34 protein-coding genes are annotated in these 47,802 nt (G+C 71.6%); 11 read left to right on the top strand and 23 right to left on the bottom strand.

Translation table 11 applies throughout. The features are described 5' to 3' along the window. On the bottom strand, positions 1-363 hold a 363-nt coding region (locus ABD901_RS53225), incomplete at its 3' end, for an endo-1,4-beta-xylanase (protein WP_345142480.1). 854 nt (positions 364-1,217) lie between these two features. Here ABD901_RS53225 and ABD901_RS53220 point away from each other — a divergent pair. Beyond that, the gene (locus ABD901_RS53220; RefSeq protein WP_345142478.1) at positions 1,218-2,909 is read left to right on the top strand and encodes an RICIN domain-containing protein; all 1,692 of its coding nucleotides are present in this window, start codon (positions 1,218-1,220) and stop codon (positions 2,907-2,909) included. A gap of 141 nt (positions 2,910-3,050) precedes the next feature. Here ABD901_RS53220 and ABD901_RS53215 read toward each other — a convergent pair whose 3' ends face one another. The 6 genes from ABD901_RS53215 to ABD901_RS53190 form a co-directional block, all read right to left on the bottom strand. Continuing rightward, positions 3,051-5,792: an FtsX-like permease family protein gene (locus ABD901_RS53215; RefSeq protein ID WP_345142475.1), complete on the bottom strand. Its 2,742-nt coding sequence runs from the start codon at positions 5,790-5,792 to the stop codon at positions 3,051-3,053. Next, positions 5,789-8,977: an FtsX-like permease family protein gene (locus ABD901_RS53210; RefSeq protein ID WP_345142472.1), complete on the bottom strand. Its 3,189-nt coding sequence runs from the start codon at positions 8,975-8,977 to the stop codon at positions 5,789-5,791. Before ABD901_RS53210 ends, ABD901_RS53215 begins: the two co-directional genes overlap by 4 nt. Further along, on the bottom strand, positions 8,977-9,651 hold the full coding sequence (locus ABD901_RS53205; RefSeq protein WP_345142470.1) for an ABC transporter ATP-binding protein: 675 nt from the start codon (positions 9,649-9,651) through the stop codon (positions 8,977-8,979). Before ABD901_RS53205 ends, ABD901_RS53210 begins: the two co-directional genes overlap by 1 nt. Beyond that, positions 9,648-10,580 (bottom strand): ABC transporter ATP-binding protein, encoded by a 933-nt coding sequence (locus ABD901_RS53200; protein WP_345142467.1) that lies wholly within the window; start codon positions 10,578-10,580, stop codon positions 9,648-9,650. Before ABD901_RS53200 ends, ABD901_RS53205 begins: the two co-directional genes overlap by 4 nt. Before the next feature lie 283 nt (positions 10,581-10,863). Further along, entirely contained in the window at positions 10,864-12,645 is a 1,782-nt protein-coding gene (locus ABD901_RS53195) for a family 43 glycosylhydrolase (protein ID WP_345142489.1), read from the bottom strand. Between the two features lie 126 nt (positions 12,646-12,771). Next, complete coding sequence (locus ABD901_RS53190) at positions 12,772-14,064, bottom strand: ricin-type beta-trefoil lectin domain protein (protein ID WP_345142486.1); 1,293 nt, start codon at positions 14,062-14,064, stop codon at positions 12,772-12,774. Positions 14,065-14,476: 412 nt separating this feature from the next. Here ABD901_RS53190 and ABD901_RS53185 point away from each other — a divergent pair, with 412 nt between their 5' ends. Then, positions 14,477-16,813 carry a ricin-type beta-trefoil lectin domain protein gene (locus ABD901_RS53185; protein WP_345142483.1) on the top strand — a complete coding sequence of 779 codons (2,337 nt, stop codon included), beginning with the start codon at positions 14,477-14,479 and terminating at the stop codon, positions 16,811-16,813. 72 nt (positions 16,814-16,885) lie between these two features. Here the strand turns inward: ABD901_RS53185 and ABD901_RS53180 are convergent, their stop codons facing one another. The 3 genes from ABD901_RS53180 to ABD901_RS53170 all read right to left on the bottom strand — a co-directional run bounded on the left by ABD901_RS53180 (position 16,886) and on the right by ABD901_RS53170 (position 19,870). Next, the gene (locus tag ABD901_RS53180) at positions 16,886-18,355 is read right to left on the bottom strand and encodes a sigma-70 family RNA polymerase sigma factor (protein WP_345142463.1); all 1,470 of its coding nucleotides are present in this window, start codon (positions 18,353-18,355) and stop codon (positions 16,886-16,888) included. A gap of 181 nt (positions 18,356-18,536) precedes the next feature. Next, on the bottom strand, positions 18,537-19,526 hold the full coding sequence (locus ABD901_RS53175) for a LacI family DNA-binding transcriptional regulator (RefSeq protein ID WP_345142460.1): 990 nt from the start codon (positions 19,524-19,526) through the stop codon (positions 18,537-18,539). 44 nt (positions 19,527-19,570) lie between these two features. Further along, entirely contained in the window at positions 19,571-19,870 is a 300-nt protein-coding gene (locus ABD901_RS53170; RefSeq protein ID WP_345142457.1) for a hypothetical protein, read from the bottom strand. A gap of 74 nt (positions 19,871-19,944) precedes the next feature. On the opposite strand from ABD901_RS53170, the gene ABD901_RS53165 reads away from it, so the two are divergent. Further along, a complete protein-coding gene (locus ABD901_RS53165; RefSeq protein ID WP_345142454.1) occupies positions 19,945-20,688 on the top strand; it encodes a FadR/GntR family transcriptional regulator in 744 nt (247 codons plus the stop codon). On the opposite strand, the gene ABD901_RS53160 is transcribed toward ABD901_RS53165, so the two are convergent. The 9 genes from ABD901_RS53160 to ABD901_RS53120 form a co-directional block, all read right to left on the bottom strand. Beyond that, positions 20,634-21,518: an amidohydrolase family protein gene (locus ABD901_RS53160; RefSeq protein WP_345142451.1), complete on the bottom strand. Its 885-nt coding sequence runs from the start codon at positions 21,516-21,518 to the stop codon at positions 20,634-20,636. The two genes, ABD901_RS53165 and ABD901_RS53160, sit on opposite strands and share 55 nt — an antisense overlap. Continuing rightward, entirely contained in the window at positions 21,515-22,822 is a 1,308-nt protein-coding gene (locus ABD901_RS53155; RefSeq protein ID WP_345142448.1) for an enolase C-terminal domain-like protein, read from the bottom strand. Before ABD901_RS53155 ends, ABD901_RS53160 begins: the two co-directional genes overlap by 4 nt. A 54-nt stretch (positions 22,823-22,876) precedes the next feature. Beyond that, on the bottom strand, positions 22,877-23,908 hold the full coding sequence (locus ABD901_RS53150; RefSeq protein ID WP_345142445.1) for an ABC transporter permease: 1,032 nt from the start codon (positions 23,906-23,908) through the stop codon (positions 22,877-22,879). Then, positions 23,901-25,400 (bottom strand): sugar ABC transporter ATP-binding protein, encoded by a 1,500-nt coding sequence (locus tag ABD901_RS53145; protein ID WP_345142442.1) that lies wholly within the window; start codon positions 25,398-25,400, stop codon positions 23,901-23,903. Before ABD901_RS53145 ends, ABD901_RS53150 begins: the two co-directional genes overlap by 8 nt. Continuing rightward, positions 25,397-26,470 carry a sugar ABC transporter substrate-binding protein gene (locus ABD901_RS53140; protein WP_345142439.1) on the bottom strand — a complete coding sequence of 358 codons (1,074 nt, stop codon included), beginning with the start codon at positions 26,468-26,470 and terminating at the stop codon, positions 25,397-25,399. The genes ABD901_RS53145 and ABD901_RS53140 overlap by 4 nt, the downstream gene beginning before the upstream one ends. 234 nt (positions 26,471-26,704) lie before the next feature. After that, a complete protein-coding gene (locus ABD901_RS53135) occupies positions 26,705-28,705 on the bottom strand; it encodes an alpha-L-fucosidase (protein WP_345142436.1) in 2,001 nt (666 codons plus the stop codon). Positions 28,706-28,886: 181 nt separating this feature from the next. After that, complete coding sequence (locus ABD901_RS53130) at positions 28,887-30,371, bottom strand: arabinofuranosidase catalytic domain-containing protein (RefSeq protein ID WP_345142434.1); 1,485 nt, start codon at positions 30,369-30,371, stop codon at positions 28,887-28,889. A gap of 230 nt (positions 30,372-30,601) precedes the next feature. Continuing rightward, positions 30,602-31,258 (bottom strand): LuxR C-terminal-related transcriptional regulator, encoded by a 657-nt coding sequence (locus ABD901_RS53125; protein WP_345142431.1) that lies wholly within the window; start codon positions 31,256-31,258, stop codon positions 30,602-30,604. A gap of 135 nt (positions 31,259-31,393) precedes the next feature. Next, positions 31,394-33,739: an RICIN domain-containing protein gene (locus tag ABD901_RS53120; RefSeq protein WP_345142428.1), complete on the bottom strand. Its 2,346-nt coding sequence runs from the start codon at positions 33,737-33,739 to the stop codon at positions 31,394-31,396. Positions 33,740-34,152: 413 nt separating this feature from the next. On the opposite strand from ABD901_RS53120, the gene ABD901_RS53115 reads away from it, so the two are divergent. The 4 genes from ABD901_RS53115 to ABD901_RS53100 all read left to right on the top strand — a co-directional run bounded on the left by ABD901_RS53115 (position 34,153) and on the right by ABD901_RS53100 (position 38,000). Next, positions 34,153-35,181, top strand: a complete 1,029-nt coding sequence (locus ABD901_RS53115) for a zinc-dependent alcohol dehydrogenase (RefSeq protein WP_345142424.1) — start codon at positions 34,153-34,155, stop codon at positions 35,179-35,181. Beyond that, a complete protein-coding gene (gene kduD, locus ABD901_RS53110) occupies positions 35,178-35,939 on the top strand; it encodes a 2-dehydro-3-deoxy-D-gluconate 5-dehydrogenase KduD (RefSeq protein WP_345142421.1) in 762 nt (253 codons plus the stop codon). Before ABD901_RS53115 ends, kduD begins: the two co-directional genes overlap by 4 nt. Next, positions 35,936-36,940: an aldo/keto reductase gene (locus tag ABD901_RS53105; RefSeq protein ID WP_345142417.1), complete on the top strand. Its 1,005-nt coding sequence runs from the start codon at positions 35,936-35,938 to the stop codon at positions 36,938-36,940. The genes kduD and ABD901_RS53105 overlap by 4 nt, the downstream gene beginning before the upstream one ends. A gap of 286 nt (positions 36,941-37,226) precedes the next feature. Beyond that, positions 37,227-38,000, top strand: coding sequence for a FadR/GntR family transcriptional regulator (locus ABD901_RS53100; protein ID WP_345142414.1), 774 nt, complete (start codon positions 37,227-37,229; stop codon positions 37,998-38,000). An 11-nt stretch (positions 38,001-38,011) separates the two neighbouring features. Here ABD901_RS53100 and ABD901_RS53095 read toward each other — a convergent pair whose 3' ends face one another. Both ABD901_RS53095 and ABD901_RS53090 read right to left on the bottom strand, forming a co-directional pair. Then, on the bottom strand, positions 38,012-38,170 hold the full coding sequence (locus ABD901_RS53095; RefSeq protein ID WP_345142411.1) for a hypothetical protein: 159 nt from the start codon (positions 38,168-38,170) through the stop codon (positions 38,012-38,014). Next, positions 38,170-39,510, bottom strand: coding sequence for an extracellular catalytic domain type 1 short-chain-length polyhydroxyalkanoate depolymerase (locus tag ABD901_RS53090; RefSeq protein WP_345142408.1), 1,341 nt, complete (start codon positions 39,508-39,510; stop codon positions 38,170-38,172). The genes ABD901_RS53095 and ABD901_RS53090 overlap by 1 nt, the downstream gene beginning before the upstream one ends. Before the next feature lie 253 nt (positions 39,511-39,763). On the opposite strand from ABD901_RS53090, the gene ABD901_RS53085 reads away from it, so the two are divergent. Continuing rightward, the gene (locus ABD901_RS53085; RefSeq protein WP_345142405.1) at positions 39,764-41,608 is read left to right on the top strand and encodes a family 43 glycosylhydrolase; all 1,845 of its coding nucleotides are present in this window, start codon (positions 39,764-39,766) and stop codon (positions 41,606-41,608) included. Between the two features lie 49 nt (positions 41,609-41,657). On the opposite strand, the gene ABD901_RS53080 is transcribed toward ABD901_RS53085, so the two are convergent. Next, entirely contained in the window at positions 41,658-43,007 is a 1,350-nt protein-coding gene (locus tag ABD901_RS53080) for an extracellular catalytic domain type 1 short-chain-length polyhydroxyalkanoate depolymerase (RefSeq protein ID WP_345142401.1), read from the bottom strand. A 146-nt stretch (positions 43,008-43,153) separates the two neighbouring features. On the opposite strand from ABD901_RS53080, the gene ABD901_RS53075 reads away from it, so the two are divergent. Further along, on the top strand, positions 43,154-44,134 hold the full coding sequence (locus tag ABD901_RS53075; RefSeq protein ID WP_345142398.1) for a PaaX family transcriptional regulator: 981 nt from the start codon (positions 43,154-43,156) through the stop codon (positions 44,132-44,134). Here ABD901_RS53075 and ABD901_RS53070 read toward each other — a convergent pair. Then, a complete protein-coding gene (locus ABD901_RS53070; protein ID WP_345142394.1) occupies positions 44,131-45,237 on the bottom strand; it encodes an RICIN domain-containing protein in 1,107 nt (368 codons plus the stop codon). The genes ABD901_RS53075 and ABD901_RS53070 overlap by 4 nt on opposite strands. A 276-nt stretch (positions 45,238-45,513) precedes the next feature. On the opposite strand from ABD901_RS53070, the gene ABD901_RS53065 reads away from it, so the two are divergent. Further along, positions 45,514-47,103 (top strand): glycoside hydrolase family 27 protein, encoded by a 1,590-nt coding sequence (locus ABD901_RS53065; RefSeq protein WP_345142392.1) that lies wholly within the window; start codon positions 45,514-45,516, stop codon positions 47,101-47,103. A gap of 309 nt (positions 47,104-47,412) precedes the next feature. Then, the coding region (locus ABD901_RS53060) for an endo-1,4-beta-xylanase (protein WP_345142389.1) at positions 47,413-47,802 on the top strand (390 nt) is incomplete at its 3' end.

Raw genomic sequence — 47,802 nt, 5'->3', positions numbered from 1 at the left:
CCGCAGCGTGGAGCCGGAAAGGCTCTGCATCCAACCCGGCTGCTGCCCGTGCCACGCCAGGGTGTGCCCGCGCACCTTCATGCCGCGCTGCGTGGCCCAGTTGTAGATCTGATCGCCGGCGCTGAAGCTGAACTGCCCCCGCTGGGGCTCGGTCGCGTCGATCTTCATCTCGTTCTCGGCCGTCACCATGTTGAACTCGCGCCCGGCGATGGTGGTGTACGTCGAGTCGCCGAGCCGGCCGCCCGCGATCGCCGTGCCGAAGTACCGGCCCGACTGCGCGGCGGCCGGGCCCAGGGCGCTCGCCGCCGCATCCGCCGACGGCATCATCACCGCGGCCGTGGCCACCGCCACGACACCGACCACGCCGGCGATCAGTGCTCTGACGGTGAGTGATCTCTTCCGTCGGGTCCCGCCACGAAGGGCGGAGGGGCTTCTAGCCACCTTGGCCTCCTTAGTTCCGAAACAAATGCGCCACGTGAGCGCTAACATGCTCGACCGGGCGCGACCTTGTGCGCCGACCGGACTGGTCAATCGGCGAGCGCCGAGCGGAACGTTCACACCTCGGACCGCGAGGTTGCCAGACCCCTTCAAAACATTCAAGAGTGACGACGCCTATTTTCGGCCGGGACGAGCCCGACAAGATGCTCAACCGTGCTATCTGTGCAGGTGAATGGCCTCCAAGAGGCGCAGAGAACCGAAGCTGGCACCCGAATCCAGGCGCGGAAGTTTCGCGAACGACTCGGCGGCCCGGCCGTTCATAACGGTTTCTCGAAAGGCAATTGCGGCCACCTCGCACGAACGTGGTGAATATGCCATGGTCCGCGATTTCGAAAATGCGTTGGCCGGCGGCACACCGGGCCTCTCAATGCCGATGACCGTCGGCGACAACACCGGTTCCGGTGCGGACCGAGCCGAAACGTACAGCGCAAGAAGTGGCTGCCGATTTTCGGTTATGTCGGGAGCACTTCCGCAGTCGAGAAACTGACCAGTCACAGATTTTCCTAGTTTCCTTGCCGGGTGGGTGCAACGCGCCTTGACACCTGTTCGTGGCACCTCTTAGCGTCAAGGAAAACGATTTCCGCCCAGTTTCCTGCTGCGCGCATCTCGTTGCGGCAAACCATCCCCCGTCAGCCGCCATCGCCTGGAAAGGAAAGACAGCAAGCATGTCGCAGACCATCCGAACACGCAGGCCGCGCGGAGGCCGGAGCATCGGGCTCATGGCGTCGGTCGCGGCCGCCATCGTGCTGGTGTCCGCCGGGTTCGTGCTCAGCCCGGCGTCGGCCGCCACCGCCGCCAACACGCTCGTCGTCAATGCGAGCCAGACGCTGCGCCCCGTGACCCACGTCGCGACCGGAAGCCTCTACGGACTCGCGAACGCGTCACAGCCCACACTGGCTCTGGCGCAGGCGATCAAGCCCAACACGTTCGTACAGATGCCCGCGGGCGGCCGCCAGCAGCCCACCGGTGACATCTCCGTCGTGGCGCCGACGGCCGTCGGCGTCGGCGCCAAGCTCGTCAACCGCCTCTCCGACTACTACGCCGGCTGGCCTTACCAGTTCAGCTGGGGTACGTGGACGCCCTTCATCAACTCGCAGATCACCGCGATGAAGGGGGCTTCGTACTACAACAGCATCTCCGCGTACGAACTGTGGAACGAGTCCGACAACACCTGGAACTCGGCGAACGGCACCTACGAGAGCTTCTGGACCACCACGTTCCGCCAGGTCCGATCGCTCGACCCGAACAAGCCGATCCAGGGCCCCAGTTTCTCGGACAACATCGGCGACATGCGGAACTTCCTGCAGAACGCCGTCGCCACGAACACCGTGCCCGACATCCTCGCGTGGCACGAACTCACCCGATCCTCCAAGATCGCCGGAGACGTGGCCGCCGTCCAGGCCATCGAGGATCAGCTCGGCATCAGCCGGCGGCCGATCGCCATCGAGGAGTACGCCGCGCCGGGCGAGGTCGGGCTTCCGGGCCCGCTGGTCGGCTACATCGCGAAGTTCGAACGCCTCGGCGTGCGCGACGCGGAGCTCGCCTTCTGGAACCAGTCCGGCACCCTCGGCGACCTGCTGACCGCCAGAGGCGGCAGCCCGAACGCCGCGTACTGGCTCTACACCTGGTACGCCGCGATGAGCGGCAACATGGTCGTCGCCACCCCGCCGGCGCAGACCGGCATCGATGGCTTCGCCGCGGTGCCGTCGGGCGGCAACCAGGTCAGCGTCATCGTCGGCAACTGCAACGGGTCCTGCGCCGTGACGGTCAACGGACTCAACGCGCTGAGCCTCGGCAGCACGGTCAGCGTGAAGGTCGAGCAGACGGTGTCGCTGGGCCGCACCGTCGCATCATCGGGGCCGAGCACCGTCTCCACCGCGACCTACACGCCGTCCAACGGCTCGATCTCCGTCCCGATCACGATGGCGACCAACAACGCGTACCGCATCACGATCACTGCCGGTTCCGGCGGCCCCCCGACCGACCTGGCCGGTACCTACCGCATCACCAACGCCAACAGCAACCTGCGGCTCGACACGCTGAACTCCGGGACCGCATGGGGCACCGCCGTCGTCCAGGCCACCGGCAGCAGCAGCACGTCGCAGATCTGGACGCTCACATCCGTCGGCAACGGGCAGTACAAAATCGTCAACCAGCTGAGCAACCTGGTCCTCGGTATCCAGAACGCCTCCACCAGCCAGGGAGCGACAGCCCTGGTCTGGGGTGACACGGGTACGGCCGACCACCTCTGGTCGGTGGACTCCGACGGCGCCGGGCACTACAAGATTCGCAGTGTCAACAGCGGCCTGGTCCTCGGCGTCACCAACATGAGCACCAGCTCGGGCGCGCAGGTACTGCAATGGGGCGACAACGGCACGGCAGACCACCTCTGGAACCTGGCCAGGGTCTGAGATCGACCGGACGGAACGACGGTTCGAAGATGAGCACGGGCGGGCGTGTCCGACGCCGGACCCACCCGCCCGTGCCCGCTAGCGCCGGCGCACGCCGAGCCGACGGCTGGCCCCATCGCGCGGCGCGGCGCGAACCACAGGTCATGTGCCCACGCGGAGCACCTCGCCGAGCTGCCGCCGACGGCGAAGGGCCGATTCGACGCGCACCACCGCGGCAGCCGCCACGACCAACGCGCCGGCGACCAGCCCGAGCTGCCACCACGGCGAGACCGTCGCCGGGTCGTTCGCCTGTCCGGTGAGGAGCCGCAACTCGAGGGGGCCGAGCGTGAGGCGGGCCAGCAGAATACCCAGCAACGGGCCGCCGACCGCGGCGACCACGGCCGGCGGTGACAGCTCGCCCGCGGCGATCCGGCGGACGTCGCGCGAGCGCAGACCGAGGGTGCGCAGCCGGGCCAGGGTCTGCCAACGCTGCGGCGCACCGGCCGCAGCCCCGAGGGCAAATCCCACGAGTCCGAGGACGAGCAGGGCCACGGCCGCGGTCCGGGCCAGCCGCAGCAGCCCCGACGTCAGGGGCGCGTCGCGGCGCTCCCGCAGCACCTCGGCGCGCAGCACGACGGTCGCGGCGACGTCGTCGGCCGGGAGCGCCCGAGCGGCTCCGGGACCGCTCACCCAGAGGGTGTTCGGGGTGGTGGGCAGGCCGGCGGCGGCGAGGCGGGCCGCGTCGACGATGACGACGGCATCGGCATCGCCGACGGCGGGTGAGGTGCCGACGGCGGCGAGGTCGATCGCGGGGGCGTTGTCGCGGGGCAGCTGCAGCCGCATGCCGGGGCGCAGGCTGCCGTCGTCGGAGCGTACGAGCGCGGGGACGGCGCCGCCCACGGTGGTCGTGAGCCGCGCCAGCGCCGGCGCGTCGGGCAGCGGTGTGGTGGCCAGCAGCCGCTGGAAGGCGGTGGCGTCCACCACGACCAAGCGGGGCGCGACGACCATCGAGTCGGCGATGACCCGCGCCCGGTCGGTCACCTGCGCGGCGACGACCTGCCGTACCCCGGGCGCCGCGGCCACGCGCTCGGCGAGCATGGGCGTGGATGCCTCGGCATCGGGGGCGATATCGAGGCGGGCGTCGGCGCCGACGGTTCGCCAGGCGCCGTCGATGAGGCCCTGTCCGGTGGTGGCGGCCAGGACAAGCGCGAACGAGGTCATCGCGGTGGCACTCGCGAGCGTCAGCAGCGGCAATGCGCGGCCGGAGGTCTCGGCCGCCTGGGCAGCGCCGAAGACGGCCAGGGGGCGGCGCGAGCGCAGCGCCCGCCGCAGCGCCAGGCGCGCCCCGGCGGGAAACAGCCGCAGCAGGACGAGCGCGGCGGCGAGGGCGCCGACGGCGGGTGCGCTGACCGGCAGGGCCGAGCCGGCGGGGGCGAGGCCGCGCTGGTGCAGCGCGGTGAACGCGGCGGCCGCGGCGATCAGGACTGCTGTTTCCAGGGCGGCGCGCCGCAGCCGGCCGGTGTCTCGGGCCCAGCGCCGGGCCGCCCGGTTGGCGGGCCGGCGCCGGTTGCGGGTCGCCCGGGCCGCGGTGAGGACGCCGAGGGCCGGACCGGCGGCGGCCGCCGCCACGAGGACGGGGACTATCCACGACCAGGAGACGCCAGGGGCGAGGGCGCGGGCCGCGGCCAGGCCGGCGGCCGCGGCGAGCAGCGCCACTGCCGCGGCCTCGAGCAGCAGCTCCGCGCCGATGTCGGGCAGGCCGGCTCCGCGCTGCCGGGCGGCGGTCAGCGCCGCGGCGCGGCGGCGGACCAGCAGGTCGGCGGCGAGGAGCAGCACGAGCACCGTGCCGAGCAGGATGCCGGCGAGGAGTACCGACGCCTGGGTGGACGCGGCATCGACCTGGGTCAGCGCGTCGTGCAGCACGGCATCGAGCTGCGACTCCCACCGCAGGGAACCGTCGGCGGCACCGGACGATCCCGACGTGGCCTTGAGCTCGACGACGGTGCGGCCGAGCCCGGCGGCCGTGGCCCAGCTGAGCGCGTCCGGCTGCGGCGCGAACCGGACGGTCTGCTGCAGCTGCTCGGCGTCGAAGGCCAGGCGGGCGTCGGAGAGCGACTCCCGCGACAGCAGGCCTGCCGTGCGCATGGTTCCCGCCCCGTCGGCGCCGGGCACCGGGCGCAGCAGCGCCGGGGCGAGGCGCCACACGGGGTCGGCGTCGTCGGCGGCCCGGAAGACGCCGCTCACTCGGACGTCCTTGACCTGCTGCTGCGTGTCCTTGAGCTGGATGTGGTCGCCGGTGCGCAGGCCGAGCGCGGCGGCGTCCGCCTCCGATAGACCGACCTGCACCGGCCAGGGCGGTGCGTTGAACGGAAGCTCGACGGACCGGTCGGGATCGATGGGGGTGGAACCGGGCGGGCCGCCCGTGATCCACGTGACGCCCGGTCCGCCGGCGTCGCCGGCCAGGTAGGTGAGCTGGAAGGTGCGCAGCACGCCGCCGTCGGTCACGTTGAGGACCGGGCTGGTGACGACGGCGACCGGCCGCTGCAGCGCCGCGCCCAGATCGGGGCCGAGCGCGTCCGACGCCCGGTCGCGGAAGGTGTCGACGTCCTCGGCGAGGTGCGGCATGCGGACCCGGCCACCGGTCGGTCCGTCGTCGGGTTCCCAGTCGGTCCGCACCAGCACGTCGGCGTCACCGCCGGCGCGATGGACCGCGTCCTGGACGGCGTCGTCGGCGGTGGCGCCCAGCAGGGGCGGCACCGCGCCGGCCAGCAGCGTGACCACGGCGACGATGGTGGCGGCGAGCAACAGCGGTCCGGCGTCGGCGCGAGCGCGGCCCCGGACGCTGGGCCAGTGCGGCGCGGGCACGAGACGGCGCACGGCCCGGCGCAGGGCAGTACCCCTCATGAGGCCACCCTGAGGTGCGCGGCGTCGGCGCGGCGGATCTGCACGGCGACCACCGCAGCGACCGCGAGCGCGCATCCGGCCAGCAGCGCCGCCAGCAGCAGGGCCTCAGCGCCCCACGGCCAGTGCGGCCGGGCGGCCGGGACGGGCGCGGCGCCGATCTCGGAGCGCACGAGCAGCGGCGCGACCAGGGCCGTGGCGAGCGCGCCGACGATCGCGCCCGCGGCGAGCAGCGGCACCAGCGTCGCGGCGTGCTGGCCGAACAGCACGCCGCGGATGTCGCGCCGGGACAGGCCGAGCCCGCGCAGGCGGGCCACCTCGAGCGCGCGCAGCTGCAGGTCGCAGGTGGCGTGCAGCACGACGCCGGCGAGCAGCAGCAGCCCGGCGGCCGGGATCAGCAGCCGCAGCGCAGCCGGCAGCCCGGCCCGCAATGGACCGCCGGTGAGGCGGTCGGTTTCCCCGGCCCGGGTGGTGACGGTGCCCAGCCGCAGTGCGGTTGCCCGCTCGGCGGCGCCGGTCTGCGTCGGGCGCCCGACCCACCAGGCGTCGACCGGGTAGGTCAGGTCGCCGACGACAGCCAATGCCCGGGACAGGGTGTCGAGGTCGGCGAGGACGGCGGCGGCGCCGGGTGCGCCGGGCACCGTTGGCAGCACCGTCGCGACGACGACCGGGACCGGCGTGGTGCCGACCGTGACGCTGAGTCGGGAGCCGGGGCGGGCACCGGTCTGCTCGGCGAACCGGGAGGAGACCGCGACGGGCACCCGTCCCGGGTCCGGGAACGCGGTCGCGACGAGGTTGTGCGCGGCGTCCGGATCGCCCCCGAGCTGGACGGTCGCCGCCAGGTTGAGGGTGGTACCGCGGGCCGAGCCGGCGATCGTGACCGTCGGGTCGATGAGCCGCCCCGGCGCCGGCGGCGCGGACGTGGCGGTCCACGGCGGTACGGGGTCCCGGTCGACGCCGGCGGACGGGGGCACGGTCAGCGCGACGGCAACCTTCACGCGGCCGGCGAGCGCCTCGACGTCACCGGCCGAGTCGGCGGACACCGGCAACGACACGGCGACCAGGCGCAGCCCGTCCGACGGGGCGCAGCCCGGCAGCGGCACCTCCCGGCCGTCGAGCGGCAGGGCCGCACCGGTACAGGTGGTGCGCAGGCCGCTGGCGTCCTGCACCAGCAGCCGGGGGGTCACGGTCAGCCCGGTCGCGCCGCCGGCGGTCCCTGACAACAGCAGCGTCGCCCCGGCCGGTACGGCGACGCCGACGACCGGGCCCGGCGGCGCGAGGGCGGCGCCGACGTCGGTCCAGGTGCGCTCGCCGTCGAGCCGGCCCCGCAGCAGCATGCCCGCGCGGGCGGTGTCGGCGGCGACGAGCCGCGGCACGGCACCGGTGCCACCGAGCCACTGCCCGACGGCGGTTCCGCGGTTGACGGCTGGGCTGACCGCGCCACCGGTGGCCTCGGCGACGGCCGCGCCCTGCCCGGCGACCGGCGGGCGGGCCAGGGCGAGCGCCAGGTCGGTGCCGACGGCCAGTTCGGCCTGGTCGGACTGCGATCGATGCCACGTGGCGTCAAAGGCGACACCGAAGGTGCCGGTGGCGCCGGCCAGCGCGACGAGCAGTCCCGCGGCGACCGCGTGCGGGCGGCGGGCGGCCTCGGCGGCGGCCAGCGGCATGATCAGCCCCCGGGTGCGGCGAGCCAGGCGGTCGATGCCGCGCAGGGCCGGCACCACCAGCCGCAGGGCCAGGGCGGCGCCCGCGGTGAGCAGCAGCGCCGGGGCGAGCACGCGGACCGCATCGACGCGGGCGGTGGCGCCGTCCGGCTGCGCGGACAGCTGCCACCACCCGGCGGCGGCGAATGCCACGAGCAGCAGGTCGATCCCGGAGCGGGCCAGCAGCTCACGCCGGTGGTGGCGGTCAACGGCCGGCGTCGGGCGCGGCGCCAGCAGGACGAGCAGCGCCGCGAGGGCCAGCGCACCGGTGGCGACGGCGAGCGCCTGCACGCCCGTCACGGCCGGCCCGGTGGCGAGCCCGGCGCCACGCAGCGGCGGCAGGTGGGTCAGGCCGGCGTGCACGGCCGACGAGCCGGGGATCGCCAGCGCCGCTGCGAGCAGGCCCAGCGCCCCGGCCTCGACGACCGCGGCGGCGGCCAGCTGCACACGGCGGATGCCCAGCGCCGACAGCAGGGTCGTCTCCTCCGCGCGGACCACGGCGGTCAGCCGGCCGGCCAGCGCGAGCGCGGTCGCGGCCAGGACCGCGCCGAGCGCGGCGACGGCGAGCACGACCGCACCCGTGACGCGCCGTTGCTCGTCGGCGGCGCGCAGCGTCAGCGGCAGATCGGATGAGACGCGCTCGAAATGCGCACGGTCGCCCAGCGCCGCGCCCAGCCGCCGGTCGGCATCGCTCACCGTCCCGGCCACGGCGTCCAGGTCCCGCCGCGACGGGGCGGACAGATCCGGATGCGCGCTGACCTCCAGCCGGTCCAGCGTCGCGCCGCTGTGGAGCAGAGCGGCGAGGTCGACGAGGAGCGGGCCGTAGACGTTGACCGGCTGCCCATAGCGTCCGTCGCGGTAGCCGGCGACGAAGCCGGCCGCGGCGAGCGAGTCGCGGTCCCAGCCGATACCCGGCAGCGGCCGCACGACGCCGACCACCGTGACGTCGAGCGCCGGGACGGGGGCGTGGGCGAGCTCCGCACCGAGGCGGACGCGGCTACCGACGGTCAGGCCGAGCGTCCGGGCGGTCGTCTCCAGCACCGCCGCCTCCAGCGGGCCGCCCGCACCGCCCGGCCAGTGCCCCTCGATCAGCTGCGCCTGGGCCGGCAGGGCGTCCATCGCCTCCAGGTAGGTCTGGGGCGGCACCGTAGTACCGGCGGCAAGGCCCGTGGGCAAGGCCCGCAGAACGCTCGACGCCCGGGTGGTCGTGGTCGCGGTGAACGGCGCGACCGCGGCGATCACCACGCCGCGGGTTTCGGCGGCGACTGCGGCCGCGTCGAATCCCTCGATGATTCCGGTATACGCGGTGACATCGACAGCTTCGGGGGCGGCCCGCGCCGCGGCGATCTCGAACGCCCGCTCGGCGGTGCGGGTCGTCAGGAGCGCGCAGGTGCCCAGCAGCGTCGCGCCGATCGTGACGACCCCGAGCAGGGCAAGCAACAGCCGCCACTGCGCGCCGGCGCGGCGGGCGAGCAGGGTCAGCATCAGCCCAGCCGACCGTCGTGGATGCTGATCACCCGGTCGGCCAGCGCCATCATCACCGCGTCGTGGGTCGACACCAGGGCGGTAACGCCCTCCGACTCGACCACGCCGCGCAGCAGCGCCATCACCGACAGCCCGGTCTCGGCGTCGAGCTGGCCGGTGGGCTCATCGGCGATGAGCAGCCGCGGCGAGGCGGCCAGGGCTCGGGCGATCGCCACCCGCTGCTGCTGGCCGCCGGACAGCTCGCCCGGGCGCTGCTGCGCATGCTCGGCCAAGCCCACCAGCTCCAGCAGCAGCGCGACGCGTCGCTCCCGGTCGGCGGCCGGCATCCGAGCCAGCCGTAGCGGCGCGGCGACGTTCTCCGCGGCCGACAGGACCGGGATCAGCCCGAAGGTCTGGAACACGTAGGAGACCTTCTCGCGGCGCAGCCCGGACAGCCCGTCCTCGTCGAGCGCGGTGACGTCGACACCGTCGATGTGCACGGTGCCCTCGTCCGGGCGGTCGAGCCCGCCGATGACGTTGAGCAGGGTGGTCTTGCCCGAGCCGGACCGCCCGACGAGCGCGACCATCGTGCCCGCGTCCACGTCGAACGACACGCCATCGAGGGCGTGCACGGCGACCGGTCCCCGGCCGAAGCGTCGGTGCACGTCGCGCACCCGCAGCAACGGCGCGCTCATCCGTCGCGATCCGTGTCCGGCCGGATCGTCACGTGGTCCGGCTCCAGCGCCAGGCGGACCCGGCGGGTCAACGCCAGCGCCTCGCGGAAGTCGCGCGGGATCTGGATCCGCCCGGCGCGGTCCATCACCGCGTACTCCTCGGCGATGACGTGTGAGTCGCCGGCCGCGTCGGTCGCCGTGCGTCGCAGCACCTCGCTGCTGGTGCGCCCGTCACGGATCGCCACGGTCCGCTCGACCTGGCCGCTCACCGCCGGGTCGTGGGTCACGACGACGACGGTGACCCCGAAGCGCCGGTTGACGTCCCGCAGCACCGCGAAGACCTCGGCCGCCGTGTCGGTGTCGAGCTCCCCGGTCGGCTCGTCGGCCAGCAGCACCCGCGGCTGGTTCGCGAGCGCCACCGCGATCGCCACCCGCATCTGCTGCCCGCCGGACAGTTGCTCAGGCCGGCGGTCGGCGAGTTCGTGGATGCCGAGCGCGTCCAGCAGCTCGCCGGTGCGGTTTCGGCGCTGCTTCGCCGGTGTGCGGGTGGCGGTCATCGGCAGGCCGACCATCTGCCGCGCGGTGAGGTAGGGAACGAGGTTGCTCGCCGTCTGCTGCCGGATGAACCCGACCGTACGCCGCCGGAACTCCACCCGCTCGGCCCGCGACATCGCCAGCAGATCCCACCGATCCACCCGCGCGCGCCCCGCTGTCGGCGCGTCGATGCCGGCCAGGATGGACAGCAGCGTCGACTTGCCGGAACCGGACGCCCCGACGACGGCGAGCATCTCGCCGCTGTTCACGGCCAGGTCGAGGCCTTGCAGCGCCTGAACCTCGACGGAACCGGATTGGTAGATCCGCACGAGACTCTCACAGACGATGAGCGCGTCCCGCCCGAACTCGGCCGCCCGCGGGGCCGGCGGCGGCAGTGACAGCGGGATGCCGGACATCGCCCTCCAATGCCGCGGTTGCCGGGGTTCGGGCCAGCATCCCACAAAGATCGACGCGGCATGCGTACCGCACCGTCCGCGACGACGCCGCCACCGCCCGCGACGACGCCGCCACCGCAGGTGACGGCGTCGACAGAGTCGGCCGGGCGTCCGGGAACGCCATCCGCACGGCGGTGGCGTCGCTGCCCCGCGCGATCGCCGCTCTGGTCCGGCCGGACTGCGTTGGCCGGGCCGGCTACCGTGTCCACGCCGGACGCGGCCGCCGGCCCGTTGGCGTTTCCGGTCAGCTTGGCGTGAAGTCCTGGTTGCTGCCGGGCGTGTTCTTGCACTGCCACTGATCGAGCTGCTGCCCGAGCGTGCTGTTGGCGCCGTACACGTCCAGGCACAGGCCGCTGTTGCGGTTCTTGAACGAGTACGAACCGTCGGACTGCTGGAACGGAAGCCAGAGGCTGTTCGGCGCGCTGTTGGGTGCCTGCTGGATGACGTTCGGAACCCCGGCGGCGGTGGAGCTGCCGGCTACGGCCACGTCGTAGCCAGAGTGCTGAGCTTGCAACCGGCCATAGCCGTCCGCGACGGGCACGAACTGGAACTGCTGATTGGCCTGACCGTTGCACGTCCACTGGGTGATCGCGGCGCCGGCCGCCATCGACACACCGCTCACGTCGAGGCACAAGCCGTTGTTGGCGATCACGAGCCGGTGATAACCGGCCGGGTAGCCCACCGGCTGAGCGGACCCCGCCGTGAACTGCCACCAGTTCACGTTGAACAGCGACCCGCTGCCGCCGGTGAAGCGCAGGTACAGGTCGTGCGTCCCGGTCGCGCCGCTCACCGGGCACGAGACCGTCGTCCACGTCTGCCAGCCGCCGGTGCCGGACACATTGCACGTCCCGGCCAGCGTCCCCGTGGCGCTGTCCAGATGCAGCTCGATCCGGCCGCCGCCGGCCCCGGACGCCACCCGGGCGCTGAACGAGCCGGCACCGGTGCCGAACGCCACGCCCTTGACCTTGATGTAGTCGCCGTTCTCGATCCGGCCGACGTCCATGCCGCCCTCGCTGGAGGGCTCGGTCTCGATGCCGCTGCCCCAGGCGATGGTCTCGGCCTCCTGGCGGACATAGGGATCGAGCGTGCCGACCTGCGGCGCCCCGGTCGTGGTCATGTTGATGGTCGGGAATGTGCCGTCGGCGTTGTAGTTGAACTTCTCCACCGCGACCGAGCGGGTGAAGCCGCCGCCCCCGGGCAACGCACCGTTGTGGTAGAAGAAGTAGGAGCCGCCGTTGAAGTCGACGACACCGGGGTGGTTCGTGAAGCTGGAGCCCTGTGTCGGCATGATGGTGCCGCGATAGGTCCACGGCCCCGTAGGGCCGGGCGAGGTGGAGTAGGCGATGAACTCAGAGCAGCATTTCGCCGCGAACACCATGTAGTACAGGTTGTTGCGCTTGTAGAACCACGGCCCCTCCTCGTACAGCGTCGGCCGGTTGGCGTCGCCGGCGCGGGTGCCGAACCCCGCCGTGGTCAGCGGAATCTGGGCCGGGTTGCCGGAGTACGAGATCATGTCGGCGTTGAGCTTCACGTACCACAGGTGCGGGTTGCCGTAGTACAGGTAGGCCTGCCCGTCGGCGTCGATGTAGACGGTGGGGTCGATCTCCGCGTTCTGGATCAGCGGACGGCCGAGCGCGTCGCGGAACGGCCCGGTGGGGCTGTCGGACACCCCCACGCCGATCGCGGTCGATCCGTTGGACATTCGCACCGGCACGTACCAGTAGAACTTGCCGTTGCGGTAGACGGCCTGCCCGGCCCACGCGTCCGAGCTCGCCCAGCTGAAGGTGGCCAGGCTCATCGGCGAGCCGTGGTCGGTCCAGTTCACCATGTCCGCCGAGGACCAGACCCGCCACTCGCGCATCGTGAAGTAGGTCGAGCCGTCTTCGTCGTGCCCGGTGTACAGGTAGACCCGGCCGTTGTACACCAGCGGCGCCGGATCGGCGGTGTAGATGTGCTGCACGATCGGGTTGTCCGCTTTGGCGACGCCCGGAAGCAACGCCGTGATGCAGAACAGGATCGCCGCCAGGGCGAGCGCGCGTCTGGCCGGACGTCGAGATACGAGATTCACTGTTCACTCCCCTGTCCACCGGGACATGAAATGGGGGTGGCGCCGGCGCTGATCGCGCGTGCCGGCGCCCACCCGGTCGATCGGTCAGCTGCGCAGGCTCCACTGCTGATTGGCACCGCCGTGGCAGGACCAGAGCTGGATCTTCGCGCCGTTCGCGGTGGCGGCGCCGCTGACGTCGAGGCACAGTCCGGACTGCACACCGGTGATGGTGCCGTTGGCGTTGACGTTCCACTGCTGGTTGCTCTGACCGTTGCAGTCCCAGATGACGACGGCCGTGCCGCTACTCGTGCCTTGACCGCTGGCGTCCAGGCACTTGTTGCCGTACACCATCAACTGCCGGCCGGCGGTGTAGGTCCAGCGCTGGTTGGACCCATCGTGACAGTCCCACAGCTGCAGCTGCGTGCCGTTCGTCGCCGTGCTGCCGGGCACATCGATGCAGCGACCCGACGCGGAGCCCACGACCGTGACGTTGGACTGACCCGGCGGCGGGCTGCTCGACGGCGAGCTGGGCGGCGGCGAGCTGGGCGGCGGCGAGCTCGGCGGTGTGCTGCCGCCGAACGAGGAGATGAACCGCCAGGCCTCACCCTTGGTCCACGTCCGGACGCCATCCTCACAGCCTGAGCACCCATCCACCGGGCCGGGCCCGTGTCCACCATCGAACGCGGCCCACTGCACCGGGTATCCGGCCCGGCAGGAGTAGGCGGTCGTGATGTGCCTGCCGCTGCCCGGCGCCGGCTCCGGAGGGTTCTGGGGAGTGCAGCCGTTGTTGCGCACGAACGTGTCGCGCAATGCCCGTCCCGATGAGATGTTCAGGACGTTGTCGGAGACGCCGTGGATGCCGAAGTACCCGATCGGCTGAGTGCCGCCGCTGCAGCCGGACAGCTGCGCGCCGGAGTAGACCACGACCGCCCGGAAGACGGTGGCTCGAGCACACGCGATGGCATAGCTCATCCCGCCGCCGTAGCTGAACCCCATGGCGAACAGCTGCGTGGTGTCGACGCAGAGGTCGTTCTCGATCATCCGGACCATGTCGTCGGTGAACGTGAGGTCCTGACCGTTGGTGTTGGCCCAGCCGTTGCCGATGCCCTGCGGCGCGACCAGGATCGCGCTGTTGCCGGACTGCTCCTGCATGCCGTAGTAGGACCAGGCGGCGCCGCTGGTCCCACCCGAGGAGACGTCCTGCATGGTGCCGCCGCGCCAGTGGTACCCGAAGATCAACCGGTACGCGCGCGCGTTGCTGTAGCCGTCGGGAACCCGCAGGATGAAGCTTCGGCTCTGGCCGGCGCTCTGGATGGTGTACGAACCGCTGCGCAGCGTCGGGGTCCTGCCGCAACCGGCCGTCGTCGCCGCGGACGCGGACGGAACCGTCGCCGTCATGACGGCGAGCGTTCCCGCGGCGACCAGGGCGACCGTGCCGAGCACCGCCAGCCATCGGGGAACCAGGCGTCGTCCTTGGACAGTTCTCACAACTGTGACTCCTTGTTTGGGAGCGAATGACCTGCCCTACGGGGGAATGCGCGACCCGGAACATAGGTCGTATGACGTATTGTGTCAACCCATGTAAATGCTTCGATGCTGCGCCCGACCTCGCTCCGGGAAACTTTCACGCGGGCCCAGCACCCAAATTGACCGTTAGATCGATGATGCTTAACGTAAGACGTCTTATGTCGACGGGCTGTCGGGCCCGATCACCGCCAACGACAGAGAGGCACGTCAGATGTCCACAAGAGCGAACCGCCCGCGCCTGCGGGCGGCAGGCCGCTATCGGGCCGCGGCCGCCGTGATCGCCATGGTCGCGGCCGGCATCCTGGTGGGGGTGGCCTCCCCGGCGCACGCGGCGACGGCGATCACGATCAACGGTGCGTCGGGCGGACGAGTGCTTGACGGCGTCGGCGCGGTCAGCGGTGGCGGGGGCAACTCGCGCCTGCTGATCGACTACCCGGAGCCTCAGCGCAGTGACATCCTGGACTACCTGTTCAAGCCCGGCTTCGGCGCGGCGATGCAGGTCATGAAGGTGGAGATCGGCGGGGACACCAACTCGACGTCGGGCGCCGAGCCGAGCCACGAGCACACCCGGGGCAGCATCAACTGCAACCGCGGCTACGAGTGGTGGCTGATGGAACAGGCCAGGGCCCGTAATCCCCGCATCAACCTGGTGGGGCTGGCCTGGGGTACCCCCGGCTGGATCGGCAACGGCAACTTCTGGTCCAACGACTCGATCGACTACCTGCTGGCGTGGCTGGACTGCGCCGGTGCGCACGGGCTGACGATCGACTACCTCGGTGGATGGAACGAGAAGGGCTACAACGTCACCTGGTACAAGAACCTGCGCTCCGCCCTGAACTCGCGCGGGTACACCAACGTGAAGCTCGTGGCCTCGGACGACTTCGGGTGGGCCGCCGCCGACGACTCGCTCCGTGACTCGGCCTTCGCCGGCGCCGTGTCGGTCTTCGGCAGCCACTACGTCTGCGGGTACCGCAGCGCCCAGAGCAGCTGCCCGAGCTCCAGCAACGCCCTGGCGACCGGCAAGGCGCTGTGGGCCAGCGAGAACGGCTCGGACGACTACAACGCGGGCGCCGCAGCCCTCGCCCGCGGCATCAACCGCGGCTACATCGACGGCAAGATGACCGGCTACATCAACTGGCCCGTCATCGCCGCCATCACCCCCAACATCCCGTGGGCCACCACCGGCGTTGCGGTCGCGCCGCAGCCGTGGTCCGGCTACTACTCGATCGGCAAGAACGCCTGGGTGATGGCGCAGACCACCCAGTTCACCGCGCCCGGATGGCGCTACCTCGACAGCTCGAGCGGCTACATCGGCGGCAACCGCAACAACGGCAGCTACGTCGCGCTCAGATCCGCCGGTACCGGCGACTACAGCACCATCGTCGAGACGATGGACGCCACCGCGGCCCAGACACTGACCTTCAGCCTCACCGGAGGACTGTCCACCGGCACCGTGCACGTGTGGTCGACCAACGTCCGGTCCAGCAACCCGGCCGACTCCTTCGTGCGCGGCGGCGACATCACGCCGTCGAACGGCAGCTTCTCGCTCACCGTCCAGCCCGGCTACGTGTACAGCATCACGACCACCACCGGGCAGGGCAAGGGCGCGGCGACCAGCCCCGCGCAGGGCAACCTGAAGCTGCCTTACAGCGACAATTTCGACGGCTACGCGGCCGGTCGCGAGGCGAAGTACCTCATGGACCAGCAGGGCTCGTTCGAGGTCACCGGGTGCGGCGGCGGACGCACCGGACAATGCGTCCGCCAGATGTCCGAGCAGGCCCCCATCTTCTGGACGTCCGGCCACGCCGAACCGTTCACGCTGCTGGGCGACCTGACCTGGCGCAACTACACCGTCTCATCGGACGTCATGCTCGAGAAGTCGGGCTACGCCCAGCTCATCGGCCGCGCCAACACGTACAACCACCAGGGCCCCCAGAACCTCAACGGCTACTACTTCCGCGTCGCCGACACCGGCGCCTGGTCGATCCTGAGCAACAACACCAGCGGCAACTGGCGGACGCTGACCAGCGGCACCACGTCGGCATTCGGCATCGGGCGATGGCACACGCTGTCGCTCACGCTCAACGGGACCGCCCTCACCGCGGCGATCGACGGCACCACCGTCGGCACCGTCTCGGACTCCACGTGGGTGGCCGGCCAGATCGGGTACGGCACCGGCCAGGGTGTGACCGCGCAGTTCGACAACCTGTCCATCACCCCGGTCGGCACCTCCGGCGGTCCGGGCGGAGAGGTGCGCGGCGCCGGCTCCAACCGGTGTCTGGACGTCAACGGAGCCAGCCAGGCCGACGGCGCCGTCGTGCAGATCTGGGACTGCAACGGCGGGGCCAACCAGCAATGGACCCCGACCGCGGCCAACCAGCTGACGGTCTACGGCAACAAATGCCTGGACGTGCCCGGCACCGCCGCCGGCTCCCGCGCCCGGATCCTGACCTGCAACGGCGGCACCAACCAGCAGTGGCGCCTCAACGCCGACGGCACCATCGTCGGCGTCGGCTCGGGGCTCTGCCTGGACGTCAACGGCGCCGCCACGGCCAACGGCACCGCCGTGCAGATCTGGACCTGCAACGGCGGCGCCAACCAGCAGTGGATCCGTAGCTGACACCTGGCCTGCGGCCCCCACGGTCGACCGAGCGGACGGTCTTCCGGCCCGGGCACCGGCCCCTCGAGACGATTACGCCAGCGCCGGGCGGACACGGAACGTGCTGTCCGCCCGGAACTGCGCGGTTCCGTCGGCCGGGCGCACCCAGAGTTCGTCGCCCTCGCGGTGGATGAAGTACCCGCGGTAGTTGGACGCCTCGAGCAGCACCTCGCCGTTGCCGGGACCGAGCGGGCAGAACGTGGCATCGCCGCGAAACAGCTGCGTGCCCTCGTCGCGGCTGAGGCGCAGCCGCCAGGAGGTGTGCCGCAGGTACTGCCCGTCTGAGGTACGCAACGAGTAGCAGTCCGCGTCGGCAAGGCCCGGCACCGCCTCGAACGTGGCCCGCTGCCGCGCGAGCGCGGTGTCGCCGGTGGCGAGGATCCCGACCTGGCCGTCGGTGCCGAGGAAGCGGCCCGGCTCGGCCGCGAACTCGAGCGAGAGCCGCCCGGGACGCAACGACGGCGCCGACGACTCGGTGGAGGGCGATGCCGGCGGGGACGCCACTGAGGTCGGCGCCCCCGTCGGTTGCGGCCGCTCGTGTCGCGGCCAGGCCACCATGGTGGCCGCCACCCCGATGACGAGCGTGCCCGCGGCGAGCTTCGCGACCGGTACGCCGGCGAGCCATCCCGCCTTCGCCGCGCCGCTCGTGACCGCGTTCGCGACGAACGAGGTGCCGCCGGCCCCTGGCGCGATCGACGAGAACTTGCCCCCGGTGGCCAGGGTCCCGGTGAGCGCGGCCGGCACGGCCAGCAGAGCGAAGCCGTTCAGCAGGCGCTCCGTGTCGACCGCCCCCTCCATGGCCCGGGTGCACGCCACACAGGATCTGACGTGCCGGGCGATCCGCTTGCGCCACAGCGGACCGGGGACGCCGTTCCACTCGGCGACGATCGTCTCCAGCCACGGGCAGCGCGGCCGCGCGTCCAGCGCCGCCACGAGCGCCCGCGCCTGCTCGAGCCGGCCGCGCATCCGCTGGATGCGAACGCCGGCGTGGGCGACGCCGACGCCGAGCGCAGCGGCGAGCTCGGGACGGGTCAGCTCCTCGCTGACCTCGAGCCACCAGAGCGACCACAGCACCCGGTCGTCGGAGTCGAGCCAGCCGACGGCCTGCCCGACCTGCCGCCGCTGGCCGGCGAGCTCCACCCGCAGGACGGTGAGCGACTCGAAGTCGTCCGCGTCGGGCGCCGCGGTGAGATCGTCCAGCGCCGCCCGCCGCCCGACGGCGACGCGTTCGCGCTGCAGGTGGGTGCCGGCCTGCCGGACGGCGATCGAGGCCAGCCAGGTCCGGAAGCTGTCCGGATCGCGCAGCGACGGGAGCTGCCGCAGCGCGCGCAGCATCGTCTCCTGGACCACGTCGTCGACGGCGCCGGGGCGCCCGGCGAGCGCCCGGCGCACGATCGTGTACACCAGCGGCAAGTGCGCCGCCATGAGTTCGCCGAGCGCCTGCTCATCCCCGGCTTTCGCCGCGACGACAAGCGGCGCCGCTTCGGTCTTCGTTGCTCGCAAGTACCATCACCGGCCCGTTGAGTGTCAATCTCGGCACACGGCCGAGGACATTGTCAAGACGCCCGTAACGCGACTCCGACTGACCCCTCCGCATAACACTTTTCCGCGCCGAGAGACTGTGTACCTGTGCATTCCGGGTACCTGTGCATTCCGGCGCCGAACAATGCAGACAGACCACCGCTCAGCCAACCCCGGCCGTGCTGTCGCGCTCGATCAGGGTCGGCACCACCACCGGCACCGGCACCGGCTCGAGGCGATCCACCTCGATGGATTGCAGCAGCACCGCGACGCAGCGCCGGCCCACCTCGTCGAAGTCCTGCCGGATCGTGGTGAGCGGCGGGCACAGGAACGCCGCCTCCGGGATGTCGTCGAACCCGACGACGCTGACGTCGTCGGGGACCCGGATGCCCCGCTCGTGGAAGGCGCGCAGCAGGCCGAGCGCCATCTGGTCGTTGCCCGCGAAGATCGCGGTCGCGCTCGCCCGTACGGCGAACTCAAGACCGGCCGCATAGCCGGAACGGGCGCTCCAGTCGCCGGTCATCGGCTCGGGCACCCGCAGGCCGGCGTCTTGCAGCACCGAGCGCCAGCCGTCGATGCGGCCCCGGGTCTCCAGCCAGTCCGGCGGTCCGGCCAGATGCCACACCTCGCGATGCCCGAGCCCGATCAGGTGCTCCACGGCCATCCGCGCACCCGCGCGCTGGTCGACGCCGATCACCGGGGTCCGCCCGCCGGTGTCGGCACCCACGGCCACGGCGGCCATCGGCGATGGCAGGTCGTGCAGCGCCCGCGCCGCGGCGCCCTGCGGCGCGATGAGCACGACGCCGGCCACCGACTGGTCCGCCAGGGCACTCAACGCCGACAGCACACCCCGGTGGTCGATCCGCTGGAGCGTCGATACGCTGACGGCGTAGCCCTCGGCCCGCGCGGCCCGCTCGATGCCGAACAGCGTCGCCGCGGGACCGTACAGGACGGTCTCGAGCGTGACCACGCCGATGATGCGCGACCGGCGCGCGGCCAGGCCTCGCGCCATGGCGTTGCGGCGATATCCGAGCTGGCGGATGGCCTCGAGCACGCGTTTCCGCGTGCGGTCGCTGACGTTGGGGTATTCGTTCAGCACCCGCGACACCGTCTGGGCCGAGACTCCGGCGAGCTGGGCGACATCCTTGATCACCGCCCGGCCATGCATCATGCGGCGCTGCCGGGCCGCTGGCGTTTTCACGACGTCCCGCCGCAGTCGAGGAGCACCTTGAGGTCGCCGCCGGCCTCGAGGGCCCGGAACGCCGCGTCGACATCGTCCAGCGGCACGACGCGGGAGACGAGCCGGCCCGCGGGCACCACGTTGCGCGAGAGCAGCCGGACCGCCTCGTCGTAGTCCTCGCGCTCGTACACCCGCACGCCGATGAGCTCCAGCTCCCGCCAGAAGACCCGGTGCAGGTCGACCGGCCGGGGCGGTACCGCGTCGGCCGCCCGCACCTCGAACCGGTGCGCGCCGGTGTAGTACGCCGCGCGGTTCATCTCGCGCCCTCCGCCAAACGTCTGATGTCCCTATAGTGGGTTGCGGCCGTCCGCAGCCGGTTCGAAGGAGACTCGTGGCACTGACCGACGAAGCGATCGCGAAGATCCGCAGCATGATCCAGAGCGGTGAGCTGCCGCCGGGTTCGCGGCTGCCGTCTGAGCCGCAGCTGGCATCGCAGATGGGCCTGTCCCGCAGCGGCGTGCGGGAGGCGGTGAAGGTGCTCGAGTCTGCCCGGGTGCTCGACGTCCGCCGCGGCGACGGCACCTACGTCACCAGCCTCGCCCCCCGGCTGCTGCTGGAGGGCCTCGGCCTTGCGGTCGAACTGCTGCAGGACGACACCCTGCTCGAGGTGATGGAGGTTCGCCGGATGCTGGAGCCGGTGGCCACCGGCATCGCGGCGCTGCGGATGTCGGACGACGACCTCGACGATCTCGCCCGGATCCTCGACGATATGCGCGGGGCCGCGGACGACCACGAGCGGCTCATCCAGTTCGACACGGCGTTTCACCGCACGGTCGTCGCGGCCACCGGCAACGAGACGCTGACGTCGCTGCTGGACGGGCTGTCCAGCCGCACCCTGCGGGCCCGGGTGTGGCGGGGGCTGATCGAGGGCAACTCCGCGCACACCACCATCGAGGAGCACCACGCCATCTATGTCGCGCTGCGCTCGCGCGACCAGCTGCTGGCCCAGGCCAGCGCGCTGCTGCACGTCAACACCTCCGAGTCGTGGCTGCGCGCGGTGCTGGCGCAGCCGGAGGGGGATCACGCGGGCGCTCCGTCGGCCGGGGCCGGCCCGCGCAGCCTGGTGAGGCCATAGGTGCGGACGGCGGTGCCGGCGAAGATCTGGGCCCGCTCGCCCGCCCGCAGCGGGGGCAGGGCCTCGTCCAGGGACCGCAGCACGCCGCGGTAGTCCGCGACGAGCAGGCAGACCGGCCAGTCCGAGCCGAACATCAGACGTCCGGGGCCGAACTCCTCGACCGCCACGGCGACGAACGGGCGCAGGTCGTCCGCGGTCCAGTTCGGCCCGGCCTCGGTGACCAGGCCCGACAGTTTGGCGGTCACGTTGTCGTGGCCGGCCAGGGCCGCGAGCGGCTCCCGCCAACGCCGCAACCCCGCCGCGCCCTCGTCGATGCGGGGCTTGCCCAGGTGGTCGAGCACGAACCGCAGCTGCGGCACCGCCCGGGCCGCGCGCGCCGCCGCAGCCAGCTGGTCGGCGCGGATCACCAGGTCGAAGGCGAGCCCGGCCGCGGCGATCGCGGCCAGGCCCCGCCGCACGCCTGGCCGGTCGAGGTAGTCGGGGTCGGCCTCGCCCTGCACCTGCGAACGCACGCCGACCAGCAGCTCGCCGCCGCGCCGGCGACGGTAGCCCGCCAGCGTGGCGGCGACGTCGTCGGCCGCCACGTCGATCCAAGCCACCACGCCGGCGATCGGCGGGGTGTCGGCGGCGTACGCGAGGAACTCGGCCGCCTCGTCGACGTGGCAGCGCCCGCCCTCGACGAGCACGGTGGCGTCCACGCCGGCCGCCGCGAGCTCCGCGGTCAGGGCGGCCGGGGTGAACGGGCGCCGGATGCGCTCCAGCGCCGGATCGTCCAGCCATCGGTAGCCGCGCTCCGGCCGCCACAGGTGGTGGTGCGCGTCGACGATCATGCCGCGGCCGCCGTCGCCCACTCGGGGCCGTCCGGGAACCGGAAGGCGGCCAGCGACGCCGGGACGATCTGCGCGCTCATACCGGGCGCGGTCGGCGCCAGGTAGCGGCCACGCCGGATGCGCACCGGGTCGACGAAGTGCTCGTGCAGATGGTCGACGTACTCGATGTAGCGGTCGTCGGTCGTGCCGCTGACGGCCAGGTAGTCGAACATGGCCAGGTGCTGCACCAGCTCGCACAGCCCGACCCCGCCGGCGTGCGGGCAGACCGGCACGCCGAACCGGGCCGCCAGCAGCAGGATCGCGAGGTTCTCGTTGACGCCGCCGACCCGGCAGGCGTCGATCTGCACCACGTCGACGGCGCCGGCCTGCAGCAGCTGCTTGAACATCACAGCGTTGTGCACGTGCTCGCCGGTGGCGACCTTGACGGGGGCGACGGCCCGGCGCACGGCCGCGTGGCCGAGCACGTCGTCCGGCGACGTCGGCTCCTCGATCCAGTACGGGTCGAAGTGGCTGAGCTCCCGCATCCAGCGGATCGCGTCCGGGACGCCCCAGATCTGGTTGGCGTCGACGGCGATGCGGATGCCCGGCCCGACGCTGTCGCGGGCGATGGCCATCCGCCGGACGTCGTCGGCCAGGTTGCCGCCGACCTTGAGCTTGATCAGCTCGTAGCCGGCGGTGACCGCCTCCCGGCACAGCCGGGCGAGCTTGTCGTCGTCGTAGCCGAGCCAGCCCGGCGTCGTCGTGTAGGCCGGATAGCCCTCCCCCAGCAGCCGTCGCTCCCGCTCGCCCCGCCCGGCCGCCGCGGAGCGCAGCAGCTCGAGCGCGTCCTGCTCGGTGAGGGCGTCGCGCAGGTACCGGAAGTCGATCTGCGCCACGAGCTCCTCCGGCGTCAGGCCGGCCAGCAGCTTCCACAGCGGCCGGCCGGCCCGCCGGGCGGCCAGGTCCCACACCGCGTTGACGAGCCCGCCGGCGGCCATGTGCACGACGCCCTTCTCCGGGCCGAGCCAGCGGATCTGACTGTCGCCGACGAGCCGCCGGGCGAGTGCCCCGGGGTCGGCGACGAGGTCGTCGACCGGCTGGCCGATCAGCATCGCGGCGAGCGAGCGCACCGCCGCCACTTCGATCTCGGTGCCGCGGCCGACGGTGAAGACCAGGCCGTGCCCCTCGGCGCCGGCGGTGGTCCGCAGCACGATGTAGGCGGCGGAGTAGTCCGGGAACGGGTTCATCGCGTCGGAGCCGTCGCGATGGCGTGAGGTCGGGAACCGCACGTCGAGGACGTCGACGGACGAGATGCGCTCAGTCACCGATACTCCTGGAGGTTGGACGGCGCCGCACAGCCGCGGCCGGGATCGTCGGGGTCACGTCTGCGCCTTGCCGCCGGTGACCCGGGACAGGACGAGCGCCACCAGGATGACCGCGCCGTTGAGGAAGTTCGTCCACTGCGCGGGCACGCCGGCCAGGGTCAGGACGTTGAGGATCATGAACAGCAACAGCACGCCGGTGAAGGCACCGAAGACGGTGCCCTTGCCGCCGTTGAGGCTGACGCCGCCGATGACCGCCGCCGCGAACACCTGGAAGATGGCACCGCTGCCCTGCGCGGCCGGCACCGCCGCCAGGCGCCCGCTGATGAGCAGCCCGGCCAGGGCGGCCAGCACGCCGGCCACCACGAGGGTGAGCCACAGGACGCGGTCGGTGCGGATGCCCGCGGCCCGGGCCGCGTCGACGTTGCCGCCGATCGCGTAGAGCGCCCGCCCTGGGCGGGTGAAGCCGAGCACCACGATGCCGGCCCCGAACAGCGCGAGGGACAGCCAGACCGATGCGGGCACGCCGAGCCATTCGGCGGACCCGAGGTACGTCATCGAGGCGGGCAGCGCGAAGAACGTCTTGCCACCGGAGATGCCGGTCAGCAGCCCCCGCAGCACGATCAGCAGGCCGAGGGTGACCACGAAGCCGTTGAGCCCGAACCGCACGATGAGCAGGCCGTTGAACGCCCCGATGAGGGCGCCGGTGAGCAGCACGGCCGGCACCGCCCAGGCGGCGGGCAGCACGTGCAGGCCCAGGCCGTGGGTGACCGCCGGGTCGACGACGAGCCAGGCGACGAGGCCCGGGGCCAGCCCGAACGTCGACTCGAGGGAGAGGTCCATCTTGCCGGCGATGAGCACGATGGTCTCGGCCAGCACGACGATGGAGATCTCGGACATGCTCTGCAGCACGTTGACGATGTTGTCGGGCTGCAGGAAGACGGGGTTGACGATGAAGCCGACGATCGCGACCGCGACGATCGCCGGCACCAGCGCGAGGTCGCGCAGGCGGGCGATGGCCGGCCCGCGCCGCGGCGGGTGCGGCGCCGCCGCGGCCGGCATGGCGTCGGTGGACAGCGTGTCAGACATGGCCGAGATCGACCCCTTCCATGGCGGCTACCAGTTCGTTGTCGCTCCAGCCGGCGGCCATCTCGGCAACGACCCGGCCCTGGAACAGCACCAGGACGCGGTCGCAGATGCGCAGGTCGTCGAGCTCGTCGGAGACCACGAGCACCGTCGTGCCGCTCCGCCGGACCTCCTCGACGGCGCCGAGCAGCGTCTGCTTGGACCGCACGTCGACTCCGGCGGTCGGCGTGACGAGGACGAGCAGCTTGGGGTCGGCGGCCAGGGCCCGCCCCAGCACGACCTTCTGCTGGTTGCCGCCGGACAGGTCGCCGACCGGGACCCGCGGTCCATCGGCCTTGATCGACAGCTCGGCGATGACCCGCCCGGCGAGGGCGTCGCGGCGCTTCGGGGAGAGCAGGCCGCGGCGGCGGATGCGCTCCGGCACGCTCATCGTGACGTTCTCGGCGATCGACAGCAGCGGGACGAGGCCTTCCCGGTGGCGGTCCTGCGGCACGAGGCCGACCCCGGCGGCGATGGCGTCGGGGACACTACCGGGCCGCAGCGTCCGGCCGTCCACCGTGACGGTGCCCGCGGCCGGTCGGGTCAGCCCGACGACCGCCTCGGCCACGTCGACCTTGCCGCTGCCGCCGCCGCCCGCGATGCCGACGACCTCGCCGGCCCTCGCCTCCAGCGACAGGCGCGCCGAGGTGCGGGTCACCAGGCCGCGGACGCGCAGCCGGACGGGCACGTCGGGCGGGATGTCCCGGCGCACGGCCTCGGGCATGGTCACGTCCTCGCCGGTCATCGCCGCCACCAGCGCCGGGCGGCCGAGCTCGGCGACCGGCGCGGTCAGGATGTGCCGGGCGTCGCGGAACACGGTGACCTGGTCGCAGATCTCGTAGATCTCCGGCAGGTGGTGGCTGATGTACAGGAAGGTCACGCCCTGCTCGCGCAGGTTGCCGATGCGGGCGAAGAGCCGCTTGATCCCGGCGGCGTCGAGCTGCGCGGTCGGCTCGTCGAGGATGATGAACCGGGCGCCGAACGACAGCGCCCGGGCGATCTCCACGAACTGCCGTTGCTCCACCGTCAGCGTCGAGGCCGGCCGGCGCGCGTCGACGTCGACGGACCACTCGGCGAGCAGCCGCTGCGCGTCGCGGCGCATCCTCCCCCAGCCGATGAGCCCGGCGGGCCCACGGGCCTGCCGGTTGAGGAACAGGTTCTCGGCCACGGTGAGCGTCGGGATGATCGTCGACTTCTGGTAGACGCAGGCCACCAGGCGCCGCCAGGCATCGCGGTCGCCGAGCGGCGGCGCCGGGCGGCCGTCGAAGGTGACGGCTCCCTCGTCCGGCGCCTGCAGCCCGGTCAGAATGCTCACCAGCGTCGACTTGCCGGCCCCGTTGCGCCCGACCAGGGCATGGGTCTCGCCGGGGCGCACGACGATGCCGGCGCCGGCCAACGCCACCGTGGAGCCGAACCGCTTGGTGACGTTGGCCGCCTCGACGGTTGCGGGGCTCATGCGTTGTTGCCCCACAGCGACTTGTCGTCGAACTTCGTCGTCGGCTGCCCGCCGATGGTGGCGCCGTCGACGGTCACCAGCGGGGCGGCCAGCTGGTCCTCGAGCACGCCGTCGCGGACCTGGATGATCGTGCTGCCGTGGTCGGTCGGGCCCGCCTGGAAGGTCTTGCCCTCGATCGCCGCCTTGACGTAGTAGAGCCCGTACTTGGCGAAGAGGTCGGCCGGCTGGCTGACCGTGGCGTCGATGAGACCGCCCTGGATGTCCTTGAGCTCCTCCGGGATGCCGTCGTTGGACACCACGAAGACGTGCTTGGGGTCGGCCGGCGGGACCTGCAGCCCGCGCTGCTTGAGAATCTGCAGCGTGCCCGAGAGCGCGAACGACGACTCCATGTAGATGCCCTTGATGTCCGGGTCGGAGGTGAACCGCGTCTGCAGCTTCGTCGCGGCCACGTCCCCCTTCCAGTCGGTGGCCTCACCGAACACCGTGATACCGGGGAAGTCCTTCTTCATGCATTCGTTGAACGCCTCGGTGCGGTCCCGGCCGTTGATCGAGTCGAGGCCGCCCTCGAGCATCACGACCTTGCCCTTGCCGCCGAGCTTCGCGCCGAGGAACTGGCACGCCTTGGTCCCGTAGGCCCGGTTGTCGGCGCGCACCACCATGAAGACCTTGCCGGTGTCGGGGCGGGTGTCGATCGTGACGACCGGGATCTTCTTCCCGGCCAGCTGGTCCAGGGTCGGGGCGATCGCCGCGGTGTCCTGCGGCGCCATCACCACGCCCTTGACCCCCTGGCTCTGGAACGCCTGGACGTTGGAGATGAGGGCGGCGATGTCGTTCTGCGAGTTCGTCGTCTTGATCTGCACGCCGAGCTCGCCCGCGAACTGCGGCACGTACTTGATGTAGGAGTTCCAGAAGTCGGTGTCCGAGCGGGGGTAGTCGACGCCGATCAGCGGCGCCGCGGCCGGGCCGCTGCCGTTGCCCGAGGATGCGTTGTTGTCGCCACAGCCGGCGGCGAGCATGGCGGTGCCGAGCACCGCCGTCAGGCCGAGGCCGAGTAAAGCGTTGCGGTTCACCGGGTCTCCTTCATGGGCGCGCCCGGCCGACCCGCGGCGATGCGCGGGGTGCGGTTGGGGTGTGGGGTGTCTTCACGCCTGTCGCCCACCCAGCGGGCGACATTCATCTGATGTCTTTATAGGCCAGCATGCATCTGATGTCCAGTGCCACCGCAAACAACACGAACTCGAGGCGACGCCGCCCGACCGCGATCCACGATACATCTGATGTCTCGGGTCGGGCGGCGCGGCGGGTCATACCCCGGTGATGGTCCAGAGGTTGTTGGTGTTGGTGTTCGGCGCCCACAGGCCGACGGTGGAGCCGACGGTGGCGTTGCCCATGCCGTCCAGCGCCGTGCCGGTGCCGCGATTGATGATCTGGTACCGCCCGTTGCCGGTGTCGTTGAGCCGCCACTGCTGGTTGTTGCCGCCGTTCCAGGCCGCCTGCCGGGCGTTGGCGCCGTTGGCGGTGCTGCCCCAGCTGTCGACGACCATGCCGTTGGTGCGGTTGACGATGCGGTACCAGCCGCTGCCGAGGGCGACGAACTGCCACTGCAGGTTGGTGCTGCCGTCGTAGTTCCACTGCTTGACGACCGAGCCGGACGCGACGCTGCCGCCGCCGTCGAGCACCAGCCCCGTGGTGACGTTGGCGACCCGGGCCCAGCCCGTCGGGATGCCGCCACCGCCGCCGGTGCCCAGGGCGGGGATCGTCCCGGAGAACGTCAGCTTCAGCACGTACGCGGGGGCGCTGAACGGCGCGCTGCCGGGCAGCGTGACGTGCAGGCCGCCGCCGTCCTGGCTGCGGGTCGGCAGGTCGATGTAGGCGCCGGCGGTGTTGCCCAACAGCTGCACCGACGTCAGGGTGCTCAGGTTGATCCGGTTCGAGCTCAGCGTCGTGATGGTCGTCGAGCCGCCGGGCCAGCCCAGCACGGTGGCGTACAACACCCGGTTGTCCTTGCTTCGCGTGAAGCGGAAGTCCTGCGCCGTGCCGGTGCGCGGGGTCTGGAACGAGCCGCCGCCCATCTGGGTCGGACCCTCGCCGTAGGCGCCCCAGGCGCGGGTGGCGTAGATGGACTCGCCGAAGCGCTTGAGGTAGTCGCCGATGCCGCGCAGGACCGTCTGCTGTCCGGACGGGATCGTGCCGTCGGCCATCGGCGCGATGTTGAGCACCATGTTGCCGTTCTTGCTCACCCGGTCGATGAGGGCGTGCAGCAGCGCGTTGGTCGAGTAGTAGCCGATGCCGACGGTGTAGCACCAGCTGGAGCTGGAGATGCTGTCGTCGGTGAGCCAGTAAGGGCTCTGGATGCCGGCCGGCCCGCCGCGCTCGTAGTCGAAGACCTCGCCGTTGGTGTTGAAGCCGTCCTTGTAGGTGGCGACGACCTCCTTGTCCCAGGCGACCGCGCGGTTGTAGTAGTACGACAGGAAGTCCAGCCGCCGCGACTCGGGCAGCTGCGAGAGGTTGAAGTCCTGCCACAGGATGTCCGGCTGATAGCCGTCGATGACCTCCCGGAGCTTGTCGTACCACAGCTGCTGCTCGGCGGCCGCGCCGAGCTGACCGTAGAGCTTCTTGAGGCTGGAGTCCGACTGCGCTGGCACCCACTGGTAGTAGCCGGTGAAGTGGTACGCGTGGTGCATCGCGACCATGAGCTTGAGGCCCTTGCCGCGGATCGCGTCCGCGTGCAGGCGCAGCAGGTCCAGCCGCGGCCCATTGGCCACCGAGTTCCACTCGTTGACGCTGCTGTTCCACATCGAGAAGCCGTCGTGGTGCTCGGCCACCGGCCCGGCGAACCGGGCGCCCGCATCGACGAACAGCTGGGCCCACGCGTTGGGGTCGAAGGCGCCGCCGGCCGAGGTCAGCTTCGGCGCGAACTGCACGAAGTTGCCGGCCTTGTCGCGGGCGCCGTTGATGAAGTTGTGGTACGGCCACACCGAAGGATCGCCGTAGACGGACTTGTGGTGGTTGTTCTCGTTCGAGCCGTTGTTGTACATGTTGCGCGGGTACCACTCGTTCGAGTACGCCGGGACGCTGAACACGCCCCAGTGGTAGTAGATGCCGAACTTGGCGTCCTGGAACCACTCGGGCGCCGGGGGATGCTGGTCGACCGACGCCCACGTGGCGGAGTAGCTCGTCGGTCCGGGAATGGCGGCCGCGGCGGCGGCCGCGTGCAGGAGGCCGGAGGACCCGAGGGCGGTGGCGGCTCCGGTGGCGCCGAGGGCGGTCAGCAGCGACCGCCGGGTGAACGGGGTGCGGGACATGGAGATGCCTCCAGGAGAGATCGGATGGCGCAGGGCGGGCGCCAGACATCTGACGTTAAGCACACACATCGGCCGCCGTCAACGGATTGACGCCGCACAAACCGCGCTTTTCGACTTCATACATCAGATGTAGGCCGAACGGCGGGCGGCCCGAGCCGCCCGCCGCTGAAAGGACCACGCCTCAGGCGCGCAGGCTCCACTGCTGGTTCGAGCCGCCGTTGCAGGACCAAAGAATGATCTTGGTGCCGTTCGCGGTGGCGGCCCCGTTGGCGTCCAGGCACAGCCCGGACTGCACGCCGGTGACGGTGCCGTTGGCGTTGAGGCTCCACTGCTGGTTGGCCTGGCCGTTGCAGTCCCAGATGATGACCGCGGTGCCGTTGCTGGTGCCCTGGTTGTTGGCGTCGAGGCACTTGTTGCCGAACACCGTCAGCTGCCTGCTCGACGTGTAGGTCCAGCGCTGCATCGAACCGCCCCAGCAGTCGTACAGCTGCACCTGCGTGCCGTTGGTGGTGCTGCCGTTCGGCACGTCGACGCAGCGGCCGGACTGACCGCCGACGATCTCGACGTTGCTCTGCCCGCCGCCACCGCCGCTCGACGTCGAGTATCCGGCCGCGGTGATGTTGGCCTGGACGGCGTCCTCGGTAGCGTTGCTCGGGTAGCCGGACGTCATGACGCCCTCGTAGAAGGTGCCGGCCGAGCCGTGGCTGTTGTCACCGCCGATGCCGAGGATGATGGCGCCTTCCTTCTTCATCGGGTTGTACCCCGACACGTTGGGCCGCCGGCCGTCGTAGAACGTCGACAGGCCACCGGACTGCGCGTTGCCGCCCCGGATCGCCCAGTGGTTCGCCTCGCCCTTGATGATCGCGGTCGTGAACCGGTAGTTCACCGTCGGATCATTCGCGTTGTAGCCGGCGTTGACGCCCGAGTACAGGCCGTTCTCGAGGTCGGCCATGATCCACGGGCCGTTGCCGGTGCCGTAGCCCCAGACCTTGATGTTGCCGAAGTAGATGGCCTCCATGGTGCCGTTGCCGTTGTCGCGGCTGTTGCGCTCGGCGTTGCCGTAGTCGAAGCAGCAGCCGCCGTTGTAGTGGGTGCCGTCGAAGATGGCGTACATCCCCTCGGGCTGATCGCCCGTGGCCACGCCGTTCGTGTTGTTGTTGCGGTAGCCGGTGCCCGCGGCGACGTACACGCCGTAGGCCTTGTGCCCGGCGACGGTGACGGGTGCCGCCGTCGCATCGGCCAGGTTGTCGTAGCCGCCCGCCGCGGGGCCGGAGAAGCCGCCGGGAGGCGCCTGCGTGAGGTGGTTGTTGCGGCCGGACTGGTCGTAGATGATCGTGATGAGGCAGCTGGTGCCGGCGCAGAACGAGTCCTGCGCGGCGGCGTCGGCGTAGCCACCGGCGCTGAGCACGCCGATGTCACGGGTGGCGTTGTCCGAGGCCCGGCGCACCTGGTACAGGCGGCCGCTGTACGCGCCGTACAGCGCCCGGGTCGTGCTGTGGGCGGCCACGCAGGGCGTGCCACCCGAGGCGTAGATGTCACACGGCCCGGTCGTCGCCGCCTGCGCGGTCGTCGACGCCGTGAGTGCGATGATCGTCCCGGCCACGATCGTGACCGCGGCGGCCACCACCGTCGTCACCGAGCTCCTGAGACTGCTGCGGATCTTCATCCGTTTCCTCCGTCTGTGCGCCGGGGCGAGACGGCGCGGTGGGGTGTGGGCGCGAGGCGGCCGCGCCCCTGTTCGCCGGCACATTGGCGGTCGTGCCGGACGTCGGCGTCGTGTCTCGTGTTAGCGCTCACATCGACGCACAACGAATGTCTCAGATCGCCGTGGATGCTGGCAAGCGCCACCGGCGGGACCACTTTCCGGGCGCCCGCATAACACTTTTCCGGTGCGTTTCAGCCGGCGCCGGCGCGGCCGGCCCACCACAGCATTGCCTCGTCGCGGTTGTTGACCTTGAGCTTCAGGTAGATCTGGCTGACCCGGTTGCGGACCGTCTTCTCGGCCAGCGCCAGCCGCCGCGCGATGGCCGCGTTGGCCTCGCCGGCGGCGAGCAGCTCCATGATGTCCAGTTCCCGCCGCGTCAGCAGTTGCCGCGTCGGCGGCGGCCACGACCCTGCCGGCCCGGTCTGCACGTGGTCGATTACCGCGGCCAGCGGCCCCGATGAGAGCCGGCTGTGCCCGGCCGCCGTCGCTCGCACGGCGTCGAGCAGGTCGGCCAGGGTGTACTGCCCTTCGATCAGGATGCTGCGCACGCCCGAGCGCAGGACCGTCAGCACGTCGCCAGGGCCGATGGCGGGGGTCACGACGAGCACCGGCGGCCGGGGCGCGGGCAGCGCGGCCAGGGCGGCCAGCTCCCGCACGGCCGCGAGCGTCGGCAGGACGATCAGGTTAGCGCCCGCGCCGTCCCCGTCGAGCACGTCGGCGAGCCGCCGCACCTCGACGTTGTCCACGGCGGGGCGGATGAGCTCGGCGAGCTTGTGCCCGGCGCCGCCGAGCACCAGCGCCGTGGTCACGGGCGGCCGCGCCCGGGAGGCGGGTGGAACATCCGCCATCCTCGCCTCCCGGAACAAACGTGGTGCCTGTAATTCTGGCAAGCCATTCAGGGAATGACCATTGAATCCGAGCGTGACCCGTTGCGGCGGCGTCGCATTACACTTTTTCGCCGCCTTCTTTTCGCCGAGCCGAAGTCAGCTGCGGGTCCATTTCTGGTTGGTCGCGCCGAGGCAGTCCCAGATCTGCACCTTGGTGCCGTTCGCGGTGCCGTTCGCGCTGACGTCGAGGCACTTGTTCGCGCCGACGGCCGTGACGGTCCCGTCGCTGTTGAGCCGGAACTGCTGGTTCGTCTGGCCGTTGCAGTCCCAGATCTCCACCGCGGTGCCGTTGGCGGTGCCGCGGCCGGTCACGTCCAGGCACTTGGCGCTGCCGTAGACCCGCAGCTCGCCGGCCGCGGTCAGGGTGAACTGCTGGTTCGTCCCGCCGTGGCAGTCCCAGATCTGCGCGAGCGCCCCGTTGGCCTGCGACGCGCCGGCGATGTCCAGGCACCGGTTGGAGGCCTGGCCGCGCAGCGCGAACGTGCCGCTCGGCGGCGTGGCGCCTACGCCGGCCGCGGCCATGACGGCGCGCGCGCCGCTCGGCCAGTTCCCGCCGGTGACCACGACCGTCCCGGAGTTGGTGTTGCCGCGCGAGCCGGTGGTGACGTTGGTGGTGCTGCTCGTGGTCCAGTTGTTCGTCAGCGTCAGGTTGCCGGTGTTGTTGTTCGCCCAGGCCTGCGTGTACGCCCAGGTGCCGATGTTCTCGAGCACGTTGCTGGCGGCGGACACGTAGCGCGAGCCCTCGTCGAAGTACATGCCGAGCCAGCCGTTGGTGTTGCGGAAGTAGTTCTGGTTGACGGTCGTGCCCGGGTTGGCCGAGAGGTTGTAGAACGCCCCGCCGTCGGTCATCTGCTGCACGACGTCGTGGACGTAGTTCGCCGTGACGCGGTTGTTGGCCGCGACCGTCGCCGTCGTGTACTTCGGCTGGTAGTTGTACAGGCCGCGGTCGACGTAGTCCTGGCTGCCGCCGGGGTCGTTGGCCCCCCAGCCGTAGCCGAGAGCGATGCCGGAGTACGGCAGGTTGTACACCTCGTTGTTCGCCATCGAGGACCCGGCGGTGTACGTCATGAGCAGCCCGACGTGACTGCGGTAGTCGACGGCGACGTCGTGGATGACGTTGTTGCTGACCACGATGTTGCTGTTGGTCATCCGCGAGTCGCCGGGGTGGTGCGCGTCGGCCTGGACGCCGCCGACGACGATGCCGCCGGCCGAGAGGTATTCGAACGTGCTGCCGGTCACGGTGATGTTGCTGGCGCCGAGGCCGACGCCGGTGCCGTTCGCGTTGGCGTCGTTGCCGATGCCGAGGCCGACCTGCCCGAGGTTGGTGTACCGGTTGCCGGCCAGGGTGATGGCGTTGGCCGCCGACACCTGTACCGCGGCGGGCATCTGCCGCCAGCCGGGCCGGGTCGCCTCGAACAGCTGGCAGCCGGACTGGCACGAGGTCAGCGCGTCGGCCGGCCGGTTCCAGCTGCCGTAGATGTAGGCGCCGGTCTGCTGGTCGGCGTAGCCCTGGCTGGTGCTGGGCTGCAGCCAGCTGGTGTTGGCGAACCGCAGGCCGGTGAAGGACAGGTTGTGCGCCGGCGCGGCGTAGGTGCCGCCGATGCGCAGCAGCGACTCCAGCCGCGGCAGCTCGACATCGGCGGCGGCCATGTCCTGACCGGCGAGGGGCTTGTAGTAGAGGTTGCCGGCGGCGGTGTCGAGGTACCACTCCCCCGCGCTGTCAAGGAACTCGCGCGCGTTGGCCAGATACATCGGCCCGGCCCGGAAGGGCTTGCTGAGGGTGTCGTACCCCCACGTGTTGTTGTTCCAGGCGGGCTGCTGCATCGTGAGGACGTTGTTGGCGATCGTCTGCACGGGCACGTAGCGGTCGGTGAACGAGTCGACGGACTCGACCTCGACCCGGCTTTTGTCGGCCAGGTTGTTGAGGTAGGACAGCGCGCCGTTGGTGAAGCTGAGCCCGGTGGCCGAGGCGGTGAAGTCGCCGCGGTTGACCTGGGTGCGCGCCCGGGTGGCGATGCGGCCGTCGACGTAGAGCTGGCGGGTGTCGAAACCGGTGCCGACGGCGGCCCGCCAGATGTTCTGCCCCGAGTCGGCCAGGGTCCAGCCGGTCACCTTCTGCCCGCCGGAGATGGTCGGCGTGGCACCGGCCGCGGCCTGCCACGCCACCGTGTGGCCGCCGGTGCCGGAGTCGGCGGCGGTGAAGGTGAGCGGCGCGCTGAGGGCGTAGGTGCCGCCGGCGATCTGGACGACGATGTCGCCCGTCATCGACGGCGCGCTCGCCCGGACGGCGGCCTGTGCCTGGGCGAGCGAGCATGGCTGCGCGGACGAGCACGCCGTGCCGGAGCCGGTCGGCGACACGAAGAGCGTGGTCATGACGGCCGCGGCGGCCGGCGGCGCGAGCGTCCCCAGAGTGCCGGCCGCCACGAGACCGGCGGCCGCCACGCCGGCGGCGCTCCTGAGTCGACGATGTGTTCGCAATGTGGGCACGGCGGTGCTCCTTCGCGCGAGGGGGTGTGGAGGCTTCGCCGGTTGGCGGCCGGACAAAGCACCATCAGCTCATCATAGGTATGACGTGTTATCAACCGCGATCCGTCGCTCAGATACCGTCATGGGCGTCGGGCCGCGCTCAGGCCCCGCAGGTCCGCTGCCGGACGACCGCGCCTTCGTTACCGATGCGTGAACCCGTGAAAGTTTCGCCGACTCCCGCCCGATGCCACGGGTCGGAGCCGGGCGCGTCAGGTCATCCGGCCCGGTCGCCCCTTTGCCGCGTGATGAGCCCGCCGGTTGACGCCATACATCATACGAGTTACGTTTCCGGCGACCATACCCCGACCCGGAGGAAGAGCAGGCATGCGATGAAGGCAGTGGTGTACCGCGCGGCCCGGCGTGTCGAGATCGAAGGCCGCGCCGTGCTCGCCCCGGGCGCCGGCGAGGTGCGCATTGCCGTGGCCTACACCGGCATCTGCGGCACAGACCTGCACATCTTCCACGGCGACATGGATGCCCGCGTCGGCCCGGCCGCGGTGCTCGGGCACGAGATGTCCGGGCGGATCGACGCGATCGGGCCCGGCGTGTCCGGCTGGTCGGTCGGGCAGCCCGTCACCGTCATGCCGACACTGTCCTGCGGCCACTGCCCGGCCTGCCTGCGCGGCAACGCCCACATCTGCCACGCCATGCGGTTCCTGGGCATCGACGCCCCCGGTGCCATGCAGTCGTACTGGAACGTGCCGGCCGACCTCGTGCTGGCGCTTCCCGAGCACCTGCCGCTCGAGCACGCGGCGCTCGTCGAGCCGGTCTCGGTGGCGGTGCACGACGTCCGGCGGGCGGACGTCTCGGCCGGGGATCACGTCGTCGTGGTCGGCGGGGGGCCGATCGGCACGCTCATCGCGATCGTCGCCCAGCGCCACCGGGCCCACGTCGTCCTGCTCGAGCCGGACCCGTTCCGCCGCTCCGTGGCGGCCGAGCTCGGCATCGAGGCCTTCGATCCGACCGCCATCGACGTGGTGGCGGCGGTCGAGGAGCGCACGGCCGGGGCCGGGGCCGACATCGCCTTCGAGGTGTCCGGCTCGCCCGGCGGGGTCGAGACCGCGGTCGACGTCCTCGCCACCCGCGGCCGGCTGGTCATGGTGGCCATCCATCCGCGCCCCCGGCCGGTGAACCTGCACCGCGTCTTCTGGCGCGAGCTGGAACTGTTCGGCGCGCGCCTCTACGAGCGGCCGGATGTGACCACGGCCATCGAGCTGCTCGCCACCGGCGCCGTGCCGGCTGAGCGCCTCATCTCCCGCATCGAGCCGGTCGCGGCGGTCGATGCCGCCTTCGCCGCGCTGGAGTCCGGGGGCCGCGTGATGAAGGTCCTCATCGACTGGCAGGAGCCGGCCCGGTGACGGCGCTGTTCGATCTCTCGGGACGCACCGCCGTCGTCACGGGTGCGCGGCGCGGCATCGGCCTGGCCATTGCCGAGGCCCTCGCCGCCGCCGGGGCGGACATCATCGGCGTCTCCGCGCAGCTCGAACCGGCCGGCAGCGAGGTCGAGCGCCGGGTGCGCGCGACCGGCCGCCGCTTCACCGCGCTGAGCGCGGACTTCGCCGACCGGGCCGCCGTGCACCGGCTCGCCGAAGACCTCAACGCCCGCGGCCCGATCGACATCCTTGTGAACAACGGCGGCACCATCGCGCGGAGGCCGGCGGCCGAACACCCGGACGAGCTGTGGGACCGCGTCCTCGAGGTGAACCTCAGCAGCCAGTTCGTCCTGTCCCGGGCGGTCGGCCGCGAGATGATCCGGCGCGGCCGCGGAAAGATCATCTTCACCGCGTCGCTGCTGAGCTTCCAGGGCGGCATCAACGTCCCCGGCTACACGGCGTCCAAGTCCGCGATCACCGGGCTCGCCAAGGCCCTCGCCAACGAATGGGCGGCCCACGGCGTGAACGTCAACGCCATCGCGCCCGGCTACATCGCCACCGACAACACGCGGGCGCTACGCGATGACCCGGCCCGCAGCCGGTCCATCCTGGAGCGGATTCCGGCCGGCCGCTGGGGACGGCCCGACGACCTGGCCGGTGCCGCGGTGTTCCTGTCGGCCCCCGCCTCCGACTACGTCAACGGGGCCGTCCTGGCGGTCGACGGCGGGTGGCTGGGCCGATGACCGCGACCGTGATGACCGGCCGATCACTCCCCCGGCGCCCGGCGATGCGCCTGACCGGCCTCGGCTTCGGGGCCGCGCAGGGCGGGAACCTGTACCACGCGACCAGCGAGGAGACGTTCCACGCCGCCGTCGAGGCCGCCTGGGACGCCGGGATCCGCTACTTCGACACCGCGCCGCACTACGGCCTCGGACTGTCCGAGCGCCGGCTGGGCGCCGCGCTGCGCACCCGGCCCCGCGACGCCTTCGTGCTCTCGACGAAGGTCGGGCGGCTGCTCGTGCCGTCGCCGCAGACCGCACACCAGCGCGATCCGGAGGGCTTCGCCGTGCCGGCCGACCTGCGCCGGGAGTGGGACTTCAGCCGCGACGGGGTCTACCGCTCGCTCGAGGCGAGCCTGCAGCGGACGGGTCTGGACCGCATCGACGTCGTGTACCTGCACGACCCCGACGAGCACTGGGAGCAGGCCGCGACGCAGGCGGTGCCGGCCCTCGTGGAGCTGCGCGACCAGGGCGTCATCGGGGCCGTCGGGGCCGGCATGAACCAGTCCGCGCTGCTCACCCGGTTCGTCCGGGAGACCGGCGTCGACCTGGTCATGTGCGCCGGGCGGTACACGCTGCTCGAGCAGGGCGCCCTGAACGACCTGCTGCCGGCCGCGGCGGAGCGCGGCGTGGGCGTGGTCATCGCCGGCGTCTACAACTCCGGGCTGCTCGCCCAGCACCGGCCGCCGGACGACGCCACGTACAACTATCAGCCGGCGCCGGCCGAGCTCATCGACCGCGCGCGGCGCATCGCGGCGGTCTGCGAAGCGCACGGCGTCAGCCTGCCCGCGGCCGCGCTGGCCTTCGTGCGGACCCATCCGGCCGTGGTGTCGACTGTGGTCGGCCTACGCAGCCGCGTTCAGGTGGCCGAGACGCTGCACCGGGCGTCGGCCGCCGTGCCGGACGCGCTCTGGCCAGCCCTGCGCGCCGCGGGGCTGCTCCCGCACCGGGACGACGCCGGATAGGTCGCCGTCCCCGGTGCGCCTGGCACGATGCGCGGACCGGCCCGGCGGGATCGCCCGCGGGGACCCTCCGTGGCCGGTCAGGTTCGCACGGTCGCCACCGTGGCCCGGCCGCCTCGGCGGACCGGCTCCTCTCCACCCACGAGCCCGCACCGGCTGCGATCGGCGCAGGTCGCGCTCGACGTCCGGAACGCAGCCACGAACATAATACGTCTGACGTACGTCTGGTAGGCGTACACTGAGCGCCGGTCGTCACGCCGCCCGTGGCGTGCAAAACCGTGGAGGGCACATGACGACATCCCGGGCGGAGCCGGCCGGCCACGCCGTTGCGCCGCCGGAGTGGGCGCGGCGTCCGACCAACCTTGCCAAGGCGGTGACCGCAGAGCTGGTGGAGCGCATCGTACGGGGGTTACACCCGCCCGGCTCGCCGCTGCCGCCGGAGCCGGCGCTGTGCGAGATGTTCTCGGTCAGCCGGACGGTGATCCGCGAGGCAATGAAGGTGCTGCAGGAGAAGGGCCTGGTGCAGGTCCGCCAGGGCAGCGGCACCATCGTCACCCCGCCGACGCGCTGGAACATTCTCGACGAGCTGGTCCTCGCCGCGACCATCGCCGAGGACGACACGCTGTCCGTCCTCGACGACCTCGTCGTCACGCGGCGCCTGCTGGAGTCCGACATGGCCAACGTCGCCGCGCGCCTCGCCGACGAGGCGACCGTCGAGCGGCTCGGCGCGACCGTCGCCCGGATGGACGAGCTCGTCAACGACCACGTGACGTACGAGGAGCACGACCGCGCCTTCCACGACATGATCATGGAGGCGTCCGGAAACCGCATCGCCCGCGGTGTCGTGAAGGCCCTCGAGAGCCAGGTCATCCATACGGCCCGCTACGTCGGGCGCACCGACCGCACGCTCTGCATCGCGTCGAACCTGGGTCACCGGCGCGTCTATGAGCGCATCGCCGCGCGCGACCCCGAGGGCGCCGCCGCGGCGATGTTCACCCACATCACCGACGCATGGCTGGTCCGCCGCGGCGGCCCGAGCGACGCGGCGCGGCTGCAGCGATAGGGGCGGCCGGTTCACAGGTGTCCTGACACGGCCAGGCCGACCACCGCCACGGCGACCACAGTGGCCACGATCAGCGGCGCCAGGACGGCGATGGCGACCCGCGCCGGGGCGTCGAGGCTCGACCGGTGCGCCCCGTCCCAGGGGCGCAGGTCATCGCGGCGCGGGCCCATCAGGAGCGATTCCAGCGCTGGTTGGCCGCGCCGGTGCAGGTCCACAGGATCACCGTGCTGCCGTTCGCCGTCGCGGCGTGGTTGACGTCGAGACAGAGCCCGGACTGGGCGTTGCGGATCGTGCCGTCGGCGCCGACACTCCACTGCTGGTTCGCCGCACCGGTGCAGTCCCACAGCTGCGCCTTGACGCCCGCCGTGGCGTTCAGCGGCGCGTCGAGACACTTGCCGAGCGACTGCACGGTCGCCCCGCTGACGGTCCACTGCTGGTTGGCGCCGCCGTGGCAGTCCCAGATGATCGGCTGCGTGCCGTTGGCGGTGCTGCCGCCCGGCACGTCGAGGCAGCGCCCGGAGGCCGCGCCCACCAGGGCGGTGGTCCCGGCCGGCGGGGGCGACGTCGGGCCGCCGCCGTTGCTGCCGTCGAGGCCGAGGAAGGCGATGGCGTACGCCAGCTGGCCCGCCATCGGCAGCTGGTGCCCGACGCCGGCGATGCTGACGCCCTCGACGGTGGCCGTGGTGCCCGTGCCGCCATAGCGGGTGCGGGTCCAGCTATTCTGCGGGTGGTCGGTGAGGCCGGGCGTCTGGCCCAGGCCGTTGAGGTTGGTCCACTGCTTGATCTCCTCGCCGAAGTTCGGGTAGGCGAGGGTGGTGTCGGTCGTGCCGTGCCACAGCTGCATGCGCGGGTAGCGGCCGGTGTAGCCGGGGTACATCGCCCGGGCCAGGTCGCCCCACTGCTGGGCGGTGCGGATGACGTTGCCGCCGGAGCACTGGCTGTTCCACAGGGAGCCGTCGGTGGTCGCGAAGCAGCCGGCCGGGACGCCGGAGAACGCGGAGGCGGCGCTGAACACGTCGGGGTACTCGGCGGCCAGGACGTTGGTCATCATGGCACCGGAGGAGAAGCCGGAGACGACGATCCGGGACGCGTCGATCGGGTAGTGCGACCGGGCGTAGGCGACCATCGACATGATGCCGGTCGAGTCGCCGCCGCCGCCCCGGCGCAGCGCCGCCGGCGTCGACACGTCGAAGCAGTTGCCGCTGCGGGTCGCCTCGGGCAGCACGATGACGTAGCCGTAGCGGTCGGCCGCGCTGACGTAGTCGTGGCCGTTGCCGTTGAAGATGCCGCCGGCCGAGCCGCCGCAGTAATGCACCAGCACGAGCAGCGCGGGCTTCGGCGCCACGGTCGCCGGCACGTACATGTACATGTTGAGGTTGGTCGGGTTGTTGCCGAACCCGGACACCCGGGTCAACCCGGCCGCCGACGCCGGCCGCGTCGACACCAGGACGGCGGCGACGACCAAGGGCACTGCCGCGGCGAACAGCAGCGCCCGCAGCTTTCGTTGCATCAGGCTCTCCTCTGCAGGGCGTCGCCACGGCAACCGAAACCGAGCATGTGAGCGCTAACTCAATTGGTCGCACCGTGGAGGCGACGCGTACCTGAGCCCGACGGTGCCAGAAGACTCCGCAACGTTCAATACCGAAAAAAGTGTTATGTGCAGCGTGGCCACCAGGTCCCGTCGACGAACTTGAATGAGACGAAACACTGTGGCAATGTGGCCGCCAATTTCGTGTTAGCGTTAACAAGCGTCGGGAGCCCTCATGAGACTTTCCATCCGCCGGCCGCGTGGTGCGGCGCTGTGGCGCGTGCTGGCGACGGCGGCCGGCCTGCTCTGCGCGGCGGCCCTTCTGCCGGCCGTGGCGCGGGCCGACAACCCGATCGTGCAGACCATCTACACGGCCGATCCGGCGCCCCTGGTGTACAACGGCCGGGTCTATCTCTACACCGGCCACGACGAGGACGGCTCGACGAACTACACCATGCGGGAGTGGCGGGTGTGGTCTTCCGCGGACATGGTGAACTGGACCGATCACGGATCGCCGCTGAGCCTGGCCAGCTTCAGCTGGGCCAGCACCAACGCCTGGGCCGGCCAGGCCGTCTACCGCAACGGCAAGTTCTACTGGTACGTCCCCATGACCAACCGCGCGACCGGCCGCATGGCCATCGGGGTGGCGGTCTCCACCAGCCCGACCGGGCCGTTCAGCGACGCCCTGGGCCACCCGCTCGTGGAGACCGGCGAGATCGACCCCACGGTGTTCATCGACGACGACGGCCAGGCGTACCTCTACTGGGGCAACCCGAACCTGTGGTACGTGAAGCTCAACGCCGACATGATCTCGTACTCGGGTAGCCCGGCCCAGATCCCGCTCACCACCGCCGGGTTCGGCACCCGCACCGGCAACGCGAGCCGGCCGACGCTGTTCGAGGAGGGGCCGTGGGTGTACAAGCGCAACGGCCTCTACTACAACGTCTTCGCCGCGCGGTGCTGCTCGGAGTACATCGCCTACTCGACGGCGCCGGCCCCGACCGGGCCGTGGACCTTCCGCGGCACGGTCATGCCCAGCCAGGGCGCCAGCTTCACCAACCACCCCGGCATCGTCGACTTCAACGGCGGGTCGTACTTCTTCTACCACAACGGGGCGCTGCCCGGCGGCAGCGGCTACACCCGCTCGGTGGCCGTGGAGAAGTTCAGCTACAACGCCGACGGCACCATCCCGACCATCAACATGACCACGACGGGGGCGCCGCAGGTCGGGACGCTCAACCCGTACGTGCGTCAGGAGGCCGAGACGATCGCCTGGGAGTCCGGCGTGGAGACGGAGCCGGCCGCCGAGGGCGGTATGGACGTCGGCTGGATCGAGAACAACGACTACATCAAGGTCAAGGGCGTCGGCTTCGGCGCCGGCGCGGCGTCGTTCAGCGCCCACGTCGCCTCGGCGACCACCGGTGGGCGCATCGAGCTGCGCCTCGACGGCGCCAACGGCTCGCTGGTGGGCACCTGCACCGTCGCCGGCACCGGCGGCTGGCAGACGTGGACCACCGTCACCTGCCCGGTGTCGGGCGCGACCGGGACCCACGACCTGTACCTCAAGTTCACCGGCGGCAGCGGCAACCTGTTCAACGTGAACTGGTGGCAGTTCACCGCGGCCGGCGGCAACTCCGGCGGCAACCTGCTCACCAACGCCGCCATGGAGAGCGGCACCAGCGGCTGGGCGGTGTTCGGCTCCGGCACGCTCGCGGCGAACACCGCCGTCGTACACGGCGGGTCGCAGTCGCTGCTGCTGACCGGCCGCACCGCGTCGTGGAACGGACCCGGCCAGGACGTGACGTCGAAGCTCACCAACGGCAAGAGCTACGCGACGAGCGTGTGGGTCCGCACGCAGAGCGGCACCCCGAGCGCGAAGGTGACCCTGGCGCTGACCGCGAACGGCTCGACAAGCTACGTCCAATTGACGCCGGCAGCCGCGGTGAACGCAAACGGCTGGACCCAGCTGACGGGGACCGCCACCGTGTCGTGGACGGGCACGCTGACCGGCGCCACGCTCTACGTCGAGACGTCCGCGGGAACCGACAGCCTCTACATCGACGACGCCTCGCTGCAGTAGTGCGCACCCCGGCCGCGGCGGCGAACACCGCCGCGGCCGAGGGCCCGGGTCAGGCGGCGGCGCAGGCGGTGCCGTTGAGCGCGAACGCGGGCGGCCGGGCCGTGTTGCCGGTGTGCGTGGCCTGGAACCCGATGCTCGTCGACCCGCCCGGCGGCAGCACGGCGTTGTAGCTCACGTTGCGCGCGGTGACCGCCCCGCTGTTCGGGCTGTAGGCGGCGTTCCAGCCCGAGGTGATGGACTGCCCGGCCGGCAGCGTGAACGTCAGCGCCCACCCGTTGATCGCCGCACCGCCGGTGTTCGTGATGGTGATGTTCTCGGTCAGCCCGGTGTTCCAGGCGTTGACGGTGTCGGCGACCCGGCACGCCGCGCCGCCCGGCGGCGGGCTCGACGCCGGCGGACTCGATGCCGGCGGGCTGGACGGGCGCGACGACGTGGGCGAGCCGGGCGAGGACGGCGTGCCGCCGGTGCCGTCGATGCCGAAGAACGCGATCGCGTAGGCGGCCATCCCGGGCGCGGGCAGGCTGTGCCCGGCGCCCTGGATGCTGTAGGCCTCGACCCGCACGGTGCCGGACCCGTCGGCGTAGCGGCGGCGGTTCCAGCCGGACTGCGGCGTGTCCGTCGCCATCGGCGTCTGGCTGAGGCCGAACACGTCGGTCCACTGCTCGATCTCCTCCTGCAACAGCTGATACGGCACGAGCGTGTCGCTGGTGCCGTGCCACAGCTGCACCCGAGGCCGCGGCCCGGTGTACCCCGCGTACGCCTGGCGCACCGCGTCGCCCCACTGCTGGGGCGTGCGATCCATGCCGCCGCCGGTGCACCGGCTGCTGCCCGGTGGGTAGTCGGCAGCGTTGGCGAAGCAGTTGAACGGCACGCCCATGAACGCCGCGCCGGCCTTGAACACGTCCGGGTACAGGGCGAGCATCTCGTTGGTCATCATGCCGCCGGAGGAGCTGCCGGTGGCGTACACCCGGTTGGGGTCGCCGCCGAACTGCCGCTCGACGTACGTCACCATCGACACGACCGAGACGGGATCGCTGCCGCCGCCGCGCCGCTTGGCCGCATCCGACCAGGTGTCGAAGCAGTTGCCGAAGCCCGCCTGCTGCGTGGCGCTCGGGTAGATGACGATGAACCCGTACCGGTCGGCGAGCGACGCGAACTCGCTGCCCGAGTAGAAGCCGGGGCCCGAACCGCCGCAACCGTGCATGGCGACCACGATCGCCGGGTTGGCCGGGCGCGCGTCCGGGACGTACACGTGCATGCGCATGCCGCCCGGGTTCGCGCCGAAGTTGGTGACCTCGGTCAGCGTCGCCGCGTAGGCGGGCCGCAGCGCCACGACGGTGAGCCCGACGACCGCCAGTAGGGCGGCCGGCCCGAGCAGGACTTTGCGGTTGAAGCTCATGCGCCTACTCCTTCGATGGTTGTGGGAGGGTCACGCGCGGCACTTAGTGTGCTTCCGGGGCACAAAAGTGTCAATCGAGAGGAACCGATGCCTCCGGGGCCGCTAGAGTCGGCCCAGCCGCCCGATCCGACGCCACCGGAGGAAGCGTGTCCAACCCGTTCGACATCGAGGAGATCTTTCCCGACGAGGAGGTCGCGCCGGTCCGGCTTCCGCGGCGCCAGTCCGGCCCGGCGCCGCAGGGACTGGCTGTGACGCTCATGGCCGACTACACGCTGCGCCGCCGCGCCTGGCTGCCCTCCTCCGCCATCGTGGCGCTGCTGGCCGAGGCGGGCGCGAGCGAGGCGGGGGCCCGGGCGGCGATCAGCCGGCTCGCCCGGCGCGGCGTGCTGGAGGGCGACCGGCGGGGCCGGCACAGCGCCTATCGGCTCGCACCCGCCGCCGCCGCGCAGGTCTCCGACGGCGGGCGCTGGCTCGTGTCGTCCGCCGCCGACGCCGAGCCGTGGGACGAGTGGTGGACGCTCATCGCCTTCTCGCTGCCGCAACAGGAGCGCAGCCGGCGCCGGGCCCTGCGCGGCCGGCTGCGGTGGATGGGCTGCGCGCCGCTCTACGACGGCCTGTGGGTCTCGCCGCACCCGCTCGCCGGCCCGGCCATGGCGCAGCTCGCGGAGGCCGCGCCGGAGGCGATCACCGTGTTCCGGGCCCGGCACGTCGAGCTCGGCGCCGCGGCGCCCCGGTCTCCGCTGCAGGCCTGGAACGTCGCGGACATCGCCGAACAGTATGAAACGTTCATCGCGCGGTGGCGCCCGATGCTGCCGCGCATCCGCACGGGACGGGTCGGTGGCGCGGCGGCGGTGCGCGCCCGCACCGAGGTCATGGACACCTACCGGCGCTTTGCCGTGCTCGACCCACGGCTGCCGATCCGCCTGCTGCCCCGCGGATGGCGCCGCGGAGCGGCCCTGGAAGTGTTCACCACCGTCTACGACGGCCTCGCCGCGGCGGCGGAGCGGCACGTGCGGGCCATCGTGGCCCGGTACTGCAATGGGCCGGCGCCCGACGTCCTGGCCCATACCGTGGCCGACATCCGGGCCGGCGTCCTCGAGGACGCCGGCCCGGCCCGGGTGGGCTAGACGCGGCTCCAGCGCTGGTTGGCGGCCGCGGTGCAGGTCCACAGGATCACGGGGGTGTTGTTGGCGGTGCCGGCACCGGACACGTCCAGGCACAGGCCCGACGAGACGCTGCTGATCGTGCCGTTGGCGTTGAGGTTCCACCGCTGGTTGGTGCCGCCGTGGCAGTCCCAGAGCTGGACCTTCGCGCCGGCGGCGGCGCTCAGCGGCGCGTCAAGGCACTTGCCGAGCGCCTGCAGCGTCGCACCGTTGACGGTCCACCGCTGGTTGGCGCCGCCGCTGCAGTCCCAGATGATCGGCTGGACGCCGTTGGCGGTGCTGCTGCCGGGCACGTCCAGGCAGCGACCGGAGCCCGCTCCGACCAGGGTGGTCGTGGTGCCGCCCGTGCCGCCGGCGGTGCCGATGCTGCCGGCGACCGACAGCAGCGCGTTGTACCAGGTGGCGGCCATCTTGTCGTAGCCGGCGGCGGTGGGGTGGATGCCGTCGATGAGATCGGCCGCCGTCAGCGCGCTGTGCATGTCGACCAGGTGCACGTGCTTGCCGGCGTTGACCTTGCCCTGCACGATGCCGGGGATCGCCGCGTTGAAGTTCCGCGCGGCCGCCTCCTGCCCGGCGTTGGCGAGCGGGATGATCGTCGCGACGAAGACCTCCGCGCCGGGTGCGGCGGCGGTGATGTGGTCGATGAGCGTCGAGAGCCGGCCCGGCGCGCCCGTGACGTTGTAGTTCTGCAGCACGTCATTGGTGCCGATGTGCAGCAGCACCGTGTGCGGGGTCGTGGCGCCCAGCCAGCCGGTGATGTTCGCGTCGATCTGGTCGATGCGCCAGCCGGGGTGACCCTCGTGGTCGTGATCGCCGAGGTTGGCCGGGCCGTTGTACTGCGACCCGACGAAGTCGACCCGGTATCCGCCTGCGGCCATGCGCTGCCACAGGCCGATCCGGTAGCCGCCCGGCACCTGCGTGCCCTCGGTGATGGAGTCGCCCAGCGGCATGACCCGGACGCCGCCGTTGGACTCGGCGGCGGCGTTCCCGACCGGTACCAGGGCGCCCAATACCGCCGACACGGCCATGACCACGGCCAGGCCAAGCCGGCGTCTGCGTGTGCGCATACGCGTTCCCTTCATGAGTTTGCCTGCGGGTTGTGCGGATGTTAGCGCTCTCATCAACTTTCGGCGAGGCTCGGACGCGCCGCAAAAAGGTGCCGGGTTTCCGTTATGAACGAGGCTCGGCGGAAGTCGGGTGCGCACTACTGCCTCGTATTATCGATGACCAGCTCTTGAACGGCCCGCAGCGATGTGGCAGGCTCGCCAATCGGCGCGCCACACGTGGGCCAGTCACCGCCAACGGCCCTCTTGTTAGCGCTCACAAACGGAAGGAGAACCGCAGTGCGCTTGCATCACAGGCTGGTGTTGCTGCTCGTGGCCGGGGCGGGCCTCTGGTTCGTCGGCGCGGGCCCGGCCACGCCGGCCCAGGCCCTGGCCAACAACCTGGCACTCACCCCGCCGATGGGGTGGAACGACTGGAACGCGTACGGCTGCAACGTGTCCGAGGCGCTGGTGAAGCAGACCGCCGACAAGATGGTCTCGTCCGGGCTGGCCGCCGCCGGGTACCAGTACGTGAACATCGACGACTGCTGGATGCAGCACAGCCGCGACGCGGCCGGCAACCTGCAGCCCGACTTCGCCAAGTTCCCGGACGGCATCTCGGGCACGGCCGCCTACGTGCACTCGAAGGGCCTGAAGCTCGGCATCTACGAGGACGCCGGCACCCAGACCTGCGCCGGCTACCCGGGCAGCCTCGGGCACGAGGCGCAGGACGCGCGCACGTTCGCGGCGTGGGGCGTGGACTACCTCAAGTACGACAACTGCTTCAACAACGGCAGCACCACCACACAGCAGTACATCGCCCGCTACTCGGCGATGCGCGACGCCCTGGCCGCCACCGGGCGCCCGATCGTTTACAGCATCTGCGAGTGGGGCGTCAACGCGCCGTGGACCTGGGCCGGCAGCGTCGGCAACCTGTGGCGCACCACCGGCGACATCCAGGCCAACTTCGGCAGCGTGCTGTCCATCTTCCACCAGAACGTGGGGCTGTCCGCCTACGCCGGCCCCGGCCAGTGGAACGACCCGGACATGCTGGAAGTCGGCAACGGAATGTCGGCCACCGAGGACCGGGCCCACTTCAGCCTCTGGGCCGAGATGGCCGCGCCGCTGCTGGCCGGCAACAACCTCGTCAACGCCAGCGCCACGACGCTGTCCATCCTGGGCAACAAGGCGGTGATCGCCGTCGACCAGGACCCGGCCGGCAAGCAGGGCCGGATGGTCAGCTCCACCAGCGGGCTGGACGTGCTGGCCAAGCCGCTGGCCAACGGCGACGTGTCCGTGGTCCTGTTCAACGAGAACACCTCGACGGCCACAATCAGTACCACGGCCGCCGCGATCGGCAAGACCGGCGCTGCAAGTTACACGCTCACCGACCTGTGGACCGGCGCGACGAGCACGACGAGCGGCGCCATCTCGGCGAGCGTCCCGGGGCACGGCGTCGTCATGTACCGCGTCGCGGGCGGCACGACGGGCGGCGGCACCGGCGACACGACAAGCACCATCCGCGGAGCCGGGTCGAACCGCTGCCTCGACGACCCCAACGGCAGCACCACCAACGGCGTCCAGCTGGTCATCTGGGACTGCAACGGCGGCACCAACCAGCGGTGGACCTACACCGCCACGAAGCAGCTGCAGGTGCTCGGCAAGTGCCTGGACGCGTACAACAACCAGACCTCGGCCGGCACCAAGGTGGAGATCTGGGACTGCAACGGCCAGGCCAACCAGCAGTGGAACATCAACGCCGACGGCACCATCACCGGCGTGCAGTCGGGGCTGTGCCTCGACGTCACCGGCGCCGCCACGGCCAACAACTCGCTCATCCAGCTGTGGACCTGCACCGGCGGCAGCAACCAGAGGTGGTCGCGCTCCTGACCTGATTTCCGGTACTTTTCAGCGGCACAACGGCACTTCGGCTCGGACCAGCGAGCCGGAGTGCCTTGCCGTGCGTACAACCGCGTGTACGGCACCGATTATCCATCAAGGTCGTTCCGGAAACTTTCCGAAACATATTGTTTCGCCGATGTTGCCGTGCCAGCATGGCGGCATCGAAGCCCGCCGCTACGGGCCGGGCAACATCAATCCATCGGCATCCCTCGCGCAGGGCGGCTTCAGCCTGCCCGGACGCGGAGACCGATCAGGAGGTCAGAAGTGACAAGCAGTCCATCAAAACGCGTCCGGCCGTTGCGGATCCGGCTCGCGCTCGGCGCCGCCGTCGCCGTCGCAGCGGTGGCGGGTGCGGCGACGATGATCCCGGCCGCCAACGCCGCCGCCAGCACCCTCGGAGCGGCGGCCGCGCAGTCCGGCCGGTACTTCGGCACCGCGATCGCCGCGGGCCGGCTCGGCGACTCGACGTACACCACGATCGCCGGACGCGAGTTCAACATGGTGACGGCCGAGAACGAGATGAAGCCGGACGCGACCGAGCCCCAGCGCGGGCAGTTCAACTTCAGCGCCGGTGACCAGATCTACAACTGGGCCACGCAGCGCGGCATGAAGGTGCGCGGCCACACCCTTGCGTGGCACTCGCAGCAGCCGAGCTGGTGGGGCGGGCTCAGCGGCAGCAGCCTGCGC

Source organism: Dactylosporangium darangshiense (assembly GCF_039537565.1).
Taxonomy (GTDB): domain Bacteria; phylum Actinomycetota; class Actinomycetes; order Mycobacteriales; family Micromonosporaceae; genus Dactylosporangium; species Dactylosporangium darangshiense.
Note: the sequence above shows the minus strand (reverse complement) of the source record. Positions and strands in the feature narration are given on the sequence as shown.

Excerpts from the sequence above, each read along its gene's own strand:
- ABD901_RS53115 (WP_345142424.1), top strand. The coding sequence starts at position 34,153 with ATGAAGGCAGTGGTGTACCGCGCGGCCCGGCGTGTCGAGATCGAAGGC.
- ABD901_RS53080 (WP_345142401.1), bottom strand. The coding sequence starts at position 43,007 with ATGAGCTTCAACCGCAAAGTCCTGCTCGGGCCGGCCGCCCTACTGGCG.
- ABD901_RS53095 (WP_345142411.1), bottom strand. The coding sequence starts at position 38,170 with ATGGGCCCGCGCCGCGATGACCTGCGCCCCTGGGACGGGGCGCACCGG.
- ABD901_RS53085 (WP_345142405.1), top strand. The coding sequence starts at position 39,764 with ATGAGACTTTCCATCCGCCGGCCGCGTGGTGCGGCGCTGTGGCGCGTG.
- ABD901_RS53210 (WP_345142472.1), bottom strand. The coding sequence starts at position 8,977 with ATGCTGACCCTGCTCGCCCGCCGCGCCGGCGCGCAGTGGCGGCTGTTG.
- ABD901_RS53130 (WP_345142434.1), bottom strand. The coding sequence starts at position 30,371 with ATGAAGATCCGCAGCAGTCTCAGGAGCTCGGTGACGACGGTGGTGGCC.
- ABD901_RS53100 (WP_345142414.1), top strand. The coding sequence starts at position 37,227 with ATGACGACATCCCGGGCGGAGCCGGCCGGCCACGCCGTTGCGCCGCCG.
- ABD901_RS53200 (WP_345142467.1), bottom strand. The coding sequence starts at position 10,580 with ATGTCCGGCATCCCGCTGTCACTGCCGCCGCCGGCCCCGCGGGCGGCC.
- ABD901_RS53145 (WP_345142442.1), bottom strand. The coding sequence starts at position 25,400 with ATGAGCCCCGCAACCGTCGAGGCGGCCAACGTCACCAAGCGGTTCGGC.
- ABD901_RS53125 (WP_345142431.1), bottom strand. The coding sequence starts at position 31,258 with ATGGCGGATGTTCCACCCGCCTCCCGGGCGCGGCCGCCCGTGACCACG.
- ABD901_RS53160 (WP_345142451.1), bottom strand. The coding sequence starts at position 21,518 with ATGATCGTCGACGCGCACCACCACCTGTGGCGGCCGGAGCGCGGCTAC.
- ABD901_RS53205 (WP_345142470.1), bottom strand. The coding sequence starts at position 9,651 with ATGAGCGCGCCGTTGCTGCGGGTGCGCGACGTGCACCGACGCTTCGGC.
- ABD901_RS53185 (WP_345142483.1), top strand. The coding sequence starts at position 14,477 with ATGGTCGCGGCCGGCATCCTGGTGGGGGTGGCCTCCCCGGCGCACGCG.
- ABD901_RS53170 (WP_345142457.1), bottom strand. The coding sequence starts at position 19,870 with ATGAACCGCGCGGCGTACTACACCGGCGCGCACCGGTTCGAGGTGCGG.
- ABD901_RS53090 (WP_345142408.1), bottom strand. The coding sequence starts at position 39,510 with ATGCAACGAAAGCTGCGGGCGCTGCTGTTCGCCGCGGCAGTGCCCTTG.
- ABD901_RS53150 (WP_345142445.1), bottom strand. The coding sequence starts at position 23,908 with ATGTCTGACACGCTGTCCACCGACGCCATGCCGGCCGCGGCGGCGCCG.
- ABD901_RS53220 (WP_345142478.1), top strand. The coding sequence starts at position 1,218 with ATGGCGTCGGTCGCGGCCGCCATCGTGCTGGTGTCCGCCGGGTTCGTG.
- ABD901_RS53105 (WP_345142417.1), top strand. The coding sequence starts at position 35,936 with ATGACCGCGACCGTGATGACCGGCCGATCACTCCCCCGGCGCCCGGCG.
- ABD901_RS53190 (WP_345142486.1), bottom strand. The coding sequence starts at position 14,064 with ATGACGGCGACGGTTCCGTCCGCGTCCGCGGCGACGACGGCCGGTTGC.
- ABD901_RS53215 (WP_345142475.1), bottom strand. The coding sequence starts at position 5,792 with ATGAGGGGTACTGCCCTGCGCCGGGCCGTGCGCCGTCTCGTGCCCGCG.
- ABD901_RS53070 (WP_345142394.1), bottom strand. The coding sequence starts at position 45,237 with ATGCGCACACGCAGACGCCGGCTTGGCCTGGCCGTGGTCATGGCCGTG.
- ABD901_RS53135 (WP_345142436.1), bottom strand. The coding sequence starts at position 28,705 with ATGTCCCGCACCCCGTTCACCCGGCGGTCGCTGCTGACCGCCCTCGGC.